The organism is Streptomyces sp. NPDC055287 (assembly GCF_053646035.1).
Map to the genome: position 1 here is coordinate 1 of NZ_JBSHNE010000032.1, position 57671 is coordinate 57671.

Sequence of the window (57671 nt, forward strand, 5' to 3'; positions counted from 1 at the left end):
TTCGGTATTTCGTGTTTCCGACTCTATCAGACTCTTTCGTGTCCGACTTCCTCGGCGCTTTCCAGTTCTTCGCTTTCGCGTTTCCCTTTCCGGCGATTCCGACTTTATCAGAAGTTCTGAGTCGGAATTCCCGCCCCGTTCGGTTCGGCCACGCGCACCAGTGCGCGGGACTTCCCGTTCAGGAGGAGCCGTAAACGTACTGGAGCGGGGCGCCCCGATGCAAATCGAGGTGCCCCGCTCTCAGTTGGGCCCGTCAGACCTCGACGACGACCGGAAGGATCATCGGACGACGGCGGTACGTGTCCGAGACCCACTTACCCACCGTGCGGCGGATGAGCTGCTGGATCTGGTGCGTCTCCAGGACGCCGTCCTGGGCCGACTTGGCGATGGCCTCTTCCATCCGCGGGACGACGGCAGCGAAGGCCGAGTCGTCGATGCCGGAGCCGCGGGCGTGGATGTTCGGACCGCCCACGATCTTGCCGGTGGCGGTGTCGACCACCACGAAGACGGAGATGAAGCCCTCTTCGCCGAGGATGCGGCGGTCCTTGAGGTGGGTCTCGGTGACATCACCGACCGAGAGGCCGTCGACGTACACGTAGCCGGCCTGGACCTTGCCGACGATCTTCGCGCGGCCGTCGATCAGATCGACCACCACGCCGTCCTCGGCGATGACGATGTGGTCCTTGGGGACACCCGTCAGGGCTCCCAGCTCGGCGTTGGCGCGCAGGTGACGCCATTCGCCGTGGACCGGCATCAGGTTCTTCGGCTTGCAGATGTTGTAGAAGTACAGCAGCTCGCCGGCCGAGGCGTGGCCCGAGACGTGAACCTTGGCGTTGCCCTTGTGGATGACGTTGGCACCCCAGCGGGTCAGGCCGTTGATCACCCGGTAGACCGCGTTCTCGTTACCCGGGATGAGGGACGAGGCCAGGATGACGGTGTCGCCCTGGACGATGCGGATCTGGTGGTCGCGGTTGGCCATGCGCGAGAGCGCGGCCATCGGCTCGCCCTGGGAGCCGGTGCAGACGAGGACGACCTCGTGGTCGGGGAGGTCGTCGAGGGTCTTCACGTCGACGACCAGGCCGGCCGGGACCTTCAGGTAGCCGAGGTCGCGGGCGATGCCCATGTTTCTGACCATCGAGCGGCCGACGAAGGCGACGCGCCTGCCGTACTCGTGGGCCGCGTCGAGGATCTGCTGGATGCGGTGCACGTGGCTGGCGAAGCTGGCCACGATGATGCGCTTCTGGGCGTTCGCGAAGACCGTGCGCAGGACGTTGGAGATGTCGCGCTCGGGCGGGACGAAGCCCGGGACCTCGGCGTTCGTCGAGTCGGAGAGGAGAAGGTCGATGCCTTCCTCGCCGAGCTTGGCGAACTTCGGGAGGTCGGTGAGGCGGCGGTCCAGCGGCAGCTGGTCCATCTTGAAGTCGCCGGTATGGACGACCATGCCCGCCGGGGTGCGGATGGCGACGGCCAGCGCGTCCGGGATGGAGTGGTTGACCGCCACGAACTCGCAGTCGAAGGGACCGACGCGCTCGCGGTGCCCCTCCGTGACCTCGAGGGTGTACGGGCGGATGCGGTGCTCCTGGAGCTTCGCCTCGATGAGCGCGAGGGTCAGCTTGGAGCCGATCAGCGGGATGTCCTGCTTCAGGCGGAGCAGGAAAGGGACGCCGCCGATGTGGTCCTCGTGGCCGTGCGTGAGCACGATGCCTTCGATGTCGTCGAGACGGTCCTTGATGGACGTGAAGTCCGGCAGGATCAGGTCGATGCCGGGCTGCTCCTCCTCGGGGAAGAGCACGCCGCAGTCGACGATGAGCAGGCGGCCGCCGTACTCGAAGACCGTCATGTTGCGGCCGATCTCGCCGAGACCGCCGAGCGGGGTGACGCGCAGGCCGCCCTTCGGGAGCTTCGGCGGGGTACCGAGTTCAGGATGCGGATGGCTCAAAAGACTCTCCTCACCACACACGCCACGTACCGCTGAGGCACGTGGCGCGCATGACATTCGTGCACTTGCTGTTGTCTGTGGGATTCCTGCGTATTCAGTTGTGAAGTCTGTGGCTAGATCTGCACTCCGCCGGCTGCGAGGTCCCGCTTGAGCTGAGCCTCTTCGTCCGGGGTCAGCTCGATCATCGGGAGGCGCAGCGGGCCGCCGGGCAGGCCCTGGAGGGTGAGGGCGGCCTTGGTGGTGATGACGCCCTGGGTGCGGAACATGCCGGTGTAGACCGGGAGCAGCCGCTGGTGGATCTCCGTCGCCTTGCGAACGTCGCCGGCGAGGTGGGCTTCCAGGAGGGCGCGCAGCTCAGGGGTGACCACGTGGCCGACGACCGAGACGAAGCCGACAGCTCCGACGGAGAGGAGGGGCAGGTTCAGCATGTCGTCGCCCGAGTACCAGGCGAGGCCGCTCTGGGCGATGGCCCAGCTGGCGCGGCCGAGGTCGCCCTTGGCATCCTTGTTGGCCACGATGCGCGGGTGCTCGGCGAGCCGGACAAGCGTCTCGGTGTTGATCGGCACACCGCTGCGGCCCGGGATGTCGTAGAGCATGACGGGGAGCTCGGTGGCGTCGGCGATGGCCGTGAAGTGCCGGAGCAGGCCCTCTTGCGGGGGCTTGTTGTAGTACGGCGTGACGGCGAGGAGGCCGTGTGCGCCGGTCTGCTCGGCGGCGCGGGCCAGCTCGAGGCTGTGGCGCGTGTCGTTCGTGCCGACTCCCGCGACGACGTGGGCCCGGTCTCCGACGGCCTCCAGTACAGCCCGTACCAGGTCGTTTTTCTCCGCGTCGCTGGTGGTCGGGGACTCGCCGGTGGTGCCGTTGACGATCAGCCCGTCGTTGCCGGCGTCCACCAGGTGGGCGGCAAGGCGCTGGGCGCCGTCGAGGTCGAGTGCGCCGTCCGCCGTGAAGGGCGTGACCATGGCGGTGAGGACCCGCCCGAAGGGGGTCTGCGAAGTGGAGATCGGAGCCATGGGTAACACGCTACTCGCTGCTCAACGCGTCGTGTCCCCTCGGGGGAGGTCAGACGTACAGGAAGAGTAGAACCCGACACTGCCTGCTCGGGGGTTCAAGCAGTGCCGGGTCCGTTTGATCAGCCTAGATGAAATTCTCGAACTGCGGCAATACGGACACTTCGGACGGTCGATCCGTACATCTGTCCTCAGCCTTGCTTTCAGGCCTTACGGGGCGACTCGTCCGTTGCCGTTGAAGGCCGCGTAGGTGAGGGGCATGAGCTTGGCCCAGTGGGCCTCCATCTGCTCTCCCACCATCTCGATCTCGCGCTGCGGGAAGGACGGCACCTTCGCAAGCTCGTGCTGCGTGCGCAGGCCGAGGAAGTGCATCAGCGAGCGGGCATTGCATGTGGCGTACATCGAGGAGTAGAGGCCGACCGGGAGCACCGCGCGGGCGACCTCGCGGGCGACTCCGGCGGCGAGCATCTCCTGGTACGCGGCGTACGCCTGGAGGTAGGAGTCCTGCATGGCGCGGGTCGTGAGCTCCTGCTGCTCCCGGGTGCCCTCGACGAACTCGTACTTGCCGGGACGGCCCTGCTGGACGAGCTTGCGGGACTCTCCGGGGACGTAGAAGACCGGCTCCAGCTCCCTGTAGCGGCCCGATTCCTCGTTGTACGACCATCCGACGCGGTGCCGCATGAACTCGCGGAAGACGAAGATCGGGGCGCTGATGAAGAACGTCATGGAGTTGTGCTCGAAAGGGCTGCCGTGGCGGTCCCGCATCAGGTAGTTGATGAGGCCCTTGGAGCGCTCGGGGTCCTTGCTGAGCTCCTCCAGGGACTGCTCGCCGGCGGTCGAGACCCGGGCGGCCCACAGCACGTCGGAGTCGCCGGCGGTGTGCTTCACCAGCTCGACGGTCACTTCACTGCGGAAGCTGGGCTTGGCGGTCTCGGTGGGGGTGCCATCAGGGGTAACAGTCACCGGCGGGGTCCTTCCATGTACATCGCTCGGGCGCCCCACACTCTACGGGCCGGGGCTGACAGTGACGGCCGGTCGGACCCCGGTCGGCGGTCGGGGGACATTGTTCGGCCGATTCAGGGAAATCGGGCACCAAGGGACAGCTTTGTACGTCTGTCCCTGTAGAAGCCCTAGTACCAGAGCAAAAAACCAAAGGAGTGCCGCCCCATGTTGCGCCGGCGAGAGTCCGTCCCCTTCGCATTCGTTGCCGAGGCCGACCGATTCCGCAGTAACGTCACCCCGCCGCCCCCCGAACGTCCGAGTGTGTCCCAGGTCATGGGGCGCACGCTCATCGGTCTCACCGTTGTCGCCGGACTGGTGGGATCGCTGCTCTTCGGGCTTCCCGCCCTCGATCCCTCTCAGGCTCCTGGCGCGAACCAGAAGTCCGAGGCCGCTGACGGGCGCTGACTCGTCCGGGCCCCCTGAGGTGGCCCGGCGAAGACCTCCTCGGTAGCCTCACCGGGCACAGCCCAATCGAGCGTGCTGGTGAGTGAGGATCAGTCGTGCCCCTGCCCTTCCTGACGGCCGACCGTGCTTTCGAAGCGTCCGGTGAGACCTCCGACGACGTCGCGCTGCCCTTCGACGACCACGATCAATGGCGTCGGCCCTACCGCCCCGGGCCCTGGCGTGTGGGAGCGGCAGCCCTGCTGCTGCTCCTCGCGTCCTTCGTTCTGCTGGCTGCGATGATCATCGCCTTCGCGGGGACGATCCCGGGTGCGGGCGCCTGTCTGGGTCTCGCCCTGGCCGTGATCGCCTGCGCCCTGCGGCTGCTGCGGGTCGGCGCCTGGGTCAGCCGGCACGGCCTGCGGCGCGTGGGGTTCTTGTCGACGACCACGGTGCCGTGGAGCCGGGCGACGACCGTACGTACGGTGCAGCAGCCGGTGCGGTGGCTCGGGCTGCCGCGCACGGTGCAGGGCCAGGCGCTCGTACTGATCCAGCAGAGCGGTGAGCGGCTTCAGCTGCTCACCGACCACAACGCGGACTTCCTGTCGCGGGTGGAGGCATTCGACCGGGCGGCCGACACGGTGGAGGCCTGGGGAGACGAGTACCGGCCGGTCTGAGACCTGGCAGCGCGTGCGAAAGGGGGGCGTCCGACCGGACGCCCCCTTTCGCACGCTCTTACCTGCCCTCGTGGAGGGCGATCGCGTGCTGCATCGCCTTGCGGGCGCGCGGGGTGTCCCGCGCGTCGTAATAGGCGATCGCCAGCCGGAACCAGGATCGCCAGTCGTCCGGGGCGTCCTCGGTCTCCGCGCGGCGGCGGGCGAAGACCGCGTCGGCGGAGTCGCGGTCGATGCGGCCGCCGGGCGTACGTACCAGCTCGTCGACGGGCAGGCCGCCCTCGGCCTCCAGCTCGGCGGACAGCGCGTCCGCCTTGCGGGCGAACTGTGTGGTGTGCCAGAGGAACCAGATGCCGATGGCCGGGAGGATCAGCACCGCGACGCCGAAGGTGACGGTGAGAACGGTGCCTTCCCGGATGAGGAAGTACCCGCGGCTGCCGGCCAGGACGAAGTAGACGACCAGGACGGCGGCGAGGACGAAGTACGTGATCTTTGCGCGCATGGGTGTTGCTGCCGTCAGTTCAGGTCGAGGAAGTTTTCCAGGCCGAAGGTGAGGCCGGGAGTGGTCACCACGCGGCGCGCGCCGAGCAGGATGCCCGGCATGAAGCTGCTGTGGTGCAGGGAGTCGTGACGGATCGTCAGGGTCTCGCCCTCACCGCCGAGGAGTACTTCCTGGTGGGCGAGGAGGCCGCGCAGGCGGATGGCGTGCACGGGCACGCCGTCCACGTCCGCGCCGCGCGCACCGTCCAGCGCCGTCGTGGTGGCGTCGGGCTGGGGGGCGCTGCCGGCCTGGGCGCGGGCCGCCGCGATGAGCTGGGCGGTACGGGTCGCGGTGCCGGAGGGGGCGTCGGCCTTGTTCGGGTGGTGCAGCTCGACGACCTCGACGGACTCGAAGTACGGAGCGGCCTGCTGGGCGAACTTCATGGTGAGGACCGCGCCGATGGAGAAGTTGGGGGCGATGAGCACGCCCGTCTCCGGGGAGGTGTCGAGCCAGGAGCCGAGCTGCGCGAGGCGTTCGTCGGTCCAGCCGGTGGTGCCGACGACGGCGTGGATGCCGCGGCGTACGCAGAAGTCGAGGTTGCCCATCACCGAGGCGGGGGTGGTCAGCTCGACGACGACCTGGGCGTCGGCTTCGACGAGGGCTTCGAGCTTGTCGCCCCGGCTCAGCGCCGCCACCAGCTCCATGTCGTCGGCGGCCTCGACGGCCCGTACGGCCTCGGAGCCGATACGGCCCTTGGCACCGAGAACGGCCACGCGCAGCTTGCTCATTGCTTGCTTCTTTCTGTCTGACGTCTCTAGGCGACTGATTCGTGCAGGCGGTCGGCCTGCTTGTCCTTCAGCGGGCCGATGACGGACAGCGAGGGCCGGTGGCCCAGGACGTCGGCGGCGACCTCCCGTACCTCGTCGGGCGTCACTGCCGCCATCCGGGCGAGCATGTCGTCGACGGAGATGTGCTCGCCCCAGGCCAGCTCGCTCTTGCCGATGCGGTTCATGAGCGCGCCGGTGTCCTCCAGGCCGAGGACGGTGGAGCCGGAGAGCTGGCCGACGGCGCGGTCGATCTCCTCGTCGGGGAGACCGTCCGCGGCGACCTTTTCGAGCTCGTCGCGGCAGATCTTCAGGACGTCGTGGACCTGGGCGGGCCGGCAGCCGGCGTACACGCCGAAGAGTCCGCAGTCGGCGAAGCTCGAGGTGTACGAGTACACGCTGTAGGCCAGGCCGCGCTTCTCCCGTACCTCCTGGAAGAGGCGCGAGCTCATACCGCCGCCGAGAGCCGTGTTCAGTACGCCGAGCGCCCACCGGCGGTCGTCGGTGCGGGACAGGCCCGGCATGCCGAGGACGACGTGCGCCTGCTCGGTCTTGCGGTTCAGGTGCTCGACGCGGCCCGCGGTGCGGATCACGCGGGAGCCGTCGCGCGGGTCGAGCGGGACCGCGTCCGTGCGGGACAGCGCGCCGGCGCGCTCGAAGGCCTTGCGGACCTGGCGTACGACGGTGGCGTGGTCCACGTTGCCCGCGGCCGCGACGACGAGGTGCGTCGGGTCGTAGTGCTTCCTGTAGAAGCGGCGGATGCGGTCGGCGGACAGCGCCTCGACGGTGTCGACGGTGCCGAGGACCGGGCGGCCCAGCGGGGTGTCGCCGAACATCGTTTTGGCGAACAGGTCGTGGACCACGTCGCCCGGGTCGTCCTCGGTCATCGCGATCTCTTCGAGGATGACGCCGCGCTCGGCGTCGACGTCCTCGGCCCTGATCAGGGACCCCGTCAGCATGTCGCAGACGATGTCGATCGCGAGGGGGAGGTTGGTGTCCAGTACCCGTGCGTAGTAGCACGTGTACTCCTTCGCCGTGAAGGCGTTCATCTCGCCGCCGACCGCGTCGATCGCGGAGGAGATGTCGAGGGCACTGCGCTTCTCGGTGCCCTTGAAGAGGAGGTGCTCCAGGTAGTGCGTGGCGCCGTTCAGGGTGGGCGTCTCGTCGCGCGAGCCGACGTGCGCCCAGATGCCGAAGGTGGCGGATCGTACGGAGGGCAGGGTCTCGGTGACGATGCGCAGGCCACCGGGGAGGGTGGTCCTGCGGACGGTGCCGATGCCGTTCTGGCCCTTGAGCAGCGTTTGGGTACGGGCGACGGCCCGCCCCTCCGAAGAGGTGCGGGCCGTCGTCACGGAACTACGGGATGTCACTGGTCGGCGTCGGCCTTCTGGTCGGCGTCGGTGCCCTCTTCGCCCTCGATCACGGGGACGAGGGAGAGCTTGCCGCGGGAGTCGATCTCGGCGATCTCGACCTGGACCTTCTGGCCCACACCGAGGACGTCCTCGACGTTCTCCACGCGCTTGCCACCGGCGAGCTTGCGGATCTGCGAGATGTGCAGCAGACCGTCCTTGCCGGGCATCAGGGAGACGAAGGCACCGAAGGTGGTGGTCTTGACGACCGTACCCAGGTAGCGCTCACCGACCTCCGGCATGGTCGGGTTCGCGATCGCGTTGATCGTCGCGCGGGCCGCCTCGGCCTGCGAGCCGACCTGGGCACCGATGTAGATGGTGCCGTCGTCCTCGATCGTGATGTCCGCGCCGGTGTCCTCCTGGATCTGGTTGATCATCTTGCCCTTGGGGCCGATGACCTCACCGATCTTGTCCACGGGGATCTTGACGGTGATGATCCGCGGGGCGTTGGGGGACATCTCGTCCGGCGTGTCGATCGCTTCCATCATCACGTCGAGGATGTGGAGGCGGGCGTCGCGGGCCTGCTTGAGGGCCGCTGCCAGGACGGACGCCGGGATGCCGTCCAGCTTGGTGTCGAGCTGGAGGGCGGTGACGAATTCCTTCGTACCGGCGACCTTGAAGTCCATGTCACCGAACGCGTCCTCGGCACCGAGGATGTCGGTGAGGGCGACGTAGTGCGTCTTGCCGTCGATCTCCTGCGAGATCAGGCCCATGGCGATACCGGCGACGGGGGCCTTGAGGGGCACACCGGCGTTCAGCAGCGACATGGTGGAGGCGCAGACCGAGCCCATGGACGTCGAGCCGTTGGAGCCGAGAGCCTCGGACACCTGGCGGATCGCGTACGGGAACTCCTCGCGCGTCGGCAGCACCGGCACGATGGCGCGCTCGGCGAGCGCGCCGTGGCCGATCTCGCGGCGCTTGGGCGAGCCCACGCGGCCGGTCTCACCGACGGAGTACGGCGGGAAGTTGTAGTTGTGCATGTAGCGCTTGCGGGTCACCGGGGAGAGGGTGTCCAGCTGCTGCTCCATGCGGAGCATGTTGAGGGTGGTGACGCCCAGGATCTGGGTCTCGCCACGCTCGAACAGCGCCGAGCCGTGCACGCGCGGGATGGCCTCGACCTCGGCGGCGAGCGTACGGATGTCCGTGACGCCACGGCCGTCGATGCGGACCTTGTCCTTGATGACGCGCTCGCGGACCAGGTTCTTGGTCAGCGCGCGGTACGCACCGGAGATCTCCTTCTCGCGACCCTCGAACTGCGGGAGCAGCTTCTCGGCGGCGATCTCCTTGATGCGGTCGAGCTCGTTCTCGCGGTCCTGCTTGCCGGCGATGGTGAGCGCCTGCGTGAGCTCGGACTTGACGGCGGCGGTCAGCGCCTCCAGCACGTCGTCCTGGTACTCGAGGAAGACCGGGAACTCGCCGGTGGGCTTGGCGGCCTTGGCGGCGAGGTCCGACTGGGCCTTGCAGAGGACCTTGATGAACGGCTTCGCGGCCTCGAGACCGGCGGCGACGATCTCCTCGGTCGGGGCGTCGGCGCCGTCCTTGACGAGCTGGATGGTCTTCTCGGTGGCCTCGGCCTCGACCATCATGATCGCGACGTCGCCGTCCTCCAGGACGCGACCGGCGACGACCATGTCGAAGACGGCGTCCTCGAGCTCGGTGTGCGTCGGGAAGGCGACCCACTGGCCCTTGATCAGGGCCACGCGGGTGGCGCCGATCGGGCCGGAGAAGGGCAGGCCGGCCAGGATCGTGGAGCAGGAGGCGGCGTTGATCGCGACCACGTCGTACAGGTGGTCGGGGTTGAGCGCCATGATCGTCTCGACGATCTGGATCTCGTTGCGCAGGCCCTTCTTGAAGGAGGGGCGCAGCGGGCGGTCGATCAGGCGGCAGGTGAGGATCGCGTCCTCGGAGGGCCGGCCCTCACGACGGAAGAAGGAGCCGGGGATCTTTCCGGCTGCGTACATCCGCTCCTCGACGTCCACCGTCAGGGGGAAGAAGTCGAGCTGGTCCTTCGGCTTCTTGGAAGCGGTGGTGGCCGACATCACCATGGTGTCGTCGTCCAGGTACGCCACGGCGGAGCCGGCGGCCTGCTTGGCGAGGCGGCCCGTCTCGAAGCGGATGGTGCGGGTGCCGAAGGAACCGTTGTCAATGACGGCCTCGGCGTAGTGGGTCTCGTTCTCCACTAGCGTTATCTCCGATACTTTTCGTCTTTCGTCCCATACGCCCGTGTGGCGGAGGGACGGTGGCGGAGAAGCGCTTCCGGCTGCGGGCCGGTCTTCGATCGAAGACCCCGGCGTCGATGTGCTCCGGGGGCCACTACCGAGGACCGGCGGCGGGGAAGCCGCTTCTCGCTCGTTCTGTGTTTCGTTGTACTACCAGACTACTGAGCGTCCGGTACGTCCCGCACGTACAGCAAAGGGAGCGGTCCCCTAGAAGTGGGGTACCGCTCCCTTCACGACGTCCGTCTTACTTGGCGCCGCCGGCCGCGCCACGGCGGATGCCGAGGCGGTCGACCAGGGCACGGAAGCGCTGGATGTCCTTCTTGGCCAGGTACTGAAGCAGGCGGCGACGCTGGCCGACCAGGATCAGCAGACCACGGCGGGAGTGGTGGTCGTGCTTGTGCGTCTTGAGGTGCTCGGTGAGGTCCGAGATCCGGCGCGAAAGCATGGCGACCTGGACCTCGGGGGAGCCGGTGTCGCCTTCCTTCTGGGCGAACTCGGTCATGATCTGCTTCTTCGTAGCGGCGTCGAGCGGCACGCGTACTCCTCTTGGTCTTCGTATTGCCACCGAGTGCCCCAGGTCGAATTCTCTGGGGAGCTTCCGTTACTCGGGAGGCGGGGATCCGCTGGGCGCAGCCTCCGGATGTTCCGGGGGCGCATACACAAGCGGCCGTCATGCAGCTTACCAGGAGATGCGAGTGCCCCTGACTGCGGCCGGCCGCGGGCCGCGGGGGGTCAGACGCCGCCGCGGACCTTTGCGTACACGTCGAGGACCGCCAGGCAGATCGGGATCAGGGAGAGCAGGACCAGCGAGTCCGCCAGGTCCAGCATTCGGCCCCAGAAAGGTGACAGGCCCTTCTGCGGAACGATCAGGGCGATCGCGATCAGGAGCATCGCGCCGGCCGCGACCGAGGCGCCGAGCCACAGGGTCCGTACGTCGACGGCGGCGGAGTTGCCCTGGGCCAGGTCGATGAGGATCTGGGTCGGGGGCGAGATCGCGAGGCCGAGGATCAGCAGGCCGGTGGTGAGGACGCCGGCCACCAGGAGGCAGGTGACCTGCGCGGTGTAGCGGAACAGACGCGCCCGCAGCATCGCGGCCAGCGCGGTGACCAGGGCCATCAGCTGGGCCCAGCCGCTGTCGCTGAAGCCGAGGACCGCGCCGCCCGCGCCGAGGATGACGACGGCGCAGCCGCCGACGAGGCCGAGGAGCAGCTCGTGGCCGCGGCTGGTCTGGGCGACGATGCGCTGTACGTCGACGGCCTCGAGGTTGCCCTCCTGGCCCTCGCGGCGGGCCCTGGCCAGGTCCTCCGGGTTGCGGAAGCCGATCGGCAGTTTGGCGAAGCGGGCCGACCAGCCGGGCAGGAAGCCGACGACCGCCAGGGCGACGACCGAGGTGGCGGCGGCGATCTCGCGGGGCTCTGCCTCGGTGAGTACTCCGCCGAACGCGGCGAGGGTGCCGATCGCGGCGGCCAGCGCGGCGGCGACGAACGGGGCGTCTCCCTGCGGCAGCAGCATGATCAGTACGACGGAGAAGATGAGTACGGCGACGCAGCCGACGAGGAACTGAAGCCTGCCGGGGCCTTCGCCCGCGTCCTGCGGGATGACACCGGAGCCGGCGATGAGCGCGTGCGGCAGGGCGGCGATGCCCAGGGCGACGGCGGAGGCTCTGTCGTCGTACACCCGGCCGCGTACACCCGCGAGAGCCGTCAGGGTCAGCGCCACCACGCCGGCGACGATGCCCTGGAGGCCGTGCATGTCGTGGCGCAGCGGGTCGGCGAACCAGAACACGAAGCCGAGCATCGCCAGCAGCAGTACGCCGGAGACGAGGCCCGCGACCCGCATGAGGTTGTCGTTCCAGCCGCGGAGGTCCTGCTTGACGGCGGTGGCGACCGCGTCTACCACGTCGTCATGAACGGCCGGCGGCAGCGAATCGGCGAACGTGCGCAGCAGCAGCACCTCGCCGTCCCTGACCCGGTGTTCGAGCAACGACCGGCTCGCGTCGAGCACATGGCCGTCGCGGCGTACGAGGTGGTAGCCGGCGAGGCTGCCGTCGGACTGGACCATGCCGGAGAGCCTGATGATCTCCGGATAGATGTCCTGGATCGGCAGGTCCTCCGGCAGCGCCACATCGATACGACTGTCCGGAGCTGCGACGGTGACTCGGCAGAAACCCGTCGATGTGCCCGTGCTCACCTGGTAGTTCCCCCTGCTAGACAAGCTTCTTCTACGCCGCTCGTACGACGCGGAGCGCCACCTTATCCTCCACTCCGGGGGGCACAGGTGGCGCCTCCCTCATTCCTCCTCGCACTCCCCCGCATCTCCACGCTCCTGCCTCACTTCGCTCCCGGGCGTAACAGTAGGATCAGCGGCTACGCGTGCCTGCTCTTCAGGCCGGGGGTCCGGGGGTTGCACCCGGGAAGACACAGCAATCGCGAAGGATGAGTGCATCGGTGAGCGTCGTCATCATCAAACGGCAGCCGCGGATCCAGCCGCCTGCTGTCCCGGACGGCGAGGTCAAACTGGAGACACCGCCCGAGATTCCGCGGGAGGGCGACGACGGTGTGCTGATGAGCCTGCTGCCGATGTTCGGCATGCTGGGTTCCGTCGGCTTCTTCTTCATGCCGAACCTGCCCTCCTACATGCGGGTGGTCGGCGGTCTGATGCTGGCCTCGACACTCGCCATGGGCATCGCCCAGTTCGCCAAGTCCCGGCAGGGCGGCGGCGCGGGGATGGCACAGGACCGGCGGGACTACTTCCGCTATCTCGAGCAGGTCCGCAAGGACGTGCACAAGACGGCCGAGCTGCAGCGCCGTACGCAGCTCTTCCAGCATCCGGACCCGGACCAGCTGTGGGCGCTGGCCGCCGACGGCAAGCGGCTGTGGGAACGACGCCCGACCGACGCCGACTTCGCGTCTGTACGCATAGGGCTCGGCAGCCAGCAGCTGGCGACTCCGCTCGCCGCACCGGAGACCGCGCCCAAGGAGGAGCTGGAGCCGCTGACGGCGGCGGCCATGAAGGCGTTCCTCGACGCGCACGGAAGTCTGGCCGACCTGCCCGTGTCGGTTTCGCTGCGCGCCTTCTATCACGTGGCGCTGGCCGGGGACAGTGACACCGTCTACGGCAATGCCCGCGCGGCCATCGCCCAGCTCGCGACGCTGCACTCCCCCGAGGACCTCATGGTCGCCGTGGTCGCGCACCCCTCCGCCGCGGCGGACTGGGACTGGATCAAGTGGCTGCCGCACAGCCAGCACCCGAAGGCCAAGGACGGGGCGGGCTCGGCCCGGCTCCTCTTCGACGACCTCGGTGAGCTGGAGGAGGCGCTGGAGGACCAGCTGGCCGACCGGCCGCGCTGGAACCGTGAGGCGAACCCCGTCTACGACCAGCCGCACCTGATCGTGGTGCTCGACGGCGGCACCGTACCGCCGGACTCCGGACTCGCCGGCACGGAAGGACTTCAGGGCGTCACGTTCCTGGAGGTCTCTCCCGGGGAGTTGGAGGACGAGCTGCGGGGCAACCTGACGGCGTATCTGAAACCGAACAGGCTTCAGCTGTACGTCGGCCACGAGGCGGCGTACAGCGGCAAGCCCGACGTGCTGAGTCCGGAGCAGGCCGAGTCGCTGGCGAGGCAGCTCGCCGCCTTCCGGGTCGGCACCGCGGAGGAGGGCGAACCCCTCCTGTCCAACCTCGACTTCACGGACCTCATGGGCATCGGCGACGCGGGATCCGTCGATGTCTCGCGCACCTGGCGCCCGCGTACGCTCCACGAGCGGCTGCGCGTACCGATCGGTGTCGGTGAGACCGGCGAGCCGGTCATGCTCGACCTCAAGGAGGCCTCGCAGGAGGGCATGGGCCCGCACGGCCTGTGCGTCGGAGCGACCGGCTCCGGCAAGTCCGAGGTGCTGCGTACGCTGGTGCTCGGTCTCGCGGTGACGCACTCCTCGGAGACACTGAACTTCATCCTCGCGGACTTCAAGGGCGGTGCGACCTTCGCCGGCATGGTGGACATGCCGCACACGGCGGCCGTCATCACCAACCTGGCGGACGACCTGACGCTCGTCGACCGTATGCGTGACTCGATCATGGGTGAGATGCAGCGCCGCCAGGAGCTGCTGCGTACGGCCGGCAACTACGCCAACATCCACGACTACGAGAAGGCTCGGGCGGCCGGTGCCGCACTCGAGCCGCTGGCTTCGCTGGTGATCGTGCTGGACGAGTTCTCCGAACTCCTCACCGCCAAGCCGGACTTCATCGACATGTTCATCCAGATCGGCCGCATCGGCCGTTCGCTGGGTGTGCACCTGCTGCTCGCCTCGCAGCGTCTGGAGGAGGGCAAGCTGCGCGGTCTGGACACGTACCTGTCGTACCGGATCGGTCTGCGTACGTTCTCCGCCGCCGAGTCGCGTACGGCGATCGGTGTGCCGGACGCCTACCACCTGCCGTCCATCCCCGGCTCCGGTTATCTGCGGTACGACACCGACACCATGGTCCGCTTCAAGGCGGCGTACGTGTCGGGTGCGTACCACGGCGAGGGACCGTCGCGTGTGCACCGCTCGACCCAGCTGCGGCCCGCGCTCTTCTCGGCGCAGCACGTCGCGCTGCCGCCACAGCCGGTGATCGAGGAGCCGGAGGCCGACAACCGGGTGGACGACGCGCTTGCCGACACCGTCCTGGACGTCATCGTCGCCAAGATGGAGAACCAGGGACCGCCGGCCCACCAGGTGTGGCTGCCGCCGCTGGAGGAGGCGCCTTCGCTGGAGCAGCTGCTGCCGGCGCTGGCCGTCACGGCGGAGCGCGGTCTGACGGCGCCGGAGTACACGGCGCTCGGCCGGCTCAATGTGCCGGTGGGTCTGGTGGACAAGCCGTTCGAGCAGCGGCGCGATGTGCTGTACCGGGACTTCGCGGGTGGTGCGGGCCACGGTCTGTTCATCGGTGGTCCGCAGTCCGGCAAGTCGACTCTGCTGCGTACCCTCATCTCGTCCTTCGCCTTCACGCACACGCCGAGCGAAGTGCAGTTCTACTGCCTGGACTTCGGTGGTGGTGGTCTGATCGCGATGGAGGACCTGGCGCACGTCGGCGGGGTCGCGAACCGCCTCGACGGTGAGAAGGTCCGTCGTACGGTCAGTGAGGTCGAGGGGATTCTGAACGCGCGCGAGGAGTACTTCCGCGCGCACAACGTCGACTCGATCCAGACCTACCGGCAGCGGCGGGCGGCGGGGCAGCTGCCCGACCAGCCCTGGGGTGACGTCTTCCTCGTCATCGACGGCTGGGCAACCTTCAAGACGGACTACGAGATGCTCGAGGCGACCATCACCGACATGGCGATGCGCGGTCTCGGCTTCGGCGTACACGTGATCCTGACCGCGAGCCGCTACACCGAGGTGCGGCCCGCGCTCAAGGACATGCTGCAGAACCGCATCGAGCTGCGGCTCGGTGACCCGACGGAGTCGGAGATCGACCGCAAGGTGGCGCAGAACGTGCCCGCGTCCGTCCCGGGTCGCGGTCTGACCACGGACAAGCTGCACTTCATGACCGCGCTGCCGCGCGTCGACGGCTCTTCGGAGACGGAGGACCTGGCGGAGGCCACGGCCGTACTCATCCGGGGCATCAACGAGAACTGGCAGGGCAACCCGGCTCCGGCCGTGCGGCTGCTGCCGAGGATCCTGGAGGCGGACCGGCTGCCGAAGGGCTTCGAGCACCCGGAGCGCGGTGTCGCTTTCGGCATCGACGAGTCGGCGCTGGCGCCGGTCTTCATCGACTTCGAGACGGACCCGCACTTCATCGTGTTCGGTGAGAGCGAGTCCGGTAAGTCGTCGGTGCTGCGGCTGCTCATCAAGCAGATCACCGAGCGGTACACGCCCGAACAGGCGAAGATCGTCATGGGTGACTACCGGCGTGCGCACCTGGAAGCCGTACCGGACTCGCACCTTTCGCGCTACTGCGCTTCGGCGCCCGCGCTGACGGAGACGCTGGAGGGCCTGGCCGGGTCGCTCAGCCGCCGTATGCCGGGGCCGGACGTCACGCCGGAGCAGCTGCGCAACCGCAGCTGGTACAACAGCCCGGACGCGTTCGTCATCATCGACGACTACGACCTGGTGGCGACCGGCATGAACCCGCTGTCGCCGCTGGTGGAGTACCTGCCGTACGCCCGTGACGTGGGCCTGCACGTCATCATCGCGCGCTCGGCGGGCGGCGCGAGCCGGTCGCTGTACGAGCCGGTGATGCAGCGTCTGCGGGAGCTCGGGGCGCAGGGTCTGGTGATGTCCGGGGACCGGTCGGAGGGTGCGCTGCTCGGCAACATCTCACCGTCGCAGCTGCCGCCGGGCCGTGGGTACTTCCACACGCGGCGGCGGAGCGGACAGATGGTCCAGACGGGCTGGCTGCCGTCGCGGTTCTGATGTCTTCGGTTGTACGCGTGTGAGGTGAGGGGTGGTGCCCGGTGGGGCACCACCTCTTTTGCCCTGCCCTGGGAGGGTACGGGAGGGCGGTGCCTGGTGGGGCCCCCTACCCGTATCCCTTGGAGGGGACGCGGGCCGGGCGTTAGGCTGACGCTGCGACAGACGTGCGAAGTACGGGGGGTAGTTGTGGCGGGGGACGACACGATGAGGGCCGATGCCTCGGTCCTCAAGGGCGAGGGCTTCCACATGTTCGAGGTGGGGCAGGACTTCGCCTTGGCCGCGAAGGCGCTGTTCGAAGGACTGAACGGCATCGAGGGCAAGTCGGGCAAGACGCCGCCGTGGGGCGACGATGAAATGGGCGAGCACTTCGGTGTCGTCTACGAGGGTCTGCGCGACGGCATGAAGGAATCGATGCCCAGCCTGGCGCAGCGGATCGCGGGCATGGGGATGAAGTTCACCGCGATGGGCGTGCGGCACGAGAAGCACGAGACCGAGGAAGACGCGAAGTACGCAGCGCTCACTTCCCAGCACGAGGCCGACGGTGGTGCGAAGGTGAACAACTTCAAGTCGGTCTGACGTGCGTGCGTTGTGACGTGGTGGCGCCGTGACGTCGGTCGGGGTCAGCGCTCCGGCGACTGGTCGATCCGCGACGAGGGGGGTGCGTTCCCCCGGGACGCGTCACACCACCTTCGGCCACCCACCACGCGGCACTCACCAGCTTCGCCGCCATCCAGGCAGGCTTTACGATCGACGTCGAGTCCGTATACCCGTTCCCCAAGGCCTTCTTGCCGACGACCGGGTCGGCGAGCTCCCCACGTATGGCAACGCGAGTCAGGCAAGGACACCCATGACCTCGGAGACCCCCGCCCCGGAACAGCAAGTCCCGCCCACCACACCCGAGCAGGCGCTCGCAATCGTCCGCAGCCGCTACGCCCAGCCCAAGCTGCCGGACGGCACGCCTGCCCCCATGCACGTCCACGAATTCGACATCGGCTACCTGGTGTACGCGACCTTCCCGCCGACTACCGACGCGGCAGGCCGGCCTCGGCCCTCCCCGCCGGGTGGGAGCAAGATCGTGGTGGCGAAGGACACCGGCGCGACCGTAACCGTCCCCAACTACCCCACCGAGAAGGCCATCGCCCTGTACCGACGCCAGCGTCAGAGCCAGCCAGGTTCGTAGGGGACCGCCCGACACCACCACCGCTACGACATGCGCACAACTTGCGCACGAGACATACCTGGTTCGCAGCACGGTTGTGACAGGGGTTGTCTCCAGTAACGGTGGTGATGGTTAGTAAGCTCTAGGCACGGCTGTACTTCGTGTGATTCTCCTGTCGTTGGGGAACGTAGTGCGGCGGTTGCCTATCGGGGGTGTGGCGCGCTGTGGCGATGATGTTGCCGGATGAGCTCGAGTGGGTCCTGAAGATGCTCGGCTACAACTGGCCGACAGCGAACGAGGACCTGCTCAGAGACTCCGCCGCGCTGTGGCGGAAGTTCGGTGACGACGCCCAGAAGCTCCGCACACGGGCGGACACGAGTGCCCGCACGGTGGTCGCGCACAACGCGGGCGAGTCCATCGACAAGTTCACCACCCACTACAAGAAGTTCTCGGACGGCTCGGACGGCTACCTCGCCAACGCCTCCGAAGCCGCCTACATCATCGCGAACACCTTCGAAGCGGCCGCCTACTTGGTGGAGTTCGCGAAGTACGCGGTCATCGTCCAGCTCATCGCCCTGGCCATCCAGATCGCCGCCGCAGCGGCCGCATCGATCGTCACCTTCGGCCTCTCCGCCGCCGCCGGAATGGCCGCCACCCAGATCACCCGTCTCGCCGTACGACGCATCCTCGACGCGCTCAAGGACGCGCTGATGGAAGCCATCATCGAAGCGATGAAGGAACCGGCCGTCTCCGCCGTCCAGGCCATGGTCACGGACCTGGTCAGGCAGTCCGTGAACGTCGGCTTCGGCGCCCAGGAAGGCTTCGACCTCAGCAAGACGGTCTCGGCCGGCGCCAAAGGCGGCTGGGAGGCCATCAAGCAAACTCCGCAGACGTTTGCCGAGGGCCTGCGCGACGGCCTGGGCAAGAAGGCCGGCAGCAGCGTCCGCGACGGTATCGACAGCGGCTACAACAGCAGCATGGACGCCTTCAACAACCGCAACAATCCCACTGCGGGCGGCGGTGACGGCGGCAGCGGTGACAACTCGGGGAGCGACGGCTCCTCCTCCAATGGCTCGAACTCCTCGAACTCGAGCACGTCCGACTCGAATTCTTCCTCGTCGAGCCCGTCGAACACATCCAACTCGTCCGGCTCGACGAACTCGTCCGGCTCGTCCAACTCGTCGGGTGCATCCAACTCGTCCGGTTCGTCCAACTCGTCGAACACGTCCGACACCTCGGGGTCCCCCGACTCCTCCAGCTCGGACTCGTCGACGACCTCACGCGCGAACACCAACACGGGTAACACCAACATCGGCGGTGGCATATCCGCCGACGCCGACGGCCCTGCGGCCTACAACTCCCCCGACCTCGGGAACCTCCCCAACACCGACACGGGGAGCGGCACCCCCGACTCCTCGCCCAGCACCTCGGACACCGGGCAGAATCCTTCCTCCTCGAACTCGCCCTCCCGGCCGACCCTGTCGGACTTCGACGACCCCTCACCCAGCAACACGTCTCCCTCCCCCTCCCCGTCGTCGGACACCAGCAGCAACACCCCTAGTGCGGGCGACAACCGCGGTGGCTCGTCCTCCCCCGGCGGCCTCACCTCACCCACCCCGCAATCGGCTCCCACACCGACGGCCGGCGGCACACCCTCCTCCACGAGCAGCGGCGGCTCGATCAGCACCTCCATCGACAGCCTCGCCGCCAGCATCCCCACCCAGTCCAACGCCGCCCCGACGCCGACCACGGCGGACCCGTCGGCCTCGGCCGGCCCCCGCCCGGACGGCAACTCCTCGATGCCGACCTCGCCCACGCCGCCCTCCACGGCGGACGGCGGAGCGGGCGCACGTACCGGCACGAACACCACCCCGAGCGGCTCGCCGTCGGGTACGAGCGCCACCAGCCCCAACCCCTCCCAGGGCCCGCCCAGGACCTCCGCCACTCCAGGCACCCCCAACCCCACCGGAACGGGCCCCGCCTCCACCCCGAGCCCGACACCGTCGACACCGCCCCGCAATACGCCGGCACCATCGACGGACGGCCGCACCCCGGGGGCGACGCCCGGACCCGTAACCAGCCCCAACCAGAACACGCCGAGCGGGGCGGGCACCCGCACGCCGGGGTCGCAGCACAGCACACCCGGCACGGGTGACGGCCGCACCCCGAATCAGAACACCACAGGCTCGACCGGCGGCCGGCCCTCCGGCCAGACGCCCACCACCCCTAATTCGTCGGACGGCCGCAGCCCCGACACGAACCGAGGCCCGAGCCGGACCACCCCGAACCAGGGACCTGGCTCCGCCACCCCGAACCAGGACCCAAGGCAGCCGGCCCCGCCCAGGAACGCGGCACCGCAGGCGACCCAGGCCCCATCCCCGTCCCCGACGGCAACTCCGAGCACAGCCAACACTCCCGCCTCCGGCTCTCCCGGGCGTGCACCCGACAGGGCGCCGACTCCGAGCACCAACACCCCGAACACGTCGCAACCAGCCGCCGGCAACACACCCGCACGACCTCACCAGCCGTCAGGCAGCTCCCCCAGCACGCCGCAGCAGCCCAGCAGCACCAACTCCGGCACGCCGTCGAGCACCCCGAACCAGCAGCAGGTGACGGCGGTACCGATCCACACCGTGGTCCCTGGCCCGAACGCCCCGGCCCAGTCTTCGAACCCCACACCGTCCGGCCCGCAGCCCCCAGGCTCGCCACAGGCCGATCCCGGGGCGCCGGACAAGCCGGAACCGAAGACGGACAGCCTCGACGACATCCGCAACGACCTGGATCACCACCCGGGAGGGCTGACGGAGCCCGACCCCCAGGACCAGCAACTGCTGGCGGACGCCGTGCCGCAGAATCCCGACGGCACCCCCCAGCGCTTCCCTGATCCGTTCGGCCCCTGGAGCCAGCTCCAGAACGACGGCGGCAACCAGGTCCCCGGACGCAGCAACAACTGTGCTGACTGCTCCCGCTCCTTCCTCGAGACCTGGCGCGGTAACCCACAGGTCTCGGCCCCCCGCACCCTCGACACCGACGAGAACGGGAACGTGGACCCCTGGTCGCCGGAGGACGACGCGAACGAGAACCAGATCCGCTGGTCGGGTGCTCCGCATTCGTACGCAGGTGAAGGCAGCGACCCGGACACCGCCCAGCGCATCGCGGACGACCTCCTTCAGGCAGGGCACGGCGCGCATGCCATCGTCCAGGTGGACTGGCCCGGCGGCGGCGGCCACGCCTTCAATGCCGTCAACCACAACGGTCAAGTCGTCTGGATCGACACCCAGAGCGGCGAAGTCAGCCACGACCCGCTGCACATCCCCAATGCCGAGCACGTCTGGCACATCCCGATGGACCCGGACGGGAATCCGCTGCACCCCGCGACGGCTGAGGACACCGACGACTCCCAGAATACGAACGACGAGTCCCAGACGGACAACTCGGAGAACGCGGAGAACTCCGACAGCAGCGGGCAGCCGGACAACAGCACGCAGAACGACGCCTCGGTCGCCCCCCCGAAGCAGCAGACCGGCAGCGACGACCCGAGCACCGAATCGCCCAGCGCAGCGGATTCCGCGGCATCGGACGCCTCCACCACTTCGAGCACCCCTCAGCCCTCAGCGGTCGAACCGAGCACGGCACCCGACGCGGGCCCGGCGAACGCCAAGGCCGAAACCCAGGGCGGCCAGACACCGCAGCCCTCCAGCACGCCTGATGACCGGCAGACAACTTCGGAGAACGGCGACTCGACGCAACCGCGCCAGTCGGAGAACGCGGAGTCCGCCTCCGAACCGAACCGCCCGTCCCCGTCCGAGACACCCGACACCAGGGACCCGCAGTCGCGCCAGGGCGCCCCGACGCACTCCGACGCGCACGTGGGGGCGCCCGATACGGCTTCACAACCGCCCGCTCCGGCCTCGGAGAGCCCAACCCGTACCGCATCCCCCTCGGATCACCAGCAGCAGCCCACCCACGACACGCAGGACACCGGCCCGGCGCCCACCCGGACGGCCGCGGAGACGTCGCCCAACCGCCCGACGCAGGGCACTTCGGCCTATCCCACACCTGACCGGGATACTCCGCAGCAGACCACTACACCGCCGGATCCGCGCACTTCCGTTTCTCAACAGCAGACTGCGGACCCGCGCACGGCCGACCCGCGTAGGGGCAACCCCACGCGGCAGAAGCCGGAGACTGGCGAGCAGCCCGACGGCCGGCGGCCGAACACACCGCCGCGAGGGGACCAGGCACACCTGGACCAGCTACGTCCCGACCAGGCACGCCCGGATCACCGCGAGCAGTCACCCGCGGCGGCTCCGGACAAGAACCGGCCCGATGCCCCGGACCCGACACGGCACGATGACCCGAACCAGTCCCCGGCCGACAACCATCGAGACCGCCCGAGCACCACGAACAAGGACTCGGCAGTCCCTCCACGGGAGAGCCTGCCCGACGGCAGGAACGCCGATGCGTCCAGCTACGTCAGGGACTCCACGCGCGGCAAGGATCTGTTGTACGGCCCCATTGCCGAGGAGGCCGGCAGCGGCACCAACAGGCCCGATTCGGACAGCACCGCCCCGCCCCGTGGTCCGTCGGAACCGGCCGCTCGCAGCGAGGAAGGCAAGGCCTTCATCCGCAGGATGGTCGACTTCGCCAACGAGAGCAGGGAGAACCGCAAGAAGTACTGGCAGAAGAACGGCAATCGCCACAGCCTGGACGACAGGGTCGATGGCCAAAGGCTTCCGCAGCTCAAGCCGGACCCGGACCATCCGGACGATCCGGATAAGTTCATTGCGGCCAGCGACGTCCCGCCCCCGGACGCGCCCGACTACATGCCCCAAGGCATCGTCAAGCCCGTCAAGCTGGGCCGTGACGACGGCCAAATCGCACCCCAGAATCTTGAGAATCTCGACGCGCAGACCAACGACCGCGAGTGGACGCTCCAGGCCGACCGCATCGCCGAGACCGCCAAGCTGCAAGCGAAGAAGGACCACGGCGAGGATTCTGAGGAATACAAGGCCGCCAAGCGCGTGTACGCGGACACGCATTCCGCGGTACGCGACATCGGCGAGAGCCACGGCGAGAACGCGGCGCTGCACCATGCGATGGCCAGCCAGCACCCTGAATACGTACTGGTCGACGTACCTCACACCGGTAACGGCAGCGATCAGTTCGACCAGATCTACGAGGACCCGAACAAGCCCGGCCATTACATCGTGGTCGAAGCCAAGGCGCCTACCGGTCAGCTCGGTGAACGCAAGGGCCATACCGGCCAGAAGGTGATGCAGGGAACCCGGGAGTACTTCGAAACCATCTACATGCTGATGCAGGACGGAACCCCGGAACAACAGGCAATTGCCAACAAGCTGGAAACCGCTTACGAACTGGGGAACGTCCAGTACGTCTTGGTGCAATCCAAGGTCGAAAGCGATCCGGAAGCCAACGCGCAGGCCAACAACGGGAACCACGAGAGCGGTTACGTCGGCGACGACGGCCACCGTGATCGCAAGAGGTACGGTGGATCGACCATGGACTACTTCGACATCCGGAAGCCGGAGGACAGGCAGCAATGACTACACAAGTGACACGTCACGAGGTGCCTGCCGACCGAGTTCACCGTGCGCAAGCGCTCCTTGACGACACCGAAGCGCGGGTCCGGAAGCTCGAAACCATGCCCAGCACGTTCAACACGGGACTGAACCGGGCATTGGCGAACGCCAAGAATCACTGCGCCCTCGACCCCCGCGCCGCACGGATCGAGACCTGGGAGGCATGGGTCGCGGCCATGCAGATCGGCTCCGCCCTTTTCCGGTCGGCCACCTCGTCGGAACCCACAGTGGAATGCCTGATCTCGGGCAAACTGCGGACGATCCCCTCCACCGGCCCGCAGCCGCCCGCCCACGCGAGCAACTGGCTCACCGCGTTCTACTTGGCGCTCGTCTGCCGCGAACGTGAGCGGCTGAACGAGCTGAGCGACGTCCCGATCTCGCTGCTGCGCGAATCCGGAGCGGTGTTCGACGAGTACATCTACGCATGGGTCGACACCCTCCAGACCTACTGGAAGGAAGGCCCTGGTCTCGGCGACAAGTTGGAGGCCGCGATCAGGGGCACGGACCCGGAAGTCCTGGAGGTCGCCGACCGCAGCCTGATGCTGCGCGTCCTGTACCCCCCACTCAACCTGTTCTACCGCTGGGCCGCAGGCGACGGTGAGCGCTTCAACGTCGAACTGGTCAAGGCCCTGGAATGGCACAAGGAGTACTGGACGGCTGAGGAGTCAACGGCTGCGCAGGTGAGCGGTCTCGTCGCACTGGGCCCGCTGGCAATGGCCTGCCTCGCCTACGACCGCGGCATCTCCATCGAAGTGGAATCCGGCTACATCCCGAAATACTTGCTCGAAGGCGGCCGCGTCGGCGACTTCCCTACCTGAGCGCCGCGAGGGACGAAGATGATCAGGATTCCGCGGCGGCTCAAGCGGCCGGAACTCGGCGACAAACTGCTCGCCGCGGTGAACGGCACCGCCCCCGAGGTCCTCCGGCCCGCCTCGCGATGCGCCGTACTGAACCTCATGTACCCGCCCGTGATCCTCTTGACCCAGGTGGTGCGCGGCGACCAGGACCGGTTCAACACCGAGCTGGCCAAGACCGTCGAATGGCACAAGGACACTGGACCCGCGACGAGGAGCCGGCGCGCGATTCCGACGGACTCGTCGCCCTCGGTCCCCTGGCCATCGCCTGCCTGGCCAGGGACTCGGGTTTCACCGTCGAAGTCGAGTCCGAGTACCTGCCCAAGTACTTCCTCGACGGCGGCTGGTACGGCGAGTTCCCCACGTAGTCAACGCGCTGCCCCAGCACAGTCCAACCGACGAACAGGACCCGTATGCCCCCCGGCGCCCAGCCCACCACCCCCGCCCAGGCTGTGGACATCGTCCGCAGCCGCTACGCCCAGCCCAAGCTGCCTGACGGCACCCCCGCCGAACTCAAGGTCCACGAGTTCGACATCGGCTACCTGGTTTACGCGGTCTTCCCGCCCCGCACCGACGCTGCGGGGCGACCGCAGCCCTCTCCTCCGGGCGGAGCCAAGATCGTGGTGTCGAAGGAGACCGGCGAATCCGTCACCGTCCCCAACTACCCGCCCGAGCAGGCCATCGCGCTCTACCGCAAGAACCTGGAGCGCAACGCCTAGCTGTCGCCCGACATCCGGCCCTGGCGCCTGACACCTGGCGACCGAGCCTTCACCCCTACCCCCGGCACCCGCGAGGACCACACCCATGACCGCCCCGACCGAAGGCTATGCACCCCACCCCCACATCGGCGGCCGCGTCACCGTGCTGCGCGCTCTCGCCGCCTGGCGGATGCAGTGGCCGGGTGCGCCGCGGGTCATCGTGCTCACCGGCAGCCCGGGCAGCGGGCGTTCACACCTGGTCACCGGGTTCCTGATGCTGTGCGACCCGGAGTTCCGCAAGCGTCTTCCGCTGGCCGACATGGACCCGTCGACCGTGCCGCCCGAGCTCCCCGCCCCGGCCGTGCCGAGTGCGGCCGGGCTGACCGCGGCTCAGGTGGTCTGGCTCCTCGCCGGCCACTACGGCCTGCGAGCCGAGCAAGTGGCAAAAATATACCTGGAGTTGGCGTCCCTGGACCACCCGGTGACCGTCGTCGTGCCGGACGTCGACCAGGCAGGCCCGGTGCGGACCTCGGGTGAGCCCGCCCGTCTCGTACGCGAAGTGCTCAAGCCTCTGGCCGCCATCGGGACCGTGCGGCTGCTTGCCGACGTGCCGCGACCACTGGCCGCCGAGCTGGCCGCGGATCTGCCGCCCGGCACGGTGCAGATCATCGACCTCGACGAGCCGCAGTGGGCCGATCCGCAAGGACTCGTACTCCAGGCCGAGGCCCTACTCAGCCCCCGCTCCGGTGCGCCGGAACTGGGGTTCACCACTGATCCGGCGGCTCGCAGGGCCCTCGCCGAGGCGATCGGCCGCCGAGCCGGAACGAGTCCCCTCACGGTGCAGCTCGCCGTCCAGAGCATCCTCACGGCCCCCGCCGGATTCGCCCCGGACGACGAGGCTCTACTGCCCACCTCCCTCGGTGAGGCAATGGATCTGCACGCACGCCGAGTCGGCGGGGACCCGCGGACCCTGCGCCAACTGCTTGCGCCGCTGGCCCTCGCGGAGGGGGACGGTCTGCCCGTCGAGCTGTGGATGCGGCTCGTCAGCAGCCTCGCCGGTCAGGACATGAACGAAGCCGTCGCGGGTGGCTCGGCGCTCGCTGGACCCTTCGTCCAATCCCTCCGGACGGGTGCGACCGGCGCGGGTGGCGGTGAGCAGACACTGCTCCAGCTGATCCATCCCGCCCTCGGCGAGGAGATCCGCACCGCCCTGCCGAACATCCGCGCCGCTCAGTCCCAGATCGCCATGGCACTCCTGGAATCGGTGCCTGAGCAGGACTGGAGCAAGGCCGACCCCTACGTGCGTGACCACATCGCAGGTCACACCTTGGAGGCCGGGCTGCTGCCGCAGCTCCTCACCGACCCCGGCTTGTTCGTGCACGCTGACCCGGTGCGACTCCGCGCAGCAGTCGAGGCCGTTCCAGCGCAGGCACTCGGCGCTCCGGGGCGTACGTATCTTCGTATCGCCCCGCTGCTGACCCGCACGCAGGCGCCCACCCTGGCCCGGGCTGCGCTACTGGAGAGCGCGTTCGTCGAGGATCAGCTTCCGGATTTCGCCGCGGCGGTGCGCCGGCTCGGCCTCGACCTGCCTTGGCACACCCTGTGGAGCATCCGCCTGCGCAACATCAGCGAAGTCACGATCGGCACGCTCCCACGCCCTGCGGGAGCGCCCACTCCTGTCGCCGCGCTCGCGGTACCCACCGGCACGCCCGGCGCCTTCCCTGTGACCGGGAAAAGTGATTCTGCACTGCTCGTGCACAGCCTCGTACAGCCGACTCTCTTCAACGAGCCGGGACCGGAACAATTGCTGCGGCTGCCCGAACAGGACCGGGCAACCGCCCCACTTACGCTCCACCGAGGCACGGATCAGCTTCGTGTGTGGGACCGGTCACGCGAGACAGTCGTGGCTTCCCTGATCTCGGACACCCCCTTCACCGGCGCCGACCTCTCGCCCGACGGTATACTGGTCGCCGCGACCGCGCACGGGGCGAAGGCGCTGCGGATCCGGCAGCCGTAGGCGGCCGCCTCAAGGGGGCACGAGACCGTGCGAGTCCTCGGGCGATCGACCCGGTCGCGGCGTCGGCCCGCTACGTGAGCATCTCGGTCGGCGCGTACGTCCGCTCCCTGGCCCTGCTCGCCACCGTGCGGCAGCGGATGGAGGGGCTCGACCCGGTAGCAGCGGGTGTGGCGGTGGCGGAGCTCCAGGAGCACTGGTGGCCATCGACGCCATGGCGCTGGCGAATCCGGACTGCTGGTGGTCGCTGATTGTCGAGCAGATGTGGCACGGGCTGTTCTGAGTGGTGGTTGAGCCGGTCCGGTCGAGGAGTTCCACGCCGCTTGATCGGGCCGTGTGCCGAGCACCCCGGAGGCCCTCCGGCTCATACGGAAGCGCCCTGCACGGAGAAACTGGGCGGGTGATTCCGCCCAGCCCCTCCGTGCAGGGCCCGAAACGCGCGCTCGGGTGCTCAGTACAGTGAGAAGCCGCCGCTGTGCCGCCCCTGACTCTTCTTCCGAGGCTGCGGGGAGTCCTCGCCCGAGCGCGTCGGCGCGTTCGGATCCGAAGGCGCGCTGTCATTCGCGGGCGCTTCGCCCTGCCTGATCTGCTCCTGCTCCTCCTCGGAGAGCGACTCCCACTGGTTGCGCAGCGACGCCATAGGGCCGCCGCTCAACGCCCGCACCGCCGAGGGGTCGTCCAGGGCATCGCGCAGTTGGAGGCGGCCCGACAGCAGGTTCTTCGCCGTGTCCTGGAGTTCCTTGCCGGCGCCGCCACCGTCGGCAAGCTTGCGCAGCGCCGAGTTCAATGAGCGAACCTGCTCGGGGTCGAGCGCTTCGTCCCACACGCCGCGGTCGGGATCGGGTCCCTTGGGGTTCTGGGGCTGCTGGGCCATCTCGCTTCTCCTCACCTCTCGTCCCCTCAGTATCTCTCGTCACCCGAAGTCGACGCACTCGTTGCTGGGCATGACGCACTCGTCGCTGGCATAGGGACAGCAGACGGAAGGCGGACGGACGGACTGTCAGAAGACCCTGCGCGCGAGCCCCGCCTGCTCCGCCCTGGCGATACGGTCCGGGCCGGCCGACTCGCGGTCCGGGGCCAGCCTGTCCCACTTCTCGGGGTGCATGAGCAGCAGTGCGCCGCTGCCCGGCACGAACGCGATGCCTCCGAACGGCAGGTCGCCCGCCACCCACACGCCGTTCTCGATGCCCTCGGGCCACGGGTCGCGACGCCTGCCGCGGCTCGGCACTTCGAGCACGTGCATCAGCGGTGACCTCGCGCCCTGGGCGGTCTTCAGTCTCAGAGTGAGCTTGGGGCCTCCCTTCGTGGCCCGCTTTCCGTCCTTCTTTTCGACCTGCGGCCAGAATTCGTCGAAGGAGTACTGTCGCAACGCCTTCCTGCACGCGCGCGTGACGACGACGACGGACGGGAGCTTGTAGAAGAGGACAGCCAGAAGGCCCATGATGCCGATGCCCGTGAAGGGCGCCGTGACGTACACGGCCCAGTGCCACGTGCCGTCGAAGGCGCCCGACTGCACCAGCAACGGCGGAACGACCGCCATGACCGCGAAGGTCGCACCGTACGCCAGGAACCTCCTGACCACGCGGGAGGTCAGTCGCTTGCGCAGCTCCTCCGCGTCCACGGCCGGGGACGAGTGCTCAACATGCGGTGCTTCCGGCATGGGTCTCCTTTGGTTACGGCCACTGCCGCTGGTCTCGGGCACTGCCGCGGCTATCCGAAGTCGTTCCTGATGGCGTTCGTAGCGGCAGACCCCCGGCCCGTGCCGCCCTCGCTGCCCGGCTCTTCCCGAGGCGACGGGTCGGTGAACGACAGGGTGTGCGCGACGCCGAGCAGGATGTTCCGGTAGTCGTCGGCGACGTCGACCGCGGCCGTCACCAGCTGCACGACGACGATGTCGGGCATACCGCGGCCCGTCACGGCGACCGTGCCCTGCCAGACGGTTCCCTCCTGGGGAGCACCGCTCCCTTCCGGCGGCCTGCCGGGTGCGACCGTACGCCGCTTCTTCTCGGCTATGAAGCCCGTTCCGCACGGCAGCTCCAGCGGGCGCATGCCTTCGTCCGGGTTGTCGGCGGCGGTTCCGGCCATGCTGGCCAGTACCAGCTTCGCGTTGACTCCGGACGCCGGGACGGTCGACACCGTGAGTACGGACGACACGAATCCGTCGGACTCGTCGGGGTGCAGTCCGATCGCACACCCCTGGACCTGCTGGGCGTTGAGCAGACCGACAACCCCGGTGTAGAAGCGCACCACTTCTTCCGCGCGCTCACGCAGTTCGTCGGGCAGGCTCATCACCTGCTTGATCAACGCCACGACCTGCTCGAACGGCGGGTCGAGATCCAATTGCAGGTAGCCGTGCGGAAGCCCGTACCAGAAGGCCGGCTGCGGCTTGCTCGCCGTCTCCGCGTAATGCTCAGTCACTGTCCAACCCGCTTTTCACTTGCCGCGCCACGCTCGCTCACAACCATCCCAGAAGCCCCGCAATGCTGTGCGCGGTCGCAGCGGCCTTGGTGCTTTCCGCGGCATTGTGCTCGCCGCCTTCCTTGTCGACGACTCCCAGGCTCTCCAGGGAAGACACGACGTTCGCGGCGACATTGACGCCATTGGCGGTGATCTCGCCCATCAGCTTCGCCGAACCCGAAGCGGTTTCGCCGGCCGCACGCCATGCGTCTGCGACTTCGTCCGTGGCGTTCTTCGAGAAGGCAGGGACGATCTCCTTGACAAAGGCACCGGCCTTCTCGGTGTTCGTAACGGCTACGCCCATGCGCCCGGCCATTCCCACACCGTCGGCGACTTCCTTCGCCGCCAGGCCCAATGCCTTGCCGCCCGGAATCATCCCGACCGTGTCTCCGGCTATGGAAGCCCAGGCGGAAAACATGTCCATCCCGCTGCCGCCGCCGAACAAGTCGCTTCTGAATTTCGGGTCGGACAGGTTCTTGGACATGGAGGCCGCGCTCGCCACCACCGCGATTCCGGCGAACAGCGGAGCGAGCGGCGTGGGAAAGAGCGCCAGCATGCCGGCGATGGCGCCGATGGTTCCGGCGTGCTCGTAGAGGAACGCGCCGACGGCCTTGATGCCGTCCCAGATGGCGTCGACGGCCTTGCTCAGCCAGCCCGGTTCCTTGGGCGCCAGCTTGTCGGTGGCGTCGTCGAGCGACTTGGCGACCGTCTCCGCGTTGTCCGAGTGAGTGGTCTCCAGCGTCTTGGCCTTGGTGATGACGTCGTCGTACGCACCGTTGGCCTGGTTCAGCGCGGTCGTCGCCTCGTTGAGGCTGCGCTCGGCCGCCCGCAGACGCGCCGTCGCGGCGTCGGCCTCTTCCTGGGTACCGAACTGCTGGCCGGCGAGCTTGAGGTCGGGGTGCTGCCCCGCCTTGTCGTGCCGGTCCTTGGCCGTATTGGCCGCGGCCTTCTTCTCGGCCGCCGCGGCGTCGTACTTCTGCGCCAGGTCGCGGTTGGCTGTCAGATAGCCGTCCCAGTTGCCCAGTTGGGCGGAGGCCTTCTCCAGGGAGCGCGCGGCATTCTTGATGTACGTCGGCAGCTCGCCGTCGATCGCCTCGCGAAACGCCTTCGCGGCGTCGCCTTCCCAGTAGCTGCTCTCGCCGATGAGCTTCTGAAGCTGAGTGTGACACGTACGCAGCGCGGTAGCCGCGGTAGTGACTTTCTGCTTCAGCGCGTTGACTTCACTCGGTATACCGGGAGTGGGGTTCCACCCGAGGTTGGGATAGGGATTCACGGCCATTACTTCGCGCCCTTTCCACCCGAGGTGGACTGCTGAGCCATGTCGTTGAAAGCCTTCTCCAAGGCCTTTTCGACCTCTTCGTAGCCTTTCTTGTTCGACTTCACGCCCTCACTTATGGCGTCGATCATCTTCTTGGTCTGCTCCGACCCGTACTTCCACCGCTCCTGGAATCCGTCGCACGCCTCGTCCAGTCGCTTGGTACCGATCTGGTCGGCGCGGACGTGATCCAGAGCGGCACGCGCCTCGTTGAGGTCCCGGACACAGCCTTCGAGAGTCTTGAGGAACTCCCCCAGCTGATCCGTATCTGCTTTGAAGTGATCCCCCATGGACCGGAGTTCTCCCTTACGGCTACCGAATCATCACGAAGACCGAACGGATCGCGGAGCAGCACCGAAGACCGCGGCAAGCCACAACCCGGCGGACGGAGCGACGGGCCGGGCGGCGTGCAGTTCTCCCGAGGGTCCTGCACGGAGGACGCCGCAGATGGCCGACCCCATCACCTGTGCCCGGCGAGCATCCTCACCCCACGGGTCACACTCTCCCCATTAGTCACACAACACCCTAGAGCCTTCGCGAACACGGGGCGGCAGCGGCCGTCGTCAGGTTCGGTGGAGAACTTGTAATCGAGGCCTCGGGGGCGGGGTGGGCGCGGTGCGGGGGCGGGGTCGGCGCGGTGCGGGGGCTAGGAGTGGGGGCGGTGCGGGGGCTAGGAGCGGGGGCGGTGCGGGGGCCTTGTCGGCGGCCGGATCCGACGGTATCCAGTGGGCATCGGACGACATACGGCGGCAGTCGGTGGGATCCCGTGGCATCCGGCGGGAGCAGGCGGGACAGCACGAAGCTCCTGATGATCGTGGTCGGTCCGGCTGGCCGGCCCACGCCACGATCCATCAGGAGCTTCGAGCCCGCCGTCACAAGGCGGGAAGAGCAGCGGTGGTACAGGGAGCAAAGGTCGCCGACGGTCGGCGCCGCGAATCGTCAGTCGGTGACTGCCGTGCGGCGCGAGGCCACACCCCGGGCCGGCTCGCCCGCGTACGAACGTGCGGTGGCAAGCCGGAGAGGCTGCCCGCTCATCCGAAGTCGTCCCTGATGTCGCGCTGCCGGGGTGAAGGTCCCCTCGCGGGAGGCGCACCGGCTCCGGGCGACCGCGCGTCGCCCGCGGGGCGGGGACCGCCCTCTTGGCGACCATTCCCGGGGGGCCTCGCCGCGTCGGGATTCGCCGGGGGAACGACAGGGTTGCCCGGAGTCTGCAATCGACGATGGGCCATGGCTCCGATGCCCACGCCGCCGGCACCGCCAACACCGCCGCCCGCGGCATTGACCACGGCGTTCTTCAGCCACTCCGGCTTCTCACCGGTCGCCTTTGTGACACCGTCGACGGCGACTCCGCCCCCGACATTGCCGACCACCCCACCTGCCACGCTTTCCGCGGTACGCATTCCCAGTCGGCTCACGCCACGGTTGCGCAGCAGGGCCGTCGCGCCTCCCGCCCCGGCCATCCCCAACGGCGTACCCGCGAGCGACGCCACGCCACCCTGCCAGGTCGCTTCATACAAGCCCGCGGCATCGACTCCTTCGCCCGTCGCCGCCGCACTGGTGGCTGTAGTGACGGTGTTCCCTGCCCAGTTGATACCGAAGTCCACCAGCAGCTTGGTGAGCTTCGTCGACCGCTGATAGGCACGCATCACTGCCGCGATGCGGCTCAGCAACCGGCCGAGCCGTTCGGAGAGACTGATGGCTCGCCCGGCCAGCCGTGCGACGTTCGCTGCCGCGGCGGCGCTTCCGAGACCGACTGTGACAAAGGACAGGGCTACGCCGACCCCGATCGAGACGCCGATCTCGATGTAGATGTCGTGGATCTCCGAGTTGATCCGCTCGATGGAATCGGCGGCCTCGTCGAGCTGGCCGGCGATTTCGTCGTACTGCGCCGTCGCCTTCTCGACCTGTGCCCTCATCTCGCGCCAGTGGTCCTTGAACGCTTCAGCGGCAGGTCCGCGCCAGGTGTCCCCCACGACGTCCTCGACCTTCCGGTCGAGGGCTTTGAGCAACCCGTCGGCGCCCGCGACGTCGGACTGCAGGCGACGCCACTCCTTGGCAGCCTGCCTGAGTTCCTCGGGCCTGCCACCGGGATTCACGAGCTCGATCCCGAGCTCTACGAGCTCCTCGCCGACCGACTCGTTTCCGCTCACTTCTTGGCCCCGTCACTCTTCTTGCCGAAGAGCACCGCGACACCGTCGTCGGTGACTTCGGTGTTGCGGTGCACTTTCCGCAGGGAATCAGCTACGGCATCCAAGTACGTGTGCACCAGCTTCATGGCGTCGGCGGCGTCCGTGGAGTACTCGATGTATTCGGTTCTCAGCTCGTCGGATTCCGTCAGGAGGCCAAATCCGTCCGAGATGGCCTCTTCTCCGGTCTTGTCCTTAAATTGCTTCAGGTGCGCACGTAAATCGTAGGCCTGAAGCTCGAATTCGCGAGCAAGTTTCCTGCCCGCGTCCTGTGCGTAAAACGGCGCGTCGTCAGCCACGTGCGACTCTCATTCTTCGGCAGCGCGTGGGCGGATTCGCCGGCACCAGCCTGGTGAGCATGCTGCGGGGACCGACGGGGGGCCGGCCCAGAGAGTGCGTCAACTCGGCTCGCAGCGCTCGGGCATGACTCGTACGGCCTGCCGAGAGCGATCCGTTTCCTGCCACGCACTCCCACGACCGGCCCAACGATCAATCCATCCACAGGACATGGTCTTGTCCTACTGGCTCCGCTGCGGGTGCGTGTACGCGTCGCCCCTACTCCTGCTCACCCACACCAAGGCCCTTTTCGCGCGGAGCTCCAGGACAACGACTGAGCCCGTCGTGCAAGGCCCCGAGGGGGCGGGCACGACGGGCTCAGTCGATGCAATGCGGCTTACTGGCCTTGGTTCGGCGGGTGTTGCGCATAGGGATTCGGGTGCTGGGGCGCCTGGCCCGAAGGGGAGGCAGGGTACGACTGTTGAGCGGCGGGATACGTCGACTGGTTCGGGTAGCCGCCACCCTGGGAAGACCCGCCACCGGGGCCGCCGTTGCCGCGGCTGCTGCGGCTACGGATGACCGCAACGATGATGCCGCCGATGACTAGTACCCCTGCGATGCCGGCGATGACAAGAATGCCGCCGGAGGAGGACTTCTTCTTCTTGGCCTGGCTTGTGGTGCCGTCGTCGCCCGCGGATGCGCTGCCGGCCTTTGAGGGGGTTGCCGCCGTCAACTTGCCCAGGGGCCCTTCCTTCGGACCCTGGGGGATGTCCATAGTGACGGCCTGGTAGGGGCGAATAATCCCGTAGCCGTATTCCTCGTCGGGTGCCTTCAGACCCTTGTGGTCGAGGAAGGAGGCCGACTTGATGAGGCGGTTAATCACTTGGCCGGCGGTGAGGTTGGGGTACTTAGCGCGTACCAAGGCGGCGGTGGCGGACACGTAGGCGGTGGCATCCGAGGTGCCGGTGGACAAACTGTATCCCGGCGACCGATTCTTGTTCGCCGCCAGAATCTCAACACCGGGCGCCGTAAGAGTGAGCCCCTTCCCAGTGTTGGAACCTTCCCAACGGTTGCCCTCTTTGTCTACCGCACCGACAGAAACAACGCCGGGCAGCGCGGCTGGCTCATCGACGGCGACGGCCCCACTATTTCCCGCAGCTGCGACAACCACAACGTCGTGCGCCTGCGCGTAGGCGATTGCTTCACGGCCGTCACTGAGAGTCTTGCCACCGCCATCACCACTAAAAGACAGGTTGATGACCTTCGCACCCTGGTCGACTGCATATCGAACCGCTGCACCCCAGGTTTCATCCGGATTGTTGTCATCCTTCGCTTGCAGAGTGCGCAGCGGCAAAATCTGCGCCTTGGGCGCGAGCCCGATCATGCCGGACGAACCTTTAGCGCCGTGGCCGCGCGCAGCGATGAGGCTCGCCATGCTCGTCCCATGCCCAAAAGTATCCTCCTGAGCATTCCCGCCGTCGGTGAAGTCCTTCCCCTTGAGGACTTGACCACTCAAGTCAGGGTGACTGGCGTCGACACCAGAGTCGACGACAGCAACAGTTACGCCCTCCCCCTGAGACTCGGCCCAAGTATCTTGCATGGCAAATACGTCCAACACCCACTGTTGATCCCTGACGTAGTCCGCCGAGGCAGTCGGGGCTGAAGTGAGGAGCAAGGCTCCTGTCAGCGCCACGACTCCCGCCGTGGACCAGACTCGCTTGGCACCCATTTCCTTGCTCCTCACTCGACTGCGACTGGTTAGACCAGCCTTAATACAGGCGAGCCGCACGGACCTTCCGTGCGGCTCGCTCGTTCGCGCCTACTCGATGTTGCGTGGCACGTTCCGGTTGCGGTCCTCTTCCGAGATCCAGGTCTCTTCGTCCTCGACCAGGTAGTCGGGACGCTCGCCCCGCTCATTCTCGTCCCCGGAACGACGGCCGCTGCGACCGCCCATGCCCCCAGCCATACCGCCCGGCATACCGCCGCGAGTTCCACCCCGGCTACCGTGCAGGCCCGCACCGCCGCCGACACCCTTCCCAGTGATGCCCTTGGCCGCGCCAACCACACCACCACGAGACTTCGCGAGGGCTCCACGGCCACCGCCGCCGGCGCCGGCCCGCCCGGCGCCGCCAGCTCCGGCGCCACCGCCCATGCCACCCATCCCGGCTCGGGCTCCAGTACCACGGCCAGCTGCTGTGCCGCCCGGCCCGCCTAGACCCGGACGGCCACCGGGCACGCCAATGCCGCTGCGTGTTGCGGCACGGCTGAGACCCGGGCCACCGCCCCCCGGAACGAGCGCACTCGGCGCGCCGCCACCGGGACCGGTCCCCGCACCGCCGGGTGCGACACCGCTGGGCCCGGGACCACCGCCCGTCAGGCCGGGCTTGATGCTATCCACGTTCGTGCCTGTCGTGGGCGGGAGCGGCGCCCCCGGAACGCCTCCCGTGATGCCCTTGGGGCGGGGACCTACAGGAGCCGCCCCAATACCTTTGGGCGGACCGGCACTCCAGGGCTTATTGGCTGAACCTGTGGCACCTGGCCGGGATGCACCGCCGACACCCCCCGGGGTGACGGGCGGTGGGTACTCCACATCACGGGTCGGCTCCTTGATGTGGCCGTCGTCGTCAACACGAGCGCGGTTCCTATTCAAGTTCCCCGCGACGCGCGCGTACTGAACCCCGAGATTCTCCATGACAGCGACACCATTGAGGTGCGCTTCTCGGCTTGCACCGATCTTGCCCTCATTGATCTTCGCTACTTCTGCGGTAGTCAGCTTGCGATCCTTGAGGTCCTCGGCCGTCGACTCACCGTTATCCCAGGACCAGTCACTGAGAGCATCGCCAGCCTTTGCCCAGCCGCTGGGTTCCTTGATGTCGTCCAGCTGCTGCTTGTAGTTGCGCAATTGCTTTGCGGCATCAGCCATCTGGGAGCTGTTGAGATCGGCATGCCAAGCCGCATTCCTGATGCTCTGGGCGAGCTTTCGAGCGCTCTTCTCAAAGGCTGCGGCAGCTTCCCCCTCCCAGTGCTCCAGCACGTTGTCGACCGCCTTGTCGAGCAGGCCGGCAATCCCCTCGCCGTCCTTGCCTCCGGCGAGGATGTCCTTGACCTTGCCCCAGTTGCGGCCGGTCTCCTCGATCGTGCCCGGGTTGGTGCCATCAAGCATCTGCTTAAGCTCTTTGAGCGAGTATTCGATGAATTGAGTTTTCGTCTGAGGCCGCCCTGCGATGCAGGTCTCCCCCTCAATTACTGGCTTCGGCAGCTCTTTGTCACCGGCCATTTTTGAACCCTTCCCCTCAGTTGGTGCTGCTCGATCGGACTACTTGTCCCACTTGCCGTTCGAGCCCCCCGAGCCACCACCCATGTGGTTCTTGTTCGCGTACTCCTGCTCGGTGTACTTGTCCTTGACCTTGGAGGTGCTCTTGCCGAACTTGTCGATCAGCCCGTGCAGTCCCCTAATCACGCCTTCCAGGTCGCCCTTCGTGTCCACGTGGGCTTTCTGGAGGTCACCCGCCTCCAGAAACATGCACGTGTTTCCGAACGCGTCCATCGGGATGTCCGTCCGGTACCGCGACGTCTCCCCCGCCTTGTCCATGTCGTCCAGCAGCGTCCAGAGCTTCTTGATCACTTCATCGAGTGCACTCAGATCCACCCGCATTCCGTTGCCCATACCCCGTGTCCTCTCCCCTGTTTCCTTAACCTGACTGCCTGGCACGCTTGTTCCGCCAGTCCCGCACCGCGATCCCGCTGCCACTCGCCAGAAGCACCAGCAGCAAGCCCGCCCCCACCACGTACATGGCGACCCGTTGCTCCTGCTCCGCCTCTGTCTCGCCCATCGTCACCGCCATCGGGATGACCTCGCCCGAGCCCGCTACCACCGGGGGGTCCGGTTCGGGGCGGGTGCCCGGGGTGGACTCGTCCGAGAGAGCGGCTACCGGGTCCACTACGCCCCAGCCCAGGTAGCGGTTCGGGCCGCGGCCCGGACGTTGGGCGGATTCCTGGATGCGGGTGGTGATCTGGGCCGCCGACCACTTCGGGTGCTTTTCCTTCAGCAGTGCCGCTACGCCCGCTACGTACGGGGCCGCGAAGCTCGTGCCGTCCGCCGCGCACTGGCCGCTCGTCGGGACGGTCGAGACCATGCCGACGCCCGGGGCCGCCACGTCGACGAAGTCGCCCGCCTGCGAGAAGAAGGCGCGTTCGTCGTTGCGGTCCGAGGCCGCCACCGCCAGGACGCCCGGGTACGACGCCGGATAGGTGTTCGCGGACTCTCCGTTGGCGCCGTCGTTGCCGGAGGCTGCGACGATCAGGGCGCCGGCCTTCACGGCTTCCGCCACGGTGTTGCGCAGAGTCGCGTTGTCCTTCTTGTTCGCCGTGTCCGACGAGATGTTGATGATCTTCGCACCCTTGGCCACCGCGTCGTTGATCGCGGCGGACATCGTCCCCGAATCACCCTGCTTCTCCTCCCCGCCCGTGTAGCGGAGGGAAAGAATCTTGGCCTCCGGGGCCATGCCCGCGAAGCCGGTGCCGGGGATCTCGCGGGCAGCGATGATGCCGGCCACCCGGGTGCCGTGGCCCTCGAGGTCTTCCGTGCCGTCGCCCTTGCCGACGTAGCTCTTGCCGCCCGCGGCCATCGCGCCGCGCAGCTGGGGGTTCCTGTCGTCGACGCCGGTGTCGATCACGGCGACCATGACGCCCTTGCCGGTCGCCTGCGCTCGCAGTTGGTCCAGGAGTACGCGCTGGAGCGCCCACGGCGTGGACTTTATGATGTCGCCGCCGAAAGTGCACTCGGAGCTGGAGGACAGGCCGAAGGACGGGTTGTCCGCGTCCGCCAGGTGAGTTCCAGCGGGGGCGGCTGCCGTCGACGGGGCGGGTGCGAGACACGCCCCGGTGACCGCGAGAACGCCAAATGCCCGCTGCAGTGCGCGGGTTCCACTCGTACGCGTACGCGGACGGGGTGTCAGGACCCCCATGTTCAGGCTCCCCAGGCTTTCTTGCTTCGTTGTCGAAGCTTGAGCTGCTGTAGCTGCGTTGGCTGTTGTGCAGAAGTGGGACGGCCCAGCTGACGCCATGGCGTCCGCCGGGCCGGCCCATCTCGTCTCACCTCGGTGCGGATCAGCCCCAGGTGTTGGCGTTGCTCTTCTCAGTGGCCTGGTAGTTCTCGGCCGAGCTCTGCAGCGCCGCAGCGATCTTCATCAGGGTCGCGTGCAGGTTGGCCGCGGTCTTGTCCCAGTCGCGCTGCTTGCGCTGGTATCCCTCCTGCGCCTCACCTTCCCAGGTGGTGGCGACGCGCCGGACAGCGGCCTCGACGTCGTCGAGCTGCTGCTTGATGCGGCCGGCGGTGTTCTTCACGTCCGTGGACGCGTTGGTGATGGTGGCGTAATTGACGAGAATCGACATCGTCGCTCCCTTTCAGGAAGAGGAATGGGGAAGTCAGTGAGAGCGGATCAGCCGAAGTCAGACATGATCTTGCTTACTTCAGCGTTCTGCTGCTCTTCCGACGCGGTGTAGTTGCTCCGCGTGGAGTCCACGGCTTCCTTGATGTCGTTGAGGATGTCGCTCATCTTCTTGGCGTCCTCGTTCCACCGGTTCTGGAGCTCGTGGTACGACTTGGCGGCCTGGCCCTGCCAGCCACCCGCGACCTGGTCGATCACTCCGCTGAGACGGCGGATCTCGCCCTGGATCTGCCCATTCACCGTGCTGATCTGACCCGAGAGCCTGGTCAGCTCATCTTCTGTTACCCGAAACTGCCCGGCCATGGTGAACCTTCCCCCATGTCGTTGATGGTCCGGGAAGCCTGTGCCACTCCCCGGATGAGCGTCACATCAATGAGCGCTGCAAACACTCTATCGCCCGTCAGTCACACATCCACATGTGACGGTTATCAGTTACAGAGTTCACACACATGCGCGACAGCACTGTGATCGACAACACCAAGTCCCGCTGCATATACGCCCGTTAGGGTCACTGGCTCTGCGGCTGCGCCGCGCTGCCGGTGTCGAGCATCGGCCCCTTCGGAATGAACTCCGCCCACGTCTGCGGCACGATCGCGGGGTGCGCGACCTTCTCGTATCCCAGCCGCGTGCGCGCCTTGTCGGTCTCGCTCGCCTCGCCCCCCGACGACTCGGACGACGAGGAAGCGGAGCCGTTCTTGTCCGCCGCGCTATCGTTGTTCGCCGGCAGCGAGTAGCGCAGGCCCGTGTCCGTCAGCAGGTACGTCGCGCCACCGCCCTGCGCCGAGCCGGTGACCTCCTGGAAGAGTAGCCCCGAGCCCGAAGAGACGTACGCGTTCAGCGAGTCGGCGATGACCTTCTTGGGGTACGTCGTCCCTGCCCAGGCCGCGAGCTTCGGCTTCTTGTCCGCTCCGATGTTGCCGCTGTAGACGCTGCACGAGGTGTTCTGGGCCGCACTGGCCGCCGTCGCCACCGGGTTGGCCTGCTTCGGGACCGTCTGCGGCCAGCCCTTGTCCGCATAGAAGGTCTTCGCCGGGCCCTGATTGGCCGCGATGATGTCCGAGGTGTTGGCCTTGATGTCGGTGGGATCGTCTGTTCCGTACGCCACCTCGGCGGACGGTGAATGCTTAAGGAGATTGGCGACGAACGGCGTGATGGCCGCGACCCGGTCCTTCAGTACGACGTAGTACCGATCGCCTTGGGCGTCCTGCGCCTTGAGCACCCGGCCCACCGTCCCCGCCTCGGCGGGAAGCCCTTCGACCTCGGTCTGCGTACCGATGTCCGGCACCGTCGGGAACGCAATAGCGCCGCCCAGGTTGAGGGTCTGCAGCCACTCCGTGCTCACCGGCTGCGGCTCGGACGCCGTGCCGATGACCGCGGCCCTCAGCTGCTCCATCTCGGTGTCGTCAAGACCCGATGTGCCGCCCAGCAGAAACGCGTTGCCCTTGCCGTCGACCAGGTACGCCAGCTTCGTTTTGGAATCGACGACGTACAGCGCCTCCCTCGCGTCGACCTTCCCGGCGTTCGCGACCGACTTCGCGTCGTCGTCGTCGAGGACGAAGACGGCGCGGTCGATGGAGGTGTTCGAGCCGGGCGCCGGGCGCTCGCAGACCGCCCACGTCTTCACCTTCTCGGCGTCTTCCTTGGTGGGCAGCCGGTCGGGGGCGTACGGGATGCCGAGCGTCGCGCCGTGCGGGATGCCGCTCTTGTCGATGTCCTTGCCGGGGACCTCGATGACGCTGCCCTTGCCCTTGTCCAGAAGGAGCTTGGCGGAGGCGTAGTTGAGGACGGGATGCAGCGTCGGGACCTGCTTGCCGTTCGCGGCCTCGTCCGGGATGACGACGTAGCGCGTGGTGGAGTCGCTGTCGACGATGATGTGCTGGCCGGGAGTGTCCCAGCCCTTCGGCGCCGACGGCTTGAGCACACCCCAGGCGATGAAGCCGATCACCAGTACAACACCCACGCCCAGGCTGGGCATTACAGTGCGAATTGGGCGCGGCGCACCTTCGTCGGAGCCCCCGGGCGAAGGTGCCAGGAACGCTGCGACAGTGCGCTTGCGAGCGAACGTATAGGCGGCGAGCTCATCCCGACGCGTTGCCATGGTCCTGGCTCTCCCGTTTGGTCGTGCGTAGTCGTGCGTAGTCGTGCGTAGTCGTGCGAATGCTTGAGGCTGCTTCTGCCGAACAGGCCACCTACTATGCACTGCGCCGCGCGACCGTGATCCACCAGGTGCGCGGTCCCCGCCGCATCTTCACAGGCCTGTGCCATGTTCGTAGCCCGGCACCTGTGTCGCCCCGTGTTCATCAACGGGTACCGTGACCACTCGCACAACTGACGTGGGCAATTGTGGCCCCAGGCCAGTCGCCGGGATCCGTACAGCGGGATCCGCGCCGACGACGGCCACCACTTTCGCGAAAGGGATGTCCCGGGGGATGACCAGCGCTACGAGCACTCGGCGCGGACGCCGCGCACAGCAGCAACCGGGCCGTGGCCGCAGAGCCGCCCCGGCTCCGGCTCCCGCGGCCGGCAACTCCGCGGCGCCGCGCACGCTGCCTCACCCCGGCGGCATGGGCCCGCTGCGGCTCCAGCAGCTCATCCTGGTCGAGCTGGCGGCGGCCGTCATGCTGGCCGCCTGGGTCACCTCCGAGCGCTGGCTGCTCGCCCCGGCCGGTGCCGTGGCCGCGTTGCTGTTGCTCCTCGCGATCGTGCGCCGGCATCACCGGCCGCTGCCCGAGTGGTACGAGACGACCCGCGCCCTCAAGCGCCGCCGGCGCGAGGCCAAGGCACCCGTCCCGCCCGGTACGGATCCGCTGCTGGCCCCGACCGTGGAGTGCGACTCCGCCCTGCGGACGTACACCTTCGTCTCCCGTGACGACCGCTCGATCGGCATGATCGGCGACGGGTCGTTCCTGACCGCCGTGCTCTTCGTCCAGCCGGGCGACGAGCCGCTGCGCCCCGGGGCCGCCGGGCGTCAACTGCCGCTCCAGCTGGTCCAGGACGCCCTCGAGGTCGACGGCATCCGGCTCGCCTCCGCGCAGGTCGTGCAGCACACCCAGCCGGCGCCAGCGCCGCACCTGCCGCAGCAGTCCGTCGCCGCACGGTCGTACGGGCCTCTCCAGGCCCACGCCGGATCCCCCGCGCTCCGGCTCACCTGGGTCGCACTCAAGCTCGACCCGGAGCTGTGCCCCGAGGCGGTGGAGGCACGCGGCGACGGCGTCCCCGGCGCCCAACGCGCGCTGCTGCGCGTCGCGGACCAGCTGGCGAGCCGCCTGGCCGGAGCCGGTTTCCAGGCGACGATCCTGGACGAGAGCGAACTCGTACAGGCCCTCGCGACGTCGAGCTGCCTCAACCCGCGGGCCAACGCCCAGCGGGGTCAGGACGGGCGGCCGGCACAGCGGCGTACGGTCGAGTCGGTACGCAGCTGGCGGGTCGACGACCGGTGGCACTCCACGTACTGGATCTCCCGCTGGCCGCAGCTCGGAGACGGCGGCGTCGCCCTGCCGCGGCTCATCACGCAGTTCACCTCGCTGCCCGTCCTCGCGACGACGTTCAGCATGACCCTGAGCAAGGCCGGCAACCGCGGCATCTCCGTCACCGGGCACGTGCGCATCACCGGCCGGGGCGAGAACGAACTCGGGCAGGTCAGGCGGGACTTGGAGCGCGCCGCGAGCGCGTCGAAGGTCGGCCTGGTGCGCCTCGACCGGGAACAGGTCCCCGGAGCACTCGCCACCCTGCCGCTCGGAGGTACGTCCTGATGTCCTACCCCACGCCGACCATGAACCCGGGGCAGCGCGGCCAGGAGCCCGCACGCACCCCGGCGCACGTGGCCTCGCCCACCGACACCGGCCTGATCCCGATCATCCGGCCGGAGACTCCGCAGCAGCAACGCCGCATTTTCAGCCCGGGGTTCGGGCTGCGCGGACCGCGCCGTAACCGTCATGTCGTGACCGCTGAGGAGATCGCGGCGATCAGCATGCCGATAGGCGACGACGGCGTCATCATCGGCACGGACACGCAGTCCCAGCCGGCGGTGCTCGGCCTGGCCCGTCCCACGCCCTTCGACGTCGTCGTCGTGGGCGGCCTGTGGATCGCCCAGGTACTGGCGCTTCGCTCGGCCGCGACGGGGGCCCGGGTAGCGGTCGAGACCGGCCGTCCGCAGGCGTGGCAGCAGCTCGCCCAGGCGGCGGGCGGGGGCCAGCAGTGCATGACGGTCTATCCGGTGGGACGGGTGCCCGCACAGGGCCCTTCCGTCTCCAGCCCCGTGGTACTGATCCGCGACTGCGGCGTGCGTCCGCCGCGCGGGCGGGTGACGTCGCTGCCGTGGCAGGCCGTGGTGACCGTGCTGCCGTTCGTCGGGGAGCACGCGCCGCGCTGGCTGGCGCAGGCGCAGTTGGTCGGGATCCAGCGCATTTCGCCCCAGGAGACCGATGTCGTGCGGGAGACGCTCGGCATCCCGGCGGAGCATCTCGAGATGCTGCCGACCCTCTCCGACAATGTCGCCCTGTGGTGCACCCGCAAGCATCGCAAGTACGTCATGACCGAGCCCACGGACGCGGAGACGGGTCTGCTCGGCATGGCCCGCCGCCTGGACTGAGGGCCCGGCCGGGCGTCGTGGGCGGGCGTCGGACGGGCGGGGCGCCGGGGGAATCGGGGGCCCGGTCCGCACGCAAGGGCGCTTTTCCGTACCGTGGGGCGAAAGATTAGTCTTCTGGTGATGCGGTGAACGTCGCAGCCGCGTAGGACGCGCCACCCCATCCGCCCGACCGCGACGACGCCAGCAGCAGTTGCTGACCAGGAGGCAAAGCAGTGAACAGGGATCGGTCCGAGTACCACGGCGACGGCCAGTCCTCGGACGGGGACGACCGCGAGCTGGATCTCACCGGCGAGTTCGAAATCGTCTACGAGCCTCCTGCCTGGTACGACCAGAGCACGCGGGGTGGTTCCGCGCAGGGCGGGCAGGGTGACGCCGGACCCGCGTCCCCGCCGCCGCCGACCGGACCGCCGCTGGGTCAGGGTGGCCCCGCCCAGCCGGAACCGCCGACGCCCCAGGTTCCCGCTCAGGCGCAGCCGTACGCCCAGGGCGCGCCGCAGGCGAACCAGTACGGCACGGGCGGCTATGGGTTTCCGCAGCAGCAGGGGCCCGGCGCGCCTCAGCAGGCCGGTGGCTACGGCTACCCCCAGCAGCAGGCGCCGGATGGGTACGGATACCCCCAGCACCCCGCGCCCGCGGCCCCGCAGCAGGCCGCGTTCGGGGCGCCGACACCGGCTCAGGACACGTCCGGTGGCTACGGGTACCCGCAGCAGCCCGCGCCGGCGGCCCCGCAGCAGGCCGCGCCCTCCGCGCCGACACCGGCTCAGGACACCTCGGGTGGCTACGGGTACCCGCAGCAGCCCGCCCCGGCGGCCCCGCAGCAGCCCGCGCCCTCCGCGCCGGAACCGGCACAGGACACGTCCGGCGGTTACGGCTACCCGCAGCGGCCCGCGCCGGCCCAGCCGGCCCCGGCCGCCGTTCCCCAGGCGCAGGCACCGGCCCCGGCTCCCGGCTTCCCCGTACTGCGCCCGATCGACGACGGCGCGCAGGACGACCAGCCCCAGGCCGCCGCCCCGGGGACGGACGTCCCCGAGCAGCAGGCTCCCGAGCAGCAGGTCCCGGAGCCCAACTACGCCGCCGCCGACGCCGAGGCGGCAGCGTTGTTCGGCAGTGCGGACGACGACGAGCCGGCGCAAGCGCACGGCGACGAGACGGCGACGGGTGGCTCCGGCGCCGCGTCCGGCAGCGATGGCGACGACAACGCCGACGCCGCGACGGACGCCGAGGCCGGTGCCGCGGTCTCCGCCGATGCCGTGGGCGACAGCGGTGGCGAGGCCGGGCACGAGCCCGACGCCGCCCCGGCGGCAGCAGCGCCCGCCGCCCCCGAAGCCCAGCAGCCCGCGCAGGTCCAGCCGCAGAGTGAGCCCGCGCCGCAGGGGTCCCAGGAGCTTCCGCCGCTGCCGCAGGGCTACCAGCCCGCACAGCCCGTCCAGGGTGTGCCGCAGCAGGCGGGACAGCCGGACCCGCAGGCCGCGGCCGCGCAGGCCGCCGGATACGGCTACCCCCAGCCCTTCCCCCAGCAGCCGCAGCCGCAGTACCAGGTCCCTCCGCAGGGCACGTTCGGCGCGGCCCAGCCGTTGCCGCAGGCCCAGCAGCAGCCCGTACCGCAACAGCAGCAGCACCCCGGGTACCCCGCGCAGGGCGGCCAGGGCGCCGCACCCGGCTACCCGCAGCAGCAGCCGCATCCGCATCCGCAGCAGCAACAACCCCAGCAGCAGGCACCGCAGGCCGCGCAGCCGCAGCCCGTGCAGCAGCCGCAGCAGGCGTACCCGCAGCAGGCCGCACAGCCCCAGCCCCAGCCCGTACACCCGCAGCAGCCGCAGCCGCAGCCGCAGCAGGGTTACAACTACCCGCCGCAGCAGGCGGGTTACGGCTACCCGCAGGTCGCGCAGCCCGTACCTCCGCAGCAGGCCGCACAGCCTCAGCAGCACCAGCAGCCGCAACCATCGCCGCAGCCTCAGCCGCAGGCCCAACAGCCCCAGTACCAGCAGCCCCCGCAGCAGCACGCCCCCCAGCAGGCACCGCAGCAGCAGCCCCCCGCCTACGGCTCCCAGGGCTGGACCGCCCCCGCGGGACCGCAGGCCGGCGCCCCCCAGCAGCAGGCGGCTCCCGGTACCCCGCTCGGCTACAACGCCGCCGTCGAGCTCTCCTCCGACCGGCTGCTGCGCAACCAGCCGAAGGCCCGTAAGAACAACTCGGGGCCGTCGCGCTTCAAGCTCGGCGCCAAGAAGGAAGAGGAAGAGCGGCAGCGCAAGCTGGCGCTGATCCGTACGCCGGTGATGTCCTGCTACCGGATCGCCGTGATCAGCCTCAAGGGCGGCGTCGGCAAGACCACGACGACCATGTCGCTCGGCGCCACCCTCGCTTCCGAGCGGCAGGACAAGATCCTCGCGATCGACGCCAACCCCGACGCCGGAACGCTCGGCCGAAGGGTACGGCGCGAGACCGGCGCCACCATCCGTGACCTGGTGCAGGCGATCCCGCAGCTGAACAGCTACATGGACATCCGCCGCTTCACCTCGCAGGCGCCGTCCGGGCTCGAGATCATCGCCAACGACGTGGACCCGGCGGTCTCCACGACCTTCAACGACCAGGACTACCGCAGCGCGCTCGAAGTCCTGGGCAGGCAGTACCCGATCATCCTCACCGACTCGGGCACCGGACTGCTCTACAGCGCGATGCGCGGAGTCCTCGACCTCGCCGACCAGCTGATCATCATCTCCACGCCGTCCGTCGACGGTGCGAGCAGCGCTTCGACGACCCTCGACTGGCTCTCGGCGAACGGCTTCGCCGACCTCGTCCAGCGGTCGCTCACCGTGATCTCCGGCGTCCGCGAGACGGGCAAGATGATCAAGGTGGACGACATCGTCGCGCACTTCGAGACCCGCTGCCGCGGCGTCGTCGTGGTGCCCTTCGACGAACACCTCGCGGCCGGTGCCGAGGTCGACCTGAACATGATGCGTCCCAAGACCCGTGAGGCGTACTTCCACATCGCGGCCCTCGTCGCCGAGGACATCGCCCGCACCCAGCAGGGCCAGGGTTTCGCCCCGCAGCACCAGGTCCCCCAGCAGCAGGTCCCCCAGCAGCAGCCCCCGCAGGGCTACGCGCCCCAGCAGCACCCCGGCGCCGCGCCCCCGCCCGGCCAGGGCTGGCAGCAGCCGGGCCAGCAGCAGCCCCCGCAGGGCCAGGGCTGGCAACAGCAGCCGTCGGCCCAGCCGCAGAACCCGCAGCAGCCCGGCCCCGGCTGGACGCAGTAGCACCCCGAGCCCGTCCCCCGTGCGGGTGAGTTACTACAAGGTGCTTATGCGCGAGGCAGGTTACGTCGGCCTAAAATGCGGGAACGACGTCCTGCCGTTGCCGAAAGGGAGTTTGACTGATGGGGAGCGCACAGGAGAAGGACAAGCTGTACGCCCTCGACATCTCCGGCGTCGAGTGGCACAGCGCGCCCGACACGAGCGAGAACGAGGAGCGCGTCGAGATCGCGTACCTGCCCGAAGGGGCCGTCGCGATGCGCTCGTCCCTGGACCCGGAGACAGTCCTGCGGTACACCGAAGCCGAGTGGCGGGCCTTCGTACTCGGAGCGCGCGACGGTGAGTTCGACCTGACCTGAGTGCCGGTGCCGTGACAGCACTTCGCCCCGCCGGACGAGATCCGGCGGGGCGAAGTCGGTTCCGTAGCGTACGAACGGTGGTCAGCGGCGGTTTCTGCCGACCAGGTGGGCGAGACCCCAGGCCGCCGCCGCGGCGACCACGAGGCCGAGCAGGCTGATCGGCCAGCTGTCGCCCCCGTTGCCCCACCATGCCTTGGCCGGGATCAGGGCGTCGGCCTGCATCATGTTCCGGAAGGCGTACATTCCGGCGTCCATGGTCACGAACACCACGGCGTTCGTGAAGCCGAAGAAGGCACCGAGCACGGCCACGACGGCGCCGCAGATGTGGGCGCCGGTCCGCCGGTGGCCCACCAGACCGACCAGTGCGCCGACGGCGGCTCCGTTGACGAGCGCGTGGAGCACGTAGAGGACATAGACCGTGTTTTCGGACTGGTCCCGGTACGTGGCGTAGACGATGCCGCTGTACACCAGCGAGACGACTACCGAGGCGAGGAAGCCGAGGCAGAACGCGCCCACCGGGTTGCCCGACCTCCGTTGCGGCCCGTGCGGCCCCTGGTGGGGATAGACCGGCTGCGGCGTGAACTGTCCCGGCGCGGCCGGCGGCGGGGCGCCGAACCCCTGCGGGGGCCCCGGGGGCTGCTGGGGTACGGGTGGCTGGTTGCCCGGGTTGTACTGGGGCTGCCAGGGCTGGCTCATGAAGGGGGTCCCCCGAGAAGCAGATGGTGGAACCGCCCAAATTACCAAACCGGATCACGCACGCCCCGCGGGCGCTCACAGTCTCCGCCAGACCCTCACCAGTAAGGCAACAAGGGTGTAGACCAATGAGGGCGCGCGCCGCTTCCGCGGTGCGCGCCTTTTGTCGTTCGGTCTGCTATTCCCGCAGTACACACGGGGTTTCGGACATCGTTGACGCGGCCGGACCGGCGCTGGTAGACCTTCGCTTCACCAGCTGGACATCAGTGATCAACACGCCTTCTCCGTGCGAGTGATGACGCGAGGTCAAACGTCCCATGGACACCACAACAGTTCCGCGCAATGCCCGGCCCTCCCCCCGAATCCGTACGCTGTTCGCCGTCGGAGCCACCGCCCTGGCCCTGGCCGCCGGAGCCGCGACCCCGCTGAATCCCGCCCCGGCCCAGGCGCGGGCGGACGGCTCGCGGACGCTGACCGTCGCCGTGTCGCAGAGCGTCGACTCCCTCAGCCCGTTCCTGGCCCAGCGCCTGGTCTCCACCACCGTCCACCGGCTGATCTACGAGAACCTGACGAACTACGACGCCAAGGACAACCACGCGATCCCGGGTCTCGCCACCAAGTGGGAGCCGTCACCCGACAAGCTCACGTGGACGTACACCATCCGTGAGAACTCCAGGTGGTCCGACGGCAAGCAGGCCACCGCGGAGGACGCCGCCTGGACGTTCAACACGATGATGAAGGACGAGGGGGCGGCCACCGCCAACGGCAGCTTCGTCGCCAACTTCAAGAAGGTCACCGCGCCCAGCCCCACCCGGCTGGTCATCGAGCTGAAGAAGCCGCAGGCCACCATGGCCGCGCTCGACGTGCCGATCCTCCCCCGGCACGAGTGGGAGAAAGTCGGCGACTTCTCGAAGTTCAACAACGACAAGAAGTTCCCGGTCGTCGGCAACGGGCCCTTCGTCCTCACGGACTACAAGGTCGACCAGTACGTCAAGTTCAAGCCGAATCAGAAGTTCTGGCGCGGCGCCCCGAAGTTCGACGAGCTGGTACTGAAGTACTACAAGGACGGTGACGCGGCCGTCGCCGCGCTCCAGAAGGGCGAGGTGTCCTTCGCGGCGAACCTCACCCCCGCCCAGGCCGCGTCCCTCGCCAAGGCCAAGAACATCAAGGTCAACGACGCCCCGGGCCGCCGCTTCTACGCCCTCGCCACCAATCCGGGCGCCAGGTCGAAGGACGGCAAGAAGTTCGGCGACGGCCACCCCGCGCTGCTGAACCCCAAGGTGCGCCAGGCGCTCTTCGCCGCCACCGACCGCAAGGCCATCATCGACAAGGTGTTCCAGGGGCACGCCGTCGAGGGCGAGGGCTACATCCCGCCGCGCTTCTCGGCGTACCACTGGAAGCCGACGGCCGACCAGAAGGTCGCGTACGACCCGGCCAGGGCGGCCGCGCTCCTCGACGAGGCGGGCTACAAGAAGAACAAGGCGGGCAAGCGCGTCGGCAAGGACGGCAAGCCGCTCGACTTCCGCATCCTGTGCCACGCCACGGACCCGAACGACAAGGCCATCGGCAAGTACATGCAGGAGTGGTGGGGCGACCTCGGCATCGGGCTGAAGGTCGACTGCCTCGACAACGTCTCCGACCCGTGGCTGGCCGGCGAGTACGACCTGGCCTTCGACGGCTGGTCCGTCAACCCCGATCCGGACTTCGTCCTCTCCATTCACACGTGCGCCGCGCTGCCGTCCACGCCCAAGGACACCGGTGCGACGGACAACTTCATCTGCGACAAGAAGTTCGACGAGCTCTACGCGAAGCAGACCGCGGAGTACGACGAGGCCAAGCGCGCGGGCCTCGTCCAGCAGATGCAGTCGCGGCTGTACGACACGGGATACATGAATGTCATGGCGTATCCGAACGCGGTCGAGGCGTACCGTACCGACCAGATCAGGGCGATCACGACAATGCCCGAGTCCGGCGGCAATCTGTGGGGCCAGGACGGCTACTGGAGCTGGTGGTCCGCCGTGCCCACCGAGGTCGACGACACCTCCGGCGGGAGCGGCTCCTCCACCGGTCTCCTCATCGGCATCGGCACGGCCGTCGTCCTCGCCGCCGGGCTCGGGGTCTTCGTCGTCATGCGCCGCCGCTCCACCGCGGAAGACCGTGAGTAGTCCATGAGCACTGCAAGCACCACCCCCCTCGCGGAGGGTGCGGCCGACGGCCCGGTCCCGGTGAAGACCGGGCCGTCCGGCCCCCGCGCCCGCTCCGCCCGTGCCTATCTGCTGTACGTCGCCGGGAAGCTCGGCGGCGCTGCCGTGTCGCTGTTCGCCGTACTCGTCACCAGCTTCTTCCTCTTCCGGATCATCCCCGGCGACCCGGTGCGCACCATGACGCACGGTCGTCAGGTGTCGGCCGAACAACTGACCTCTCTGCGACGCCAGTTCGGGCTCGACCTGCCGGTGTGGCAGCAGTTCACGGACTACTGCGCCAAGGCGCTGAGCGGCGACCTCGGCGTCTCGTACCAGTTCCACGCGCCGGTCGGCGAGCTGATCGCGGAGAAGCTGCCCGCGACCCTGCTGCTGACCGGCGTCGCCGTCGTCATCTACTCGGCGCTCGGCCTGTGGCTCGGCACGCGCTCCGCGTGGAACCACGGCCGGCTCGGGGACAAGGTCAGCACCGGCGTGGCCCTCACCCTGTGGTCCGTGCCGTCGTTCTGGCTCGGACTGCTGCTGATCATCACCTTCTCGGTGGGCATCGGCCCGATCCCCGGCATGTTCCCCACGGGCGGCATGGAGACGGGCGGCGAGACCGGCTTCGCGTACGTCGCCGACGTGGCGCACCACATGGTGCTGCCCGTCGTCACCCTGGTGGCGGTCGGGTACGCGCAGACGCTGCTGGTCATGCGGGCCTCGCTGCTCGACGAGATGGGCAGCGACTACCTGACGACGGCGCGCGCCAAGGGGCTGCGCGACGACCTGGTGCGGCGCCACCACGCCGTACCGAACGCCCTGCTGCCCACCGTCACCATGGTCTTCATCAACCTCGGACATGTGGCGGCCGGTTCGATCCTCGTCGAGACGGTCTTCTCCTGGCCGGGGCTCGGCGGGCTCTTCTACCAGGCGCTGAGCGTGCCCGATCTGCCACTGGTGCAGGGACTCTTCGTGGTCTTCGCGGGCGCGATGATCGTGATGAATCTCCTCGCCGACCTGCTCTATCCGCTGCTCGATCCCCGGGTGGGCCGATGACCTCTCCGACTACTGCCGCCCAGACCGCCTCGTCCCTCGCGTGGGCGCGGCGCCGCAGCTCCGTGGCCCGGTTCTGGCGCTCGTACCGTACACACCGGGCGGGCCTCTTCGGGCTCGGCGCCCTGGCCGTGATCGCACTGGTGGCGCTGGCCGCGCCGCTGCTCGTCGGCAGCGACGTACAGAGTGTGACGAACGCTCCGGGTGCGGCGCTGGAGTCGCCCAGCGGCGCATTCCCACTCGGGACCGACCAGTTCGGGCGCTCGTTGCTGGGGCTGCTGATCTGGGGTGCGCGGATCTCCCTCACGGTGGGGCTGATGGCTGCGGCGCTGTCCGTGGCCATCGGTACGCTCGTGGGCATCCTCGCCGGGCACTTCGGCGGCTGGTTCTCGACGGTGGTCATGCGGATCACCGACTGGTTCCTGGTGATGCCGACGCTGGTGCTCGCGATCGTGCTGGCGACGGTGATGTCGCGCAGTGTGTGGACGGTGATCCTGGCGATCGGCGTCACGAGCTGGCCGACGACGGCGCGGCTGGTGCGGGCGCAGACCCTGGCGGTCGAGTCGCGTCCGTACATCGAACGGGCTACGGCGCTCGGCGGCGGCCACGGGCACATCATGAGCCGCCACGTCCTGCCGAACGTCATGCCCCTGGTCCTCGCCCAGACCACGCTCGGCATCTCCAACGCCATCCTGACCGAGGCGACGCTCGCCTTCCTGGGCCTGGGCGACCCGGACGTCGTCTCGTGGGGCGGCATGCTCCAGGACGCGCGGGAGGCGGGCGCGGTGTCGGCCGGGCACTGGTGGTACCTGGCGCCGCCCGGCATCGCCATCGCGGTGGTCGCGCTGGCGTTCACGCTGTGCGGGCGCACGGTGGAGTCCGTTCTGAACCCGAAGCTGGGGGTGTCGGCCCGATGAGCGCACAGGGCCCGTTGCTGGAAGTGAAGGACCTGCACGTGACGTACGGGGCCGGGACACGGGCCGTACGGGGTGTGGACCTGACGCTGTCGGCCGGTCAGAAGCTCGGCGTCGCGGGCGAGTCCGGCTGCGGAAAGTCGACGCTGGCGCTGGCGCTGCTGCGGCTGCTCCCCGCGTCGGCCAGGCTCAGCGGGGAGATCCTGCTCGACGGTGAGGACGTCCTCTCGATGAAGTGGGGACGGCTGCGGGCCGTGCGGTGGGCGGGGGCTTCGATCGTCTTCCAGGGCGCGATGCATTCCCTGAACGCCGTGCACCGGATCGGGGAGCAGATCGCGGAGCCGGTCCTGCTGCACGGCAAGTCGACCGCGGCCGCGGCGCGGCGGCGGACCGGCGAACTCCTGGAGCAGGTGGGGCTGCCGGCCGGGCGCGCCGACGCGTATCCGCACGAGCTGTCCGGCGGGCAGCGGCAGCGCGTGATGATCGCGATGGCGCTGGCGTGCGATCCGCGGCTGATCGTCGCGGACGAGCCGACGACGGCGCTGGATGTGATGATCCAGGCGCAGATCCTGCGGCTGATCGAGCGGCTGGTCGCGGACAAGGACATCAGCCTGCTGATGATCAGCCACGATCTGTCGGTGCTGGCCGACACGTGCGACCGGCTCGCGGTGATGTACGCCGGGAGGGTGGTCGAGGAGGGCCCGGCCGACCAGGTCTTCACCGACGCGCAGCATCCGTACGGACTGGCCCTGTCGGCGGCGTTCCCCCGCATCGGCGACCCGGCCTCCCGCCGGGCCCCGCGCGGCCTGCCGGGCGACCCCCCGGACCCGTCGGCGCTGCCGCCCGGCTGTACGTTCCACCCGCGCTGCCCGGTCGCCCTCGACGAGTGCGGGACGGAGGACCAGCCGTTGCGGGAGGCGGGCGCGGGGCGGCGAGCGGCGTGCGTGCGGGTGGGGGCGGCGGTGCCGGCGCAGGCGGCGGTACCGGAACCGCCGTTGGCGTGAGCGGGGGCCTTGGGCGGGTGCGCCGGTTGCCGCTGAGGAGGGGAGCCGTCCCCTCGGAGCCACTGCCGGCCACCGCGCGGGGCCTTCCCCGAAGCTGCTGCAGGCCGACGTGCGGACGCGTTTCCCCCCGGAGCCACCTGCCGCCCGCCGCACAGAGGCTCACTGGGACCGCGCACTTCGCCGCCGCGCGGGGCTTCGGCGGACCCGCGACCGCCCCGCACCGCCGGCCACCACCCTTCCCCCACTCCACCGACCCGGCCACCCGCCCACGCGCCCATCCGCCCCGGAGCCAGACATGAGCATCGCCACCCCACTCCTCTCCGCCGCCGGACTCCACGTCGCCTTCCCCGGGCGGCGTGGCGCGGCCACCGCACGGGCCGTCGACGGCGTCGACCTCGACATCCGCCCCGGCGAGATCGTCGCGCTCGTCGGCGAGTCCGGCTGCGGCAAGACCACGCTCGCCCGCTCCCTCCTCGGCCTCGTCCCGCCCACCTCCGGCCAGGTCACCTTCGGCGGCGTGCCCCTCGACTACGGCTCGCGCTCCCTCAAGGCGTACCGCAAGCGCGTCCAGCTCGTACTCCAGGACCCGAGCGGCTCGCTGAATCCGCGTCACACCGTGTACGACGCCGTGGCGGAAGGCCTGCGGATCCACGGTTACGCGGGTGACGAGCGCGAGGCGGTCGCCGGAGCACTCTCGCGGGCCGGGCTCAGGCCCCCCGAGCGGTTCTTCCTGCGCTACCCGCACGAACTCTCCGGCGGCCAGCGCCAGCGCGTCGTCATCGCCGGCGCGCTCGTCCTCGAACCCGAACTCATCGTCGCCGACGAGCCGGTGGCCTCGCTGGACGCTTCCGTACGGGGGGAGATCCTGGCCCTGCTCCTGTCGCTGCGCGACGAACTCGGGCTCTCGGCGCTGGTGGTGACCCACGACCTCGGTCTCGCCTGGAACATCGCGGACCGCGTGGCGGTGATGTACCTGGGCCGGATCGTGGAGACCGGTCCCGCGGAGAAGGTACTGACGAACCCTCAGCACCCCTACACGCGCGCCCTGCTGTCCGTGCTGCCGGAGTCCGGCGAGACACCGGTCGTGCTCACCGGCGAGCCCCCGGACCCGTCCCGCGTCCCCGGCGGCTGCCGCTTCCACGCCCGCTGCCAGGTGCTCGCCTCCGGTGAGGCCGAGCGTGCGGGCGTCGCCGCGGACTGCCGTGCGACGCTCCTGCCGGTCCTGAACGGCGGCGACGAGGCGCAGGTCGCCTGCCACTGGGCGGCGGCCCGCGTCACCGGGACCGAGGCCACCGAGGCCGCCGAGGCCTGACGGGCAGAGGGCGCGCGGGGCCTGCGAGGCACGCGAGCCCCGCAGGGCTACTGGGCTCGCCCCTGCGCCTTCGCCTCGTACACCTCGATGAGCTCGCTCGAACGCTTCACATCCGCCCCGATGGCTTCCAGCAGCGCCTCGATCGACTCGAACTTCTCCTGGCCGCGCACGTACGCGAGGAAGTCCACGGCGACGTGCAGCCCGTACAGGTCGAGGCCCACCCGGTCGATGGCGTACGCCTCCACCGTCCGTTCCGTGCCGTCGAACTGCGGGTTCGTGCCGACCGAGATCGCGGCGGGCATCTTCTCGCCCTCCACGGTCAGCCAGCCCGCGTACACGCCGTCGGCGGGAATCGCGGTGTGCGGCAGCGTCTCGACGTTCGCCGTCGGGTAGCCGAGCTCGCGGCCGCGCTGCGCCCCGCGCACCACGACGCCCTCGACACGGTGCGGCCGGCCCAGGATCTCCGCGGCGCCTTCGACGCCGCCCTCGGCCACGAGCCGCCGGGTGAGCGTGGAGGAGAACGGCTCACCACCGCCCGCCTCGCCGCTCACGTACAGGTCGACGACCTCGAGCTCGTAGTCGTAGGTCCGACCGAGCTCGGACAGGAACGCCACATTGCCGGCCGCCCGGTGCCCGAAACGGAAGTTGGGGCCCTCGATGACCGCCCGTGCGTGCAGCTTGTCGACCAGCACCTTCACGATGAAGTCGGCCGGCGAGAGCTTCGAGAACTCCTGGGTGAACGGCAGGATCAGCAGTGCGTCCACGCCCAGCTCCGCCATCAGCTCCGCCCGGCGGTGGTGCGGGGCGAGCAGCGGGGGGTGGCTGCCGGGGCGCACGACCTCGCTCGGGTGCGGGTCGAACGTCACGACGACCGACGGCACGCCCAGCTCACGGGCTCGCTCGACCGCGCGACCGATGATCAGCTGGTGCCCGCGGTGTACGCCGTCGTAGGAGCCGATGGTGACGACGCTGCGTCCCCAGTCCTGGGGGATGTCCTCCAAGCCACGCCAGCGCTGCACTGTGACCGCTCTCCTCGTCCGAACTCGAACCCGATTACGCAGGTCTAAGACTGCCATGCCCACGGGGTGCGGCTCGCATCGGCATGGGAGAGCCCAGGCTCTCGACCGTCCGGCGGGTGCTCGGCCCCACCACCGCCGCCCACTCGTGCGGCGCCGTGACCAGCCACCCGGCGACGAGCGCCGCGAATTCGGGGACCTCGCGGGCGAGCCCGGCCAGCAGCCGGTCGAAACGGACCGCTCCCTCGGTCGTACGGACCAGAAGCATGCCGGTGCGGTGTACAAGGTCCCTGGTCCGTGCCTCGCCCCTGCGCCGGGCTCCGGTGCCGGCGGCCAGCAGCACCGCCTCCAGGGCGCCGAGGTCCCGCGCCGCGCACATCCCGCTCTCCCCGTGCCGCACGTACTGCTGCTCGCACTCCAGGAGTACGTCGAGCAGCTCGGCCCGCAGCGCCCGCGACGCGCGGCTGCCGGGCGCGGCGAGGACCGGGGCGAGGACGCGCCGCACCTGGCCGGGGTGGTCCCTCAGCAGGCCCGCGACCAGCGGGAAGAGGACGGCGCGGGCGCCGGGTCCGTGCTCGAGGCGCCGGTCCACGTACGCGGCGGCGTGCGCGGCCCCGGCAGGGTGACGGTCGACGTACTCACGGACGAGGTCGGCGGCCCGGCGGGCGAGGACAGGGCCGCTGACGTCGGCGAGCGCGCGCAGTACGTCACCCACGCCCTCTCCTCCAGCCGCCAGACATGCCCGGAAGGCGTCGAGGACGGGCTCCGGGTGGGTGGGGAGCGCGGCGGCGAGGGCGGCGGCGGGCAGCGGCGATGCCTCGTCGCCGAACACCGTCAGGGCCCGGGGCAGATAGAGCGACCGGGTGTCCGGGTCCCGTACGAGCACGCCCAGGGCAGGACCGTGCAGGACGCCGTCCCCCGGCCGCGTGAGCAGCGCGAGCGCGGCGTACCTGAGCAGCTCGCGGTCGGCTTCGGTGGTGACGTGCGGCGCGGCGGCGGGCCCGTACAGGGCGGCGGCGACCCGGCGGGCCGGGCGCTCGTCGTCATGGGACCAGCGGTCGACGGCCCGGCAGAGCGCGGAGGGCTCCTCCTCGGCGAGCGCGGCGAGGAGCTCGTCGGCGCGCGGGTGCGCACTGTCGGCCAGGGCCTCGGCCAGATCGTCGACGGCGAGCTCACGGCGGGCGTAGAGCAGCGCCTGGGCGACGTCGGCGACGGTGGGACGTACCTCGGCGTCGTCGGCGGCGGGCAGCGGCCGCTCGTCGTCGAACCATTGGCAGAGCATGGGCTGCACGGTCCGTGGCGCGGCCTCGATCCGGCGCGCGACCGCGTCGAGATACCGTCCCTGCGGCGGTACGGGCCCGCTTCCCGGGGCACCGTCGGCGGGCAGGAGCCGCCGCAGCAGATCCATCCGCTCGCCCTCCGCCACGCGCAGCCGCTCCCAGAACCCGGGCCCGAACTCCCCCAGCGCGCCGAGACCCCCGGGCCCACCCCCCTGGACCGACCGCCGCGTGACGCTGTCGGCCAGCACCCGGAGCACACCCAGGTATCCCCCCGCGTCGGGCACCCGCGACAGCACCTCCCTCAGGAGCCGGGCGGCCCGCCCCACCTCTCCGGCGCACACCGGCCCGGCCACTCCGTCGGACGCCGGCTCCGGCGGGAGACCGCCCACCCGCGTTCCTGCGCAGGCCGGCGCCATCGGCACACCAGCCACAGCCCCCCACTCCCGCGCACAACCGGGCGCCGCATCGCCCGCACGCGCCGGGGCGAGCACCGACCCCGCGGTCGCATCGCACTCAGCCGCCCCGAAGCACGCCGCGACCGCCGGGACGGGGAATCCCGGGCCGCTCCCGGTACCCGCCCCGGCCTCGGCGACGGGCCGCACCGGCGCCCCGCCTTCCAGCGCGTGGACCAGGCCCATCAGCCTGCGCGACACCGCGGGTGGGCCGTGCAACCGGTGCCGGAGCAGCAGGGCCTGCACCACCGGCCCGACGCGGTGACGCGCGACGGGCAAGGAACGCGCCGGGCCGGTCGCGCCGGTCGCACGCGCCTCGGCGACGACCGGTGCGGCGGGCTCGTGCGCGCGGGAGGAGGAGAAAGGGGCCGGGGGCACGCCGCCCGGATCACGGACGGCGTGGACCAGGCTGTGCAGCGCCGCGTCGATGTCCAGGTGCGCCGCCTGGAGCCAGTCGGCGAGCTCCTCGTGGACGAACCGGTAGCCGCTGCCGGCCGGCTCCAACAGGCCCTCCGCCAGTACCGCCGACGCCCACCCCGTGTGCCACGGAAAGACCTCATCGAACGACTCACGGTCCAGTCCCCCGTGCCCGGCCGCCGGACACCGCCGCGCCGCCTCGTGCACCCGGCCCGCCACCCTCGCCGCCATCCGCCGCACCGCCGCGCCCCGCGGCGCCGGCCGGGCCGCCGCCAGCCGCACCGCGACGCGCAGGCACATCAGGTCCAGGTACGCGGCGAACACGTCCTCGCGCGAAGGGTGCCCCGGCGCGTCCTCCGCCAGCGCCTCCCGCACCTCCGCCAGCAGCCGCAGCGTCAGGGGATGGCGGGCGTCGGAGGGGTCCGCGAGCGCGCCGTCCGGGATCGCGTACCGCTCGCGTGCGCGCAGCGCCTGCGCCTCGGTCAGGTTCCCGATCCGTACGGCGGGAGGCAGCCCCGGCCAGGGCCGCGCCGGCCGGTGCAGCGCGCCCTCCGGGTACTGCGCCCCCGCCGCCTCCCAGTGCTCCGCCCGGCACGCCACCACCAGCCGTGCCCCGGTCGCGCGCAGCCAACTCACGGTCCCCGCCGTCCAGTCGGGCAGCCGGTGGGTCAGCGCGGGCGGCATTTCCTCGGGGTCGTCCAGCAGAACGAGCAGGGGCCGGCCCGCGTCGCGTGCCAGCCGCGCCACCCGCTCCGGCGTGGCGCCCTGCGGATCGCCGCTCCCCTCCCCCGACGCGGCGACGGTCC

The 57671-nt window shown here is 69.3% G+C and carries 45 protein-coding genes and 1 pseudogene (1 of these 46 running past the window's edge); 20 read left to right on the plus strand and 26 right to left on the minus strand.

Annotation, left to right across the window (positions count from 1 at the left end; all coding sequences use genetic code 11):
- Positions 1–253: 253 nt before the first annotated feature.
- From ACWIHY_RS31600 to thyX, 3 genes are all read right to left on the minus strand, one after another.
- Positions 254–1939 (minus strand): ribonuclease J, encoded by a 1686-nt coding sequence (locus tag ACWIHY_RS31600; RefSeq protein WP_387946527.1) that lies wholly within the window; start codon positions 1937–1939, stop codon positions 254–256.
- A gap of 113 nt (positions 1940–2052) precedes the next feature.
- Complete coding sequence (dapA, locus tag ACWIHY_RS31605; protein WP_454379520.1) at positions 2053–2952, minus strand: 4-hydroxy-tetrahydrodipicolinate synthase; 900 nt, start codon at positions 2950–2952, stop codon at positions 2053–2055.
- A 207-nt stretch (positions 2953–3159) separates the two neighbouring features.
- Entirely contained in the window at positions 3160–3912 is a 753-nt protein-coding gene (thyX, locus tag ACWIHY_RS31610) for an FAD-dependent thymidylate synthase (RefSeq protein WP_454379522.1), read from the minus strand.
- Positions 3913–4116: 204 nt separating this feature from the next.
- Between thyX and ACWIHY_RS31615 the strand changes: the two genes are divergently transcribed.
- Together ACWIHY_RS31615 and ACWIHY_RS31620 are read left to right on the plus strand one after the other, a co-directional pair.
- Positions 4117–4356 (plus strand): hypothetical protein, encoded by a 240-nt coding sequence (locus ACWIHY_RS31615; RefSeq protein WP_454379524.1) that lies wholly within the window; start codon positions 4117–4119, stop codon positions 4354–4356.
- Between the two features lie 95 nt (positions 4357–4451).
- Positions 4452–5009, plus strand: coding sequence for a hypothetical protein (locus tag ACWIHY_RS31620; protein WP_454379526.1), 558 nt, complete (start codon positions 4452–4454; stop codon positions 5007–5009).
- Positions 5010–5067: 58 nt separating this feature from the next.
- On the opposite strand, the gene ACWIHY_RS31625 is transcribed toward ACWIHY_RS31620, so the two are convergent.
- From ACWIHY_RS31625 to eccD, 6 genes are all read right to left on the minus strand, one after another.
- Entirely contained in the window at positions 5068–5508 is a 441-nt protein-coding gene (locus ACWIHY_RS31625; protein ID WP_454379528.1) for a hypothetical protein, read from the minus strand.
- A 14-nt stretch (positions 5509–5522) separates the two neighbouring features.
- Positions 5523–6275: a 4-hydroxy-tetrahydrodipicolinate reductase gene (gene dapB / locus ACWIHY_RS31630; protein ID WP_454379530.1), complete on the minus strand. Its 753-nt coding sequence runs from the start codon at positions 6273–6275 to the stop codon at positions 5523–5525.
- Between the two features lie 26 nt (positions 6276–6301).
- Positions 6302–7681 carry a M16 family metallopeptidase gene (locus ACWIHY_RS31635; RefSeq protein ID WP_454379531.1) on the minus strand — a complete coding sequence of 460 codons (1380 nt, stop codon included), beginning with the start codon at positions 7679–7681 and terminating at the stop codon, positions 6302–6304.
- Entirely contained in the window at positions 7678–9900 is a 2223-nt protein-coding gene (locus tag ACWIHY_RS31640; protein WP_454379532.1) for a polyribonucleotide nucleotidyltransferase, read from the minus strand. Before ACWIHY_RS31640 ends, ACWIHY_RS31635 begins: the two co-directional genes overlap by 4 nt.
- A 283-nt stretch (positions 9901–10183) precedes the next feature.
- Positions 10184–10474: a 30S ribosomal protein S15 gene (gene rpsO, locus ACWIHY_RS31645; protein ID WP_018551846.1), complete on the minus strand. Its 291-nt coding sequence runs from the start codon at positions 10472–10474 to the stop codon at positions 10184–10186.
- A 197-nt stretch (positions 10475–10671) separates the two neighbouring features.
- Entirely contained in the window at positions 10672–12129 is a 1458-nt protein-coding gene (eccD, locus tag ACWIHY_RS31650; RefSeq protein WP_454379533.1) for a type VII secretion integral membrane protein EccD, read from the minus strand.
- 257 nt (positions 12130–12386) lie between these two features.
- Between eccD and eccCa the strand changes: the two genes are divergently transcribed.
- The 9 genes and pseudogenes from eccCa (at position 12387) to ACWIHY_RS31695 (ending at position 26910) form a co-directional block, all read left to right on the plus strand.
- Positions 12387–16331, plus strand: coding sequence for a type VII secretion protein EccCa (eccCa, locus tag ACWIHY_RS31655; RefSeq protein WP_454379534.1), 3945 nt, complete (start codon positions 12387–12389; stop codon positions 16329–16331).
- A 204-nt stretch (positions 16332–16535) separates the two neighbouring features.
- A complete protein-coding gene (locus tag ACWIHY_RS31660) occupies positions 16536–16907 on the plus strand; it encodes a hypothetical protein (protein WP_454379535.1) in 372 nt (123 codons plus the stop codon).
- Positions 16908–17178: 271 nt separating this feature from the next.
- The gene (locus ACWIHY_RS31665) at positions 17179–17511 is read left to right on the plus strand and encodes a hypothetical protein (RefSeq protein WP_454379536.1); all 333 of its coding nucleotides are present in this window, start codon (positions 17179–17181) and stop codon (positions 17509–17511) included.
- A gap of 209 nt (positions 17512–17720) precedes the next feature.
- Entirely contained in the window at positions 17721–23057 is a 5337-nt protein-coding gene (locus ACWIHY_RS31670) for a toxin glutamine deamidase domain-containing protein (RefSeq protein ID WP_454379537.1), read from the plus strand.
- Positions 23058–23155: 98 nt separating this feature from the next.
- The gene (locus tag ACWIHY_RS31675) at positions 23156–23911 is read left to right on the plus strand and encodes an immunity 49 family protein (protein WP_454379538.1); all 756 of its coding nucleotides are present in this window, start codon (positions 23156–23158) and stop codon (positions 23909–23911) included.
- 18 nt (positions 23912–23929) lie between these two features.
- A pseudogene (locus ACWIHY_RS31680) lies at positions 23930–24315 on the plus strand (immunity 49 family protein).
- Between the two features lie 45 nt (positions 24316–24360).
- Positions 24361–24666, plus strand: coding sequence for a hypothetical protein (locus ACWIHY_RS31685; protein ID WP_454379539.1), 306 nt, complete (start codon positions 24361–24363; stop codon positions 24664–24666).
- 85 nt (positions 24667–24751) lie between these two features.
- Complete coding sequence (locus ACWIHY_RS31690; protein ID WP_454379540.1) at positions 24752–26662, plus strand: ATP-binding protein; 1911 nt, start codon at positions 24752–24754, stop codon at positions 26660–26662.
- Between the two features lie 74 nt (positions 26663–26736).
- Positions 26737–26910: a hypothetical protein gene (locus ACWIHY_RS31695; RefSeq protein ID WP_454379541.1), complete on the plus strand. Its 174-nt coding sequence runs from the start codon at positions 26737–26739 to the stop codon at positions 26908–26910.
- 200 nt (positions 26911–27110) lie between these two features.
- Here ACWIHY_RS31695 and ACWIHY_RS31700 read toward each other — a convergent pair whose 3' ends face one another.
- The 14 genes from ACWIHY_RS31700 to eccB all read right to left on the minus strand — a co-directional run bounded on the left by ACWIHY_RS31700 (position 27111) and on the right by eccB (position 40441).
- On the minus strand, positions 27111–27533 hold the full coding sequence (locus tag ACWIHY_RS31700; RefSeq protein WP_454379543.1) for a hypothetical protein: 423 nt from the start codon (positions 27531–27533) through the stop codon (positions 27111–27113).
- Positions 27534–27659: 126 nt separating this feature from the next.
- Positions 27660–28319, minus strand: a complete 660-nt coding sequence (locus tag ACWIHY_RS31705; RefSeq protein WP_454379545.1) for a hypothetical protein — start codon at positions 28317–28319, stop codon at positions 27660–27662.
- Positions 28320–28369: 50 nt separating this feature from the next.
- Positions 28370–29077 carry a hypothetical protein gene (locus tag ACWIHY_RS31710; RefSeq protein WP_454379546.1) on the minus strand — a complete coding sequence of 236 codons (708 nt, stop codon included), beginning with the start codon at positions 29075–29077 and terminating at the stop codon, positions 28370–28372.
- 37 nt (positions 29078–29114) lie between these two features.
- Positions 29115–30395, minus strand: a complete 1281-nt coding sequence (locus ACWIHY_RS31715; protein ID WP_454379548.1) for a putative T7SS-secreted protein — start codon at positions 30393–30395, stop codon at positions 29115–29117.
- Positions 30395–30721: a hypothetical protein gene (locus ACWIHY_RS31720; RefSeq protein ID WP_454379549.1), complete on the minus strand. Its 327-nt coding sequence runs from the start codon at positions 30719–30721 to the stop codon at positions 30395–30397. The genes ACWIHY_RS31715 and ACWIHY_RS31720 overlap by 1 nt, the downstream gene beginning before the upstream one ends.
- A 741-nt stretch (positions 30722–31462) precedes the next feature.
- Positions 31463–32581: a WXG100 family type VII secretion target gene (locus tag ACWIHY_RS31725; RefSeq protein WP_454379550.1), complete on the minus strand. Its 1119-nt coding sequence runs from the start codon at positions 32579–32581 to the stop codon at positions 31463–31465.
- The gene (locus tag ACWIHY_RS31730; protein WP_454379552.1) at positions 32578–32916 is read right to left on the minus strand and encodes a hypothetical protein; all 339 of its coding nucleotides are present in this window, start codon (positions 32914–32916) and stop codon (positions 32578–32580) included. Before ACWIHY_RS31730 ends, ACWIHY_RS31725 begins: the two co-directional genes overlap by 4 nt.
- 374 nt (positions 32917–33290) lie before the next feature.
- Positions 33291–34622, minus strand: a complete 1332-nt coding sequence (mycP, locus tag ACWIHY_RS31735) for a type VII secretion-associated serine protease mycosin (RefSeq protein WP_454379553.1) — start codon at positions 34620–34622, stop codon at positions 33291–33293.
- Between the two features lie 90 nt (positions 34623–34712).
- On the minus strand, positions 34713–36170 hold the full coding sequence (locus ACWIHY_RS31740) for a WXG100 family type VII secretion target (RefSeq protein ID WP_454379555.1): 1458 nt from the start codon (positions 36168–36170) through the stop codon (positions 34713–34715).
- Positions 36171–36209: 39 nt separating this feature from the next.
- Positions 36210–36560, minus strand: a complete 351-nt coding sequence (locus ACWIHY_RS31745) for a hypothetical protein (RefSeq protein ID WP_454379557.1) — start codon at positions 36558–36560, stop codon at positions 36210–36212.
- A 25-nt stretch (positions 36561–36585) separates the two neighbouring features.
- Complete coding sequence (mycP, locus tag ACWIHY_RS31750) at positions 36586–37860, minus strand: type VII secretion-associated serine protease mycosin (RefSeq protein WP_454379558.1); 1275 nt, start codon at positions 37858–37860, stop codon at positions 36586–36588.
- Positions 37861–38002: 142 nt separating this feature from the next.
- Positions 38003–38287, minus strand: a complete 285-nt coding sequence (locus ACWIHY_RS31755) for a WXG100 family type VII secretion target (RefSeq protein WP_454379560.1) — start codon at positions 38285–38287, stop codon at positions 38003–38005.
- 47 nt (positions 38288–38334) lie between these two features.
- Positions 38335–38646 carry a WXG100 family type VII secretion target gene (locus ACWIHY_RS31760; RefSeq protein ID WP_454379562.1) on the minus strand — a complete coding sequence of 104 codons (312 nt, stop codon included), beginning with the start codon at positions 38644–38646 and terminating at the stop codon, positions 38335–38337.
- A 205-nt stretch (positions 38647–38851) separates the two neighbouring features.
- Entirely contained in the window at positions 38852–40441 is a 1590-nt protein-coding gene (gene eccB, locus ACWIHY_RS31765; protein ID WP_454379564.1) for a type VII secretion protein EccB, read from the minus strand.
- Positions 40442–40772: 331 nt separating this feature from the next.
- On the opposite strand from eccB, the gene eccE reads away from it, so the two are divergent.
- From eccE to ACWIHY_RS31785, 4 genes are all read left to right on the plus strand, one after another.
- A complete protein-coding gene (gene eccE, locus ACWIHY_RS31770; protein WP_454379565.1) occupies positions 40773–42095 on the plus strand; it encodes a type VII secretion protein EccE in 1323 nt (440 codons plus the stop codon).
- A complete protein-coding gene (locus ACWIHY_RS31775) occupies positions 42095–42934 on the plus strand; it encodes a hypothetical protein (protein WP_454379567.1) in 840 nt (279 codons plus the stop codon). The genes eccE and ACWIHY_RS31775 overlap by 1 nt, the downstream gene beginning before the upstream one ends.
- A 212-nt stretch (positions 42935–43146) precedes the next feature.
- Positions 43147–46188, plus strand: coding sequence for an SCO5717 family growth-regulating ATPase (locus ACWIHY_RS31780; protein WP_454379569.1), 3042 nt, complete (start codon positions 43147–43149; stop codon positions 46186–46188).
- Positions 46189–46307: 119 nt separating this feature from the next.
- The gene (locus ACWIHY_RS31785) at positions 46308–46541 is read left to right on the plus strand and encodes a DUF397 domain-containing protein (protein ID WP_454379570.1); all 234 of its coding nucleotides are present in this window, start codon (positions 46308–46310) and stop codon (positions 46539–46541) included.
- 81 nt (positions 46542–46622) lie between these two features.
- On the opposite strand, the gene ACWIHY_RS31790 is transcribed toward ACWIHY_RS31785, so the two are convergent.
- Positions 46623–47237 (minus strand): hypothetical protein, encoded by a 615-nt coding sequence (locus ACWIHY_RS31790; protein ID WP_454379572.1) that lies wholly within the window; start codon positions 47235–47237, stop codon positions 46623–46625.
- Positions 47238–47551: 314 nt separating this feature from the next.
- On the opposite strand from ACWIHY_RS31790, the gene ACWIHY_RS31795 reads away from it, so the two are divergent.
- The 5 genes from ACWIHY_RS31795 (at position 47552) to ACWIHY_RS31815 (ending at position 53700) form a co-directional block, all read left to right on the plus strand.
- The gene (locus ACWIHY_RS31795; RefSeq protein WP_454379574.1) at positions 47552–49399 is read left to right on the plus strand and encodes an ABC transporter substrate-binding protein; all 1848 of its coding nucleotides are present in this window, start codon (positions 47552–47554) and stop codon (positions 49397–49399) included.
- A 3-nt stretch (positions 49400–49402) separates the two neighbouring features.
- On the plus strand, positions 49403–50473 hold the full coding sequence (locus ACWIHY_RS31800; protein ID WP_454379575.1) for an ABC transporter permease: 1071 nt from the start codon (positions 49403–49405) through the stop codon (positions 50471–50473).
- Positions 50470–51387, plus strand: a complete 918-nt coding sequence (locus ACWIHY_RS31805; RefSeq protein ID WP_454379577.1) for an ABC transporter permease — start codon at positions 50470–50472, stop codon at positions 51385–51387. The genes ACWIHY_RS31800 and ACWIHY_RS31805 overlap by 4 nt, the downstream gene beginning before the upstream one ends.
- Positions 51384–52388, plus strand: a complete 1005-nt coding sequence (locus tag ACWIHY_RS31810) for an ABC transporter ATP-binding protein (RefSeq protein ID WP_454379579.1) — start codon at positions 51384–51386, stop codon at positions 52386–52388. The genes ACWIHY_RS31805 and ACWIHY_RS31810 overlap by 4 nt, the downstream gene beginning before the upstream one ends.
- A 295-nt stretch (positions 52389–52683) precedes the next feature.
- Positions 52684–53700, plus strand: a complete 1017-nt coding sequence (locus tag ACWIHY_RS31815) for an ABC transporter ATP-binding protein (protein ID WP_454379581.1) — start codon at positions 52684–52686, stop codon at positions 53698–53700.
- Between the two features lie 47 nt (positions 53701–53747).
- Here ACWIHY_RS31815 and ACWIHY_RS31820 read toward each other — a convergent pair whose 3' ends face one another.
- Complete coding sequence (locus tag ACWIHY_RS31820) at positions 53748–54719, minus strand: bifunctional riboflavin kinase/FAD synthetase (RefSeq protein ID WP_454379583.1); 972 nt, start codon at positions 54717–54719, stop codon at positions 53748–53750.
- A 34-nt stretch (positions 54720–54753) separates the two neighbouring features.
- A protein-coding gene (locus tag ACWIHY_RS31825) for a serine protease (protein ID WP_454379584.1) crosses the window boundary here: on the minus strand, positions 54754–57671 show its 3' portion. It continues 976 nt past the right edge of the window; only the last 2918 of its 3894 coding nucleotides appear in the window; its start codon lies off the right edge, out of view; it ends in the stop codon at positions 54754–54756.

Coding starts and splice junctions, on each gene's coding strand:
- dapA (WP_454379520.1), bottom strand. CDS start 2,952: ATGGCTCCGATCTCCACTTCGCAGACCCCCTTCGGGCGGGTCCTCACC.
- ACWIHY_RS31615 (WP_454379524.1), top strand. CDS start 4,117: ATGTTGCGCCGGCGAGAGTCCGTCCCCTTCGCATTCGTTGCCGAGGCC.
- ACWIHY_RS31625 (WP_454379528.1), bottom strand. CDS start 5,508: ATGCGCGCAAAGATCACGTACTTCGTCCTCGCCGCCGTCCTGGTCGTC.
- dapB (WP_454379530.1), bottom strand. CDS start 6,275: ATGAGCAAGCTGCGCGTGGCCGTTCTCGGTGCCAAGGGCCGTATCGGC.
- ACWIHY_RS31660 (WP_454379535.1), top strand. CDS start 16,536: ATGAGGGCCGATGCCTCGGTCCTCAAGGGCGAGGGCTTCCACATGTTC.
- ACWIHY_RS31665 (WP_454379536.1), top strand. CDS start 17,179: ATGACCTCGGAGACCCCCGCCCCGGAACAGCAAGTCCCGCCCACCACA.
- ACWIHY_RS31670 (WP_454379537.1), top strand. CDS start 17,721: ATGATGTTGCCGGATGAGCTCGAGTGGGTCCTGAAGATGCTCGGCTAC.
- ACWIHY_RS31675 (WP_454379538.1), top strand. CDS start 23,156: ATGCCCAGCACGTTCAACACGGGACTGAACCGGGCATTGGCGAACGCC.
- ACWIHY_RS31685 (WP_454379539.1), top strand. CDS start 24,361: ATGCCCCCCGGCGCCCAGCCCACCACCCCCGCCCAGGCTGTGGACATC.
- ACWIHY_RS31690 (WP_454379540.1), top strand. CDS start 24,752: ATGACCGCCCCGACCGAAGGCTATGCACCCCACCCCCACATCGGCGGC.
- ACWIHY_RS31700 (WP_454379543.1), bottom strand. CDS start 27,533: ATGGCCCAGCAGCCCCAGAACCCCAAGGGACCCGATCCCGACCGCGGC.
- ACWIHY_RS31705 (WP_454379545.1), bottom strand. CDS start 28,319: ATGCCGGAAGCACCGCATGTTGAGCACTCGTCCCCGGCCGTGGACGCG.
- ACWIHY_RS31715 (WP_454379548.1), bottom strand. CDS start 30,395: ATGGCCGTGAATCCCTATCCCAACCTCGGGTGGAACCCCACTCCCGGT.
- ACWIHY_RS31720 (WP_454379549.1), bottom strand. CDS start 30,721: ATGGGGGATCACTTCAAAGCAGATACGGATCAGCTGGGGGAGTTCCTC.
- mycP (WP_454379553.1), bottom strand. CDS start 34,622: ATGGGTGCCAAGCGAGTCTGGTCCACGGCGGGAGTCGTGGCGCTGACA.
- ACWIHY_RS31740 (WP_454379555.1), bottom strand. CDS start 36,170: ATGGCCGGTGACAAAGAGCTGCCGAAGCCAGTAATTGAGGGGGAGACC.
- ACWIHY_RS31745 (WP_454379557.1), bottom strand. CDS start 36,560: ATGGGCAACGGAATGCGGGTGGATCTGAGTGCACTCGATGAAGTGATC.
- mycP (WP_454379558.1), bottom strand. CDS start 37,860: ATGGGGGTCCTGACACCCCGTCCGCGTACGCGTACGAGTGGAACCCGC.
- ACWIHY_RS31755 (WP_454379560.1), bottom strand. CDS start 38,287: ATGTCGATTCTCGTCAATTACGCCACCATCACCAACGCGTCCACGGAC.
- ACWIHY_RS31760 (WP_454379562.1), bottom strand. CDS start 38,646: ATGGCCGGGCAGTTTCGGGTAACAGAAGATGAGCTGACCAGGCTCTCG.
- eccB (WP_454379564.1), bottom strand. CDS start 40,441: ATGGCAACGCGTCGGGATGAGCTCGCCGCCTATACGTTCGCTCGCAAG.
- eccE (WP_454379565.1), top strand. CDS start 40,773: ATGACCAGCGCTACGAGCACTCGGCGCGGACGCCGCGCACAGCAGCAA.
- ACWIHY_RS31775 (WP_454379567.1), top strand. CDS start 42,095: ATGTCCTACCCCACGCCGACCATGAACCCGGGGCAGCGCGGCCAGGAG.
- ACWIHY_RS31785 (WP_454379570.1), top strand. CDS start 46,308: ATGGGGAGCGCACAGGAGAAGGACAAGCTGTACGCCCTCGACATCTCC.
- ACWIHY_RS31790 (WP_454379572.1), bottom strand. CDS start 47,237: ATGAGCCAGCCCTGGCAGCCCCAGTACAACCCGGGCAACCAGCCACCC.
- ACWIHY_RS31795 (WP_454379574.1), top strand. CDS start 47,552: ATGGACACCACAACAGTTCCGCGCAATGCCCGGCCCTCCCCCCGAATC.
- ACWIHY_RS31800 (WP_454379575.1), top strand. CDS start 49,403: ATGAGCACTGCAAGCACCACCCCCCTCGCGGAGGGTGCGGCCGACGGC.
- ACWIHY_RS31805 (WP_454379577.1), top strand. CDS start 50,470: ATGACCTCTCCGACTACTGCCGCCCAGACCGCCTCGTCCCTCGCGTGG.
- ACWIHY_RS31810 (WP_454379579.1), top strand. CDS start 51,384: ATGAGCGCACAGGGCCCGTTGCTGGAAGTGAAGGACCTGCACGTGACG.
- ACWIHY_RS31815 (WP_454379581.1), top strand. CDS start 52,684: ATGAGCATCGCCACCCCACTCCTCTCCGCCGCCGGACTCCACGTCGCC.